Source organism: Psychrobacter immobilis, assembly GCF_904846235.1.
Lineage (GTDB): Bacteria > Pseudomonadota > Gammaproteobacteria > Pseudomonadales > Moraxellaceae > Psychrobacter > Psychrobacter immobilis_C.
The window spans coordinates 57,672-115,342 of the sequence record NZ_CAJGZN010000011.1 but is presented as its reverse complement, the minus strand read 5'-3'; the positions used below and the strand labels follow the sequence as shown (position 1 = coordinate 115,342).

General features: G+C 44.2%; 41 protein-coding genes (2 of these 41 cut by a window edge). 18 read left to right on the top strand and 23 right to left on the bottom strand.

The genetic code is table 11. The annotated features are described in order from the left end of the window. The 3 genes from rpoD to JMX07_RS09005 all read right to left on the bottom strand — a co-directional run. A protein-coding gene (gene rpoD, locus JMX07_RS09015; protein ID WP_114701010.1) for an RNA polymerase sigma factor RpoD crosses the window boundary here: on the bottom strand, positions 1 to 1,477 show its 5' portion. Its footprint begins 446 nt before the window's first position; the window shows 1,477 of its 1,923 coding nt (coding positions 1-1,477); the start codon lies at positions 1,475 to 1,477; its stop codon lies beyond the left edge, outside the window. Between the two features lie 530 nt (positions 1,478 to 2,007). Beyond that, positions 2,008 to 4,227 (bottom strand): DNA primase, encoded by a 2,220-nt coding sequence (locus JMX07_RS09010; protein ID WP_201607515.1) that lies wholly within the window; start codon positions 4,225 to 4,227, stop codon positions 2,008 to 2,010. 139 nt (positions 4,228 to 4,366) lie between these two features. Further along, on the bottom strand, positions 4,367 to 5,548 hold the full coding sequence (locus JMX07_RS09005) for an outer membrane protein assembly factor BamD (RefSeq protein WP_134292148.1): 1,182 nt from the start codon (positions 5,546 to 5,548) through the stop codon (positions 4,367 to 4,369). Between the two features lie 750 nt (positions 5,549 to 6,298). Between JMX07_RS09005 and JMX07_RS09000 the strand changes: the two genes are divergently transcribed. Both JMX07_RS09000 and JMX07_RS08995 read left to right on the top strand, forming a co-directional pair. After that, positions 6,299 to 7,534 (top strand): RluA family pseudouridine synthase, encoded by a 1,236-nt coding sequence (locus JMX07_RS09000; RefSeq protein WP_227543644.1) that lies wholly within the window; start codon positions 6,299 to 6,301, stop codon positions 7,532 to 7,534. Between the two features lie 40 nt (positions 7,535 to 7,574). Next, a complete protein-coding gene (locus JMX07_RS08995; RefSeq protein ID WP_201607513.1) occupies positions 7,575 to 8,453 on the top strand; it encodes a polyphenol oxidase family protein in 879 nt (292 codons plus the stop codon). A gap of 234 nt (positions 8,454 to 8,687) precedes the next feature. Here the strand turns inward: JMX07_RS08995 and JMX07_RS08990 are convergent, their stop codons facing one another. After that, entirely contained in the window at positions 8,688 to 9,941 is a 1,254-nt protein-coding gene (locus JMX07_RS08990; RefSeq protein ID WP_134292150.1) for a YeeE/YedE family protein, read from the bottom strand. Between the two features lie 714 nt (positions 9,942 to 10,655). On the opposite strand from JMX07_RS08990, the gene JMX07_RS08985 reads away from it, so the two are divergent. The 5 genes from JMX07_RS08985 (at position 10,656) to guaD (ending at position 19,018) form a co-directional block, all read left to right on the top strand. Further along, positions 10,656 to 11,273 (top strand): flavodoxin family protein, encoded by a 618-nt coding sequence (locus JMX07_RS08985; RefSeq protein ID WP_201607511.1) that lies wholly within the window; start codon positions 10,656 to 10,658, stop codon positions 11,271 to 11,273. 919 nt (positions 11,274 to 12,192) lie between these two features. Continuing rightward, complete coding sequence (locus JMX07_RS08980) at positions 12,193 to 13,905, top strand: xanthine dehydrogenase small subunit (RefSeq protein WP_201607509.1); 1,713 nt, start codon at positions 12,193 to 12,195, stop codon at positions 13,903 to 13,905. A gap of 64 nt (positions 13,906 to 13,969) precedes the next feature. After that, complete coding sequence (xdhB, locus tag JMX07_RS08975; RefSeq protein WP_201607507.1) at positions 13,970 to 16,543, top strand: xanthine dehydrogenase molybdopterin binding subunit; 2,574 nt, start codon at positions 13,970 to 13,972, stop codon at positions 16,541 to 16,543. Beyond that, the gene (locus JMX07_RS08970) at positions 16,536 to 17,507 is read left to right on the top strand and encodes an XdhC family protein (RefSeq protein WP_201607505.1); all 972 of its coding nucleotides are present in this window, start codon (positions 16,536 to 16,538) and stop codon (positions 17,505 to 17,507) included. Before xdhB ends, JMX07_RS08970 begins: the two co-directional genes overlap by 8 nt. Positions 17,508 to 17,611: 104 nt before the next feature. After that, positions 17,612 to 19,018 (top strand): guanine deaminase, encoded by a 1,407-nt coding sequence (gene guaD, locus JMX07_RS08965; protein WP_201607503.1) that lies wholly within the window; start codon positions 17,612 to 17,614, stop codon positions 19,016 to 19,018. Between the two features lie 92 nt (positions 19,019 to 19,110). On the opposite strand, the gene JMX07_RS08960 is transcribed toward guaD, so the two are convergent. From JMX07_RS08960 to uraD, 6 genes are all read right to left on the bottom strand, one after another. Continuing rightward, a complete protein-coding gene (locus tag JMX07_RS08960) occupies positions 19,111 to 19,641 on the bottom strand; it encodes an ureidoglycolate lyase (RefSeq protein ID WP_201607501.1) in 531 nt (176 codons plus the stop codon). Next, positions 19,641 to 20,741 carry an allantoicase gene (gene alc, locus JMX07_RS08955; RefSeq protein ID WP_413786671.1) on the bottom strand — a complete coding sequence of 367 codons (1,101 nt, stop codon included), beginning with the start codon at positions 20,739 to 20,741 and terminating at the stop codon, positions 19,641 to 19,643. Before alc ends, JMX07_RS08960 begins: the two co-directional genes overlap by 1 nt. Before the next feature lie 150 nt (positions 20,742 to 20,891). Beyond that, positions 20,892 to 21,872 (bottom strand): allantoinase PuuE, encoded by a 981-nt coding sequence (gene puuE, locus JMX07_RS08950; RefSeq protein ID WP_201607497.1) that lies wholly within the window; start codon positions 21,870 to 21,872, stop codon positions 20,892 to 20,894. Between the two features lie 82 nt (positions 21,873 to 21,954). Beyond that, on the bottom strand, positions 21,955 to 23,289 hold the full coding sequence (locus tag JMX07_RS08945) for a urate hydroxylase PuuD (protein WP_201607495.1): 1,335 nt from the start codon (positions 23,287 to 23,289) through the stop codon (positions 21,955 to 21,957). A 100-nt stretch (positions 23,290 to 23,389) separates the two neighbouring features. Further along, on the bottom strand, positions 23,390 to 23,758 hold the full coding sequence (gene uraH / locus JMX07_RS08940) for a hydroxyisourate hydrolase (protein ID WP_201607494.1): 369 nt from the start codon (positions 23,756 to 23,758) through the stop codon (positions 23,390 to 23,392). 65 nt (positions 23,759 to 23,823) lie between these two features. Continuing rightward, entirely contained in the window at positions 23,824 to 24,357 is a 534-nt protein-coding gene (gene uraD / locus JMX07_RS08935; RefSeq protein ID WP_201607490.1) for a 2-oxo-4-hydroxy-4-carboxy-5-ureidoimidazoline decarboxylase, read from the bottom strand. Positions 24,358 to 24,880: 523 nt separating this feature from the next. Between uraD and JMX07_RS08930 the strand changes: the two genes are divergently transcribed. Continuing rightward, positions 24,881 to 25,546 carry a TetR/AcrR family transcriptional regulator gene (locus JMX07_RS08930; RefSeq protein ID WP_201607488.1) on the top strand — a complete coding sequence of 222 codons (666 nt, stop codon included), beginning with the start codon at positions 24,881 to 24,883 and terminating at the stop codon, positions 25,544 to 25,546. A 114-nt stretch (positions 25,547 to 25,660) separates the two neighbouring features. Here the strand turns inward: JMX07_RS08930 and JMX07_RS08925 are convergent, their stop codons facing one another. The 5 genes from JMX07_RS08925 to tolQ form a co-directional block, all read right to left on the bottom strand. After that, on the bottom strand, positions 25,661 to 27,067 hold the full coding sequence (locus JMX07_RS08925; RefSeq protein WP_201607487.1) for a nucleobase:cation symporter-2 family protein: 1,407 nt from the start codon (positions 27,065 to 27,067) through the stop codon (positions 25,661 to 25,663). A gap of 501 nt (positions 27,068 to 27,568) precedes the next feature. Next, positions 27,569 to 28,861: a PD40 domain-containing protein gene (locus JMX07_RS08920; protein ID WP_201607486.1), complete on the bottom strand. Its 1,293-nt coding sequence runs from the start codon at positions 28,859 to 28,861 to the stop codon at positions 27,569 to 27,571. Positions 28,862 to 28,997: 136 nt separating this feature from the next. After that, entirely contained in the window at positions 28,998 to 30,020 is a 1,023-nt protein-coding gene (locus JMX07_RS08915) for a cell envelope integrity protein TolA (protein WP_227684738.1), read from the bottom strand. 73 nt (positions 30,021 to 30,093) lie between these two features. Continuing rightward, the gene (tolR, locus tag JMX07_RS08910) at positions 30,094 to 30,552 is read right to left on the bottom strand and encodes a protein TolR (protein WP_101204804.1); all 459 of its coding nucleotides are present in this window, start codon (positions 30,550 to 30,552) and stop codon (positions 30,094 to 30,096) included. Then, positions 30,549 to 31,271, bottom strand: coding sequence for a protein TolQ (gene tolQ, locus JMX07_RS08905; protein WP_201607485.1), 723 nt, complete (start codon positions 31,269 to 31,271; stop codon positions 30,549 to 30,551). The genes tolR and tolQ overlap by 4 nt, the downstream gene beginning before the upstream one ends. A gap of 628 nt (positions 31,272 to 31,899) precedes the next feature. Between tolQ and JMX07_RS08900 the strand changes: the two genes are divergently transcribed. The 3 genes from JMX07_RS08900 to JMX07_RS08890 all read left to right on the top strand — a co-directional run bounded on the left by JMX07_RS08900 (position 31,900) and on the right by JMX07_RS08890 (position 37,903). Then, entirely contained in the window at positions 31,900 to 33,195 is a 1,296-nt protein-coding gene (locus tag JMX07_RS08900; protein WP_201607484.1) for an NCS2 family permease, read from the top strand. A 740-nt stretch (positions 33,196 to 33,935) separates the two neighbouring features. Then, positions 33,936 to 37,199, top strand: coding sequence for a bifunctional proline dehydrogenase/L-glutamate gamma-semialdehyde dehydrogenase PutA (gene putA, locus JMX07_RS08895; protein ID WP_201607482.1), 3,264 nt, complete (start codon positions 33,936 to 33,938; stop codon positions 37,197 to 37,199). Between the two features lie 11 nt (positions 37,200 to 37,210). Beyond that, positions 37,211 to 37,903: a 1-pyrroline-5-carboxylate dehydrogenase gene (locus JMX07_RS08890; RefSeq protein WP_201607481.1), complete on the top strand. Its 693-nt coding sequence runs from the start codon at positions 37,211 to 37,213 to the stop codon at positions 37,901 to 37,903. Positions 37,904 to 38,138: 235 nt separating this feature from the next. On the opposite strand, the gene JMX07_RS08885 is transcribed toward JMX07_RS08890, so the two are convergent. Then, entirely contained in the window at positions 38,139 to 39,311 is a 1,173-nt protein-coding gene (locus tag JMX07_RS08885) for a cupin domain-containing protein (protein WP_201607479.1), read from the bottom strand. Between the two features lie 130 nt (positions 39,312 to 39,441). On the opposite strand from JMX07_RS08885, the gene JMX07_RS08880 reads away from it, so the two are divergent. Beyond that, a complete protein-coding gene (locus JMX07_RS08880) occupies positions 39,442 to 39,627 on the top strand; it encodes an NF038104 family lipoprotein (protein WP_201571421.1) in 186 nt (61 codons plus the stop codon). Positions 39,628 to 39,799: 172 nt separating this feature from the next. Here JMX07_RS08880 and purB read toward each other — a convergent pair whose 3' ends face one another. Both purB and mnmA read right to left on the bottom strand, forming a co-directional pair. Continuing rightward, positions 39,800 to 41,191: an adenylosuccinate lyase gene (purB, locus tag JMX07_RS08875; RefSeq protein ID WP_201607478.1), complete on the bottom strand. Its 1,392-nt coding sequence runs from the start codon at positions 41,189 to 41,191 to the stop codon at positions 39,800 to 39,802. Between the two features lie 253 nt (positions 41,192 to 41,444). Then, on the bottom strand, positions 41,445 to 42,671 hold the full coding sequence (gene mnmA, locus JMX07_RS08870) for a tRNA 2-thiouridine(34) synthase MnmA (protein WP_201607477.1): 1,227 nt from the start codon (positions 42,669 to 42,671) through the stop codon (positions 41,445 to 41,447). Between the two features lie 260 nt (positions 42,672 to 42,931). On the opposite strand from mnmA, the gene ispF reads away from it, so the two are divergent. The 5 genes from ispF to JMX07_RS08845 all read left to right on the top strand — a co-directional run bounded on the left by ispF (position 42,932) and on the right by JMX07_RS08845 (position 48,102). Next, positions 42,932 to 43,435, top strand: a complete 504-nt coding sequence (ispF, locus tag JMX07_RS08865) for a 2-C-methyl-D-erythritol 2,4-cyclodiphosphate synthase (RefSeq protein ID WP_201607476.1) — start codon at positions 42,932 to 42,934, stop codon at positions 43,433 to 43,435. A gap of 117 nt (positions 43,436 to 43,552) precedes the next feature. Beyond that, on the top strand, positions 43,553 to 43,903 hold the full coding sequence (gene grxD, locus JMX07_RS08860; RefSeq protein ID WP_057759647.1) for a Grx4 family monothiol glutaredoxin: 351 nt from the start codon (positions 43,553 to 43,555) through the stop codon (positions 43,901 to 43,903). Positions 43,904 to 44,169: 266 nt separating this feature from the next. Beyond that, the gene (locus tag JMX07_RS08855; RefSeq protein ID WP_201607475.1) at positions 44,170 to 44,709 is read left to right on the top strand and encodes a hypothetical protein; all 540 of its coding nucleotides are present in this window, start codon (positions 44,170 to 44,172) and stop codon (positions 44,707 to 44,709) included. A gap of 299 nt (positions 44,710 to 45,008) precedes the next feature. Beyond that, positions 45,009 to 46,904 carry a tRNA uridine-5-carboxymethylaminomethyl(34) synthesis enzyme MnmG gene (mnmG, locus tag JMX07_RS08850; RefSeq protein ID WP_201607474.1) on the top strand — a complete coding sequence of 632 codons (1,896 nt, stop codon included), beginning with the start codon at positions 45,009 to 45,011 and terminating at the stop codon, positions 46,902 to 46,904. Positions 46,905 to 47,142: 238 nt separating this feature from the next. Then, complete coding sequence (locus tag JMX07_RS08845) at positions 47,143 to 48,102, top strand: AEC family transporter (RefSeq protein WP_201607473.1); 960 nt, start codon at positions 47,143 to 47,145, stop codon at positions 48,100 to 48,102. 110 nt (positions 48,103 to 48,212) lie between these two features. On the opposite strand, the gene JMX07_RS08840 is transcribed toward JMX07_RS08845, so the two are convergent. The 5 genes from JMX07_RS08840 to katG form a co-directional block, all read right to left on the bottom strand. Beyond that, positions 48,213 to 48,377, bottom strand: coding sequence for a hypothetical protein (locus JMX07_RS08840; RefSeq protein WP_156410686.1), 165 nt, complete (start codon positions 48,375 to 48,377; stop codon positions 48,213 to 48,215). 48 nt (positions 48,378 to 48,425) lie between these two features. Further along, the gene (locus JMX07_RS08835; protein ID WP_160021931.1) at positions 48,426 to 49,427 is read right to left on the bottom strand and encodes an LLM class flavin-dependent oxidoreductase; all 1,002 of its coding nucleotides are present in this window, start codon (positions 49,425 to 49,427) and stop codon (positions 48,426 to 48,428) included. 347 nt (positions 49,428 to 49,774) lie between these two features. Next, on the bottom strand, positions 49,775 to 52,249 hold the full coding sequence (locus JMX07_RS08830; RefSeq protein WP_201607471.1) for a glucose/quinate/shikimate family membrane-bound PQQ-dependent dehydrogenase: 2,475 nt from the start codon (positions 52,247 to 52,249) through the stop codon (positions 49,775 to 49,777). Between the two features lie 204 nt (positions 52,250 to 52,453). After that, complete coding sequence (locus JMX07_RS08825) at positions 52,454 to 53,383, bottom strand: LysR substrate-binding domain-containing protein (RefSeq protein WP_057759664.1); 930 nt, start codon at positions 53,381 to 53,383, stop codon at positions 52,454 to 52,456. 379 nt (positions 53,384 to 53,762) lie between these two features. After that, positions 53,763 to 55,946 (bottom strand): catalase/peroxidase HPI, encoded by a 2,184-nt coding sequence (gene katG / locus JMX07_RS08820; protein ID WP_201607537.1) that lies wholly within the window; start codon positions 55,944 to 55,946, stop codon positions 53,763 to 53,765. Positions 55,947 to 56,729: 783 nt separating this feature from the next. Between katG and JMX07_RS08815 the strand changes: the two genes are divergently transcribed. Continuing rightward, positions 56,730 to 57,671: the 5' portion of an AmpG family muropeptide MFS transporter gene (locus JMX07_RS08815; protein ID WP_201607470.1), read on the top strand. Its footprint extends 975 nt past the window's final position; the window shows 942 of its 1,917 coding nt (coding positions 1-942); its start codon is at positions 56,730 to 56,732; the stop codon falls past the right edge of the window.

Sequence of the window (57,671 nt, the reverse complement as noted above, 5' to 3'; positions counted from 1 at the left end):
AGACACGGTTGATTTTGTTGATGGTCTCAATCATATGCACAGGAATACGAATGGTGCGCGCTTGGTCAGCAATAGAGCGGGTAATCGCCTGACGAATCCACCAAGTAGCATAGGTCGAGAACTTATAACCACGGCGATATTCAAACTTATCAACGGCTTTCATCAGACCGATGTTACCTTCTTGGATAAGATCCAAGAACTGTAGGCCACGGTTGGTATATTTTTTGGCGATAGAGATAACTAAACGTAGGTTAGCTTCAACCATCTCTTTTTTCGCGCGGCGAGCTTTTGCTTCACCAACTGCCATACGACGTGCCACATCTTTCATATCGTGGATTTTCATGTCGAGCTGCTGCTCATAATCACGGATACGACGTTGAAGTAAAATGACGTCATCAGTGACTTTTTCTAGCGTACCAGCAAATGCAGGCTTACCTTTGATACGTTCAATCAACCAATCAACATTGGTTTCATTGCTAGGGAAGGTCTTACGGAACTCTTCACGCGGCATACGACCACGGCGAATCACCAAACGCATGATTTGACGCTCTTGCTTACGCACGTCGTCATAGACGTCATGCATGATCGCCATGACTTGATCTGACAAGCGGTTGTTTAGCTTCAACATCATAAAGCGTTCAGCAAGTAGGGCATATGCTGTATCAGCCTGTACGCTACCACGGCCATAATCAAGCAATGCTTGCTTGGCTTTAATGAATAGATGCTCAATCTCTTCTAGACGCAAACGAACCTCTTCTGGATCAAGGCCGCTGGTTTCTTCTTCTGCTTCTTCTTCAACGTCGTCTTCGTCTTCATCTTCCTCATCAAGAGCAGCTGCTTTCGCATTGACCTTGGCTTTGACAACCGGTGGGTTCTCTTTTTCTTCTTTGATGCGTTCACGCTCTTCTTTCGCCGCTTCTTTTGCTTCTTGGGCAGCGATTTTGTCTTCTTCGGTCTCAGGGTCTAAGAAACCAGTGATGACGTCAGATAGCTTTTTTTCGCCGTCCTGTACTTTTTGATACTCGTCAAGAACAAACTGTACGGTACCAGGCCAGTAAGACATGGCATGCTGCACATCACGAATACCTTCTTCGATACGTTTAGCAATGGCAATCTCGCCTTCGCGAGTCAGTAGGTCAACCGTACCCATTTCACGCATATACATGCGTACAGGGTCAGTGGTACGACCAGGCTCAGTTTCAACAGAGGCGAGTACTGCCGCTGCCTCATCTGCTGCCATATCATCATCACTTGAATCATCGTTCATCAAGATGTCATCGGCATCAGGAGCTGATTCAAAGATTTTGATACCAACATCGGTTAGCATCTGCACAATGTCTTCGATCTGATCGCTTTCGGTAATAGAGTCGGGCAGCTGGTCATTCACCTCAGCATAGGTAAGATACCCTTGCTCTTTGCCCATTTGGATTAAGGTGGCCAGTTGAGATGTGGACTTAGAAACTGACTTATCGTTCATAAATACTCGCTTACTTGCATCGGACATTTTTATATTGTGACTCGCTATCGCTCGCTCTTTGCGTTGATCTTATCAATCGATTGATCAAAATATGGCGTAGAGGTTGTCAATAATATCAAAAATGAGTTGATATGAATAAAGGCTCAAAACACTACAATAACAATGCTAAAAAACAGCTAAAAATTAGAAAAGCTAAAAAGACTTCAATACAGTACCTAAAAAAATATAGTACTTAAAATTTAATACTCAAAAATAGTATCTAAAAGCAGATACGTAAAAATAATACCTAAAATTTGTGCTTAAAGATGCATGCTCACAATCATTCACCAAGCAGTGCTGTCAATATACAGTGACACAGTTTAACACAGACCGCAGTCGTCAAGCACGAGCTAGTGATAGCTACCGACCATTTTTTGCCGTTTATTTGCCATCAGCTAAATGATTTAGGAGTGACTCATGCTACTGGGCATAATCATTAGTAGTGGGGGCAGCTGCTAGACTTTTAAAGGGTCGACATTTGAAATTAAACATTAAGACTGCACAGTAACCATCTGTGCCGACTGCTCTGCCTGCTGTGCGCGTAGCCAATCATTCAATAATTGGGTTTGTTTGCGGACGATCGCAAGCTTAATGTGATCTGGGTTCTGTATCAGCTCTTGTATTTTTTTCTTCATGTTGCGCTCAAGCAGCTGGCTGACTAGTTCTTCGATTAGGCCATCAAGCCCCAAAATATTGCGTGCGGTTAGCGCTTTATAGAAGCCGCCCCAATTGCGGCTGAGCATATCTTGAGTCGCAGGCTTTACATTCGATAAGATAAAATGCGCCGCTGCATTGACATCTTTTGGGAGGTAATTAAGACAGCGCTTGATAGTACTTACGATGTCTAGCAGAGCAGTATCTTGCAAGTCTTCCCACGCAAGCGGACGTAGCGTATCAAGCGATGCTTTTTGTTTGATATGAGCAGGTAGGTGTAAGCCATTAATCCCTGACTGTTGCCAAATCGACTCAATAGGGTCGTCGATTAACGCGCGCGGCTGAAACAAAAAACAAAGCTGCAATTGCTGACTGATGGTCATATCACCATCAAAATCTAGCAGCGCATCTTTGGCTTCGACATTCTGACTGCGCCTGCCGCCAAGCTTTTGATAAACGTCATTGTTAAGCAAATAGCGAAAGCTACTGCCTTTGGGTAAGGCGGTCGTCAACGAGCGTACTTGAGACATGAGCTTGGCTTTGCCTTCAGCCAGACTCATGTCATAACGCTCACTCAAATACGCAAAAATATACTGTGATAGCGGCATGGCATTAGCGATTTGCTCACGCATGGCATCGCTGCCCTGACTCTTAATAAAAGTATCAGGATCATGATTGTTTGGCAGGGTTAAAAACCGCAGTTCTTTGTCATCGGCCAGTACAGGCAGGGCAACTTCAAGTGTACGCCAAGCCGCTTTTTGTCCTGCGCTATCTCCATCAAAGCTCAAAGTAAGCGTTGGATTGAGTGTCAGTAGACGCGATATTTGGCTTTCATTAATCGCTGTACCCATCGAGGCGATTGCCCCATAGATACCTGCTTGATAAAGAGCGATCACATCCATATAGCCTTCGACCACTAGCCAGCTATCTGCGCGCTGCTGACGTGATTCATAATAGCCGTATAGTACATGCTGCTTATGAAAGACGGGTGAGTCTGAGGAGTTGATATATTTAGGCTTTACTTCGTCATCAAGCGCTCGACCGCCAAAACCAATAGTGCGGCCTTGGTTATCACGAATTGGGAAGATGACTCGGTCTCGCAATAGATCGTAGTCGCGGCCAGACTCTGACTGACGTACCAATCCTAAGGCTTTTAGTCCTTCAATATCCTGCGGAAATTGATGCTCAAGATGCTGCCAACCAAATGGCGCATAGCCAAGACCAAAGGTCTCAAAGATGTCTTCAGTGATACCGCGCGATAAAAAGTAGTGCTTGGCATGGGGGTGCGTGGTCAGATTGTGCTGATAGAACTGCTGGATTTGCTCTAGCAGCTCATATAGGTTGCCATCTTTATCATCGCTTTGCTCAATGCCATGAGCGTCCTGCATACCAGCGCCAGTATCCGTATCTGTCAGCCATGCTGGTGGATAGCCACTGTCATCTGCATGGTTTGGCGTATACGGCTCTGAGGAATACGAGTCCATCGAGTAGGAGGCTGAATCATACGCCTCTAATGGTGGAAAGTTCTCATAGCCCTGATTGTCATCATAACTGGGCTGATCGATGTAATTTTGGTCACTTTGGACGACATTATTTTGATGACTGTCTTGATAAATGCCTTGACGATTATTTTGATGATTGTCTTTATTTGTACCGTCTTGGCTTACTTTGCTATGTTCTACAGTTGGGCTAGGCACATTGTGAACTGGTGGCGGTGCAATAGGTTTGGGTGCGCGACGTTGATAACTAACGTTTTGCTGCTCTTCTTTGGGTACTTCAATGCCTGTCTGTTTTGATAGTTCATTGACCGCTTCAATGAATGTCAAATTTTCATAATCACGCAAAAAACTGATGGCATTGCCACCGACGCTACAGCCAAAGCAGTGATAGATGTTTTTTTGTGGATTGACATAAAAAGAAGGCGATTTTTCACCGTGAAAAGGGCAGCAGCCTTTATATTCACTACCAGCGCGTTTAAGCGTGGTGTGTTTACCAATGATGCTGATCAGGTCAGCTTGGCTATTTAGTTGTTCAAGAATATGGTTAGGAATGCTCATACAAAAAACAGTTTACCATAGGTCGATTATATTGGGGCAGAGGTAATAAGATACTGCTAGAAAAATAAGGCCAACATAATGTTGGCCTTATTATCAATGAATACAGACTGTGTTAGTTAGGCTAAAAGACTTAACGTAATCAATTATTATCCATATCACTCACACTGTCGTCATTTAACGTAGTGCGACGTGTTGGATTGGTATTTAGGGGATCGACGTTGGCTTCTCGTGCAGTCGAGCCAGTACTTGATTGGCTGGTCACGCGCTCAGCTGACGCTTCAGGTAGACCTAAGCCTACGCTAATACCATTACGCGCAGCAGCATTATTGGCGACTGGAGTATTGGCAGGCGTCGTGTTTGTTCCTGCTAGTCTCAACTGGGCTGCATTACGAATCATTTGTGTCTTGGTGGCGCCGTTATACTCGCCAGACGCGACTGATTTGTCAGTTGTGTTCGAACGACCAAGCTTGCCAAAGGTAATCTTATTGAGCCAAGTACGGTCACGTTTGGTGCTTAATTTCACACTACCGTTGCTGGTTAGCATCTCTGGGTAGTTGATCTGCAATAGCGTTTTGTACTCATTGGCCAAATCGGTTAGACCAAGTTTTTCATGGCTATAAGCTAATACTGCAAGAGCATCTGGCGTTGACTCACTCAGCGGGTAGTATTGGAATACCCATTTGGCACGGTTAACCGCTGCTACATAAGCTTCACGCTCGATATACCAATTGGCTGCGCTCATTTCGCTCTCAGCAAACTGATTGTAGATGAACGTCATACGTTGAGCGGCATCTGGTGCATACGGGCTGTTTGGATATTTATTGATAAGCTCTTGGAAGTTGGCAAAGGCAATACGCAAATACGCAGTATCACGCTCAGCTTGGTTCAGTTTAAAGAGCTTTAGGCTCTCAGATGAACCTTCCATATTGGCAACGCCGCGCACATAGTAGGCGTAGCTGACTTGTGGGTTAGATGGGTAGAGACGGATAAACTGCTCAGCACTTGCTGCTGCCATTTCATACTTATCGCCTTCGTATTGTGCATACATCATGTCCAGCAAGGCTTGCTCAGCGTACTGTCCGGTTGGGTAGAATGTGCGCAGATTGGTCAGCTCTTCGATACCTTGGATATAGTGACCTTTGTCAATCTGATTGACGGCCTCCTTATAATACCCTTGCTCTGATTTTTCAGCTGTTTCTACTGCCTCGCCATCTTTGGCGCCAGTTAGATTTTTGAAAGTCTGGCAACCTACCAGATTGACGCTAAGCGCCAGTAGGGTTATTGAGGACAGTTTGATAAACGTATTGCCAACAGCTTGCATACTTCTTCTCCGACACAAGACGCATAATAGCAGCGGCGCTATCATGCTATATAAAAGGTTAGTGATAAAAAACGACGCTAAATAGTCAGCGATCCACCAGCAAAAATTTTTTATCGAATGCAGTTTTTGTTATGACGTATTGTACTGATAGATTGGGTTCGATACATAGCGCTTGTATAGTAAGTCTGTCATAGACCACATGCATTTAACCATAATCAAACGGTTTAAATGGCAAATACGATCAACAAAACCCAATGCTATTTTTATACTGTATCTAAATACGGCATTCGCATACAGTGCCATAGCATACAGCAAAACATGGCTATACTTTATAGAATAACATTTGCTACGTCTATTTTTTCGCCATCTATATTGTATAGGCAGTTTAACATGAGCGGCTGTCACGAGCGATATCGAATGTCGCTAGCATGAGTAAATATACAGTAAATTACAGCAATGTCATGTTCTAGAGAGTTAAGCGATGCATCTTACAGCCCAAAGGTATGCTCAAAAATTATCAGATAGCATGCAGCTTCTATAGGGCTTATGCGTGTGACATGATACACTAGAGCGATATTGTCTCCGCTTTTTTGTACCTTGAAGATTGTTATCTGCTATTTATAGGTAAATGACGATAATCAAAAAACGACAATTTTTTATACTGCTATTTATAATACTATCTTCGAAGTCACCTCACAAAACACTGTTAGGGACTTTTCCATGTATCAATCCGCTATGAATAATGATGCCATGACTACCAATTTATCACCGAATCAATCGCTAGATACTGATTCATCAGCACAAGAGTCACCAATGCCAAATGAAGTTTTGAACAATAATGAGCTACCTGATAATCAACCAATGATGAGTGAGCAAGTGCATGATGATGCTCTTGATAATGAAGAGTTGCTCATCGATGATGGTAATGATCTGAACGATAGCGACATTGATGATAATGATATTGATGACAGCGATATGGATGGTGACGACGATGAAGTCCCAGTAGCGGGACAAGCTGTACCAGTGATTGTAGATATGACGCATGTAGTCACAGAAGATCAAGCTGGTCTGCGTATTGATAAGGTCGCCTCACAAGCGTTTTCAGACTTTTCGCGTGTACAATTACAGAACTGGATTACTGACGGTAGTCTGCTCTATAACGGCAGTGTCCAAAAACCGAAAGTCCGTGTCAAAGCAGATGACGTATTGCATCTATCAACGACGTTACAGCAGCATGGTGAAGACCAGCCAGAAAACATAGATATCGATGTTGTCTATGAAGACGACGACGTATTAGTAATCAATAAACCTGTCGGTATGGTGGTTCATCCAGGCGCGGGTAATCAAAACGGCACCTTGGTCAATGCATTGCTATATCATTATCCTCAGCAGCATCATTTACCGCGTGCAGGTCTCGTACACCGTATTGATAAAGACACCTCTGGATTGCTATTGATTGGCAAAACCAAACCTGCTCAGATGGCACTGATGGAACAACTAAAAGACAAGTCTGTTTATCGTCACTATAAATGTGTCGTAGCAGGGGACCAAGCAAGCTTATCTCGTCATCGTCGTATCGATGCGCCGATTGGCCGACATCGCAATCAGCGTACTAAAATGACGGTGATGACCGCTGGCCGCGAAGCGGTAACGCATCTACTAAATGTCACACCATTGAACGAAAACTACTGTCTACTAGATGTGGGGCTTGAGACTGGACGTACGCATCAAATTCGTGTGCATCTAAGTCATATTACTTATCCATTAGTCGGTGATCGTGTCTATGGTGGACGTCGTCAGTTGCGCTCTGGATTGACAGAGGCTCAGCGCCAAGCTATTAATAATTTCCCGCGCCAAGCATTGCATGCCTATACGTTAGGATTTGTGCATCCGACGACAGGTGAGGACATTGAAGTGACGACGCCGCTACCTGAAGATATGCAAAAACTGATGGCCGTACTCAGCGACGGTTATTATGAAGAGTAAACGCTAATGTTTACTAGATGAGAGGTGAGAGCGAGCAGCCATGACGAACACGTTCCCGATGACAATGATTGCGCAAATTGATAATGTGGCCGTTTTTCAGACGGCTGCTTTTGCGCATGATGATATTGATGATTCTGCTTCCAGAAACCAGCGTACGGGGTATGAATGTCAGTCAAATTACGGCGAGCTAAATCTAGGTCTGCATGTCAATGACAATGCACGGCAAGTATTAGATAACCGCATGAATCTATTAGCTGCTATCAATGAGCAGCTGACAGGTAAGTCTGCACAGAACGAGCAGCATGTGGCTATTAATCGCTTACATTGGGTCAGTCAGGTTCATGGTAAACGTATTCATGATGTCGATGCTACTACGTTGAATATGGCGCCACTATCTGCTGATGCGATGGTCAGTCAACAAAGCGGTCGCGGTCTGGCAATCATGACGGCAGACTGTGTGCCTATCGTGTTATATCAACCTACCAGTGGCAAAATCGCAGCGATTCATGCAGGCTGGCAAGGATTGGCCTGTGGTGTGATACAAGAGACTGTCAACCGCTTTACTGATTCAGGCCCTATACAAGCTTGGATAGGAGTGTGTATCAGTCAGGAAAACTATGAAGTAAATACAGACGTTCGCGATAAGCTATTGGCTGGGTGTATAGCCAATCAGACGTTGCCAGAGGCCCATATCGATAACTTTGTGTCGCTATTTTCTATATCGTCTTATGATGACAAAATAAAGCTGGATTTACCGAAGCTTGCTGCCATGCAGTTAGAAGCTGCCGGTGCTATAGTTGTGAATGACTTGCCTGTTGACTGTAGTTACGCAAATACTCACTATTACTCGTATCGCCGTCAGACTCATATGCACCAGCCTGCCACGGGTCGGATGGCACTAGTCATCGTTCGTTGTTAGCAGCTTTATAGTCAGCGAACTACTAAACCGCTACGGTGTTACCCTTCCTAGAGGTACTATATGTACAATCTACGGTCGGCTGCCTTGTAGCTGTTTTAGATTTCTTTAACTATATAATAATGAGTAGTGGAAACAAAGTGATAAACAATAAAAAAACAGCAGATTATTCTGCTGTTTTTTATTTGAGTGCTACATTTGTATTAATACAAGGTCTGTATTAACACGAAATTTGTATTAACAAACGGAGTCGCTAGATTTCGGCACTGATAGGCCAAATAGAGGACGTAAATACAGTGCCAAGAACGTACCTGCCATTGCCAGTATGCCCCAGATATAACCATGTAGGCTAAAAGAAGCGATACCACCAAAGTAAGCACCGATATTACAACCGAACGCGAGACGTGCGCCATATCCCATCATCAATCCGCCAATGACTGACGCTGCAAAGTTACCTGCAGTAATTTTAGTAAACTTAAACAAACCACCAGCAGCAGAGGCGATAAACGCGCCAATGATGATGCCAATATTCAATACAGTGGTTGAGTCAGCAAAGATAGAGGCCTCAAGCGCTGCTGCATTAGCACCTTGCCAATAGCCCCAGCTTGCCACATTCATGCCAAAGCCGCTTGCAATTTTAGAGCCCCATAATGTAAATGCCGAGGTAATGCCCCACGGTTGACCACGTGTAAGTAATGTCAGACCGTTAAGTAAAGCCAGAACGATTGCGGCAGCAAATAGCGGCCAAGAACCACGGAAGATTCGTTTCCAGCCAGACTCAGAAGGTACGGGTGCCATCTTTGGTGCGTTTCTTTTTTTCTCAACGACTAATGTTACCCATGCGATAATGCCGAATATGGCTAGCGACACCAGCCATGCCCCTGTATATCCAAGACCTGTAGAGGTTGCCAAAGAGAAAGGTGCATAAGCGGGCATCTCTTCTGTCCAGAATGGCAAGTGATAAGCACCAATCGTGGCACCCACTATGAAGAAAATAAAGGTGATGAACATAACAGAGCGTCCACCGCCTACTGCATAGAGCGTACCAGAGGCACAGCCGCCACCAAGTTGCATGCCGATACCAAATACAAATGCGCCTACGACTAGACTGACCCCTAATGGCGCGACATAACCTGCGACAGGACCGCCAAATAGCGTCGTGCCATAAGCAAGGATTGGCGCAAATAGCGTAACAGCCACTGCCAACATTAGCATATGTGAGCGCATCGCCTGACCGTTGCCCACTGACATCATACGTCTAAAAGCAGAGGTAAAGCCAAAGCGGGCATGAAAAAGGGTATAGCCTAACAAAAGACCTATCCCAAGTAGCAATGATTGAGAGATATGTTGAGTGGCTAATAGATACGCGAGCACTATCAATCCTACGATGCCACCACCCATAGTCAAGGGTTTTTGCGGTGCATTTAAGGCCAGCTCATCTCTGACGATAGGATCTTTTGTGTCGTTTACAGGTTGAACGAGAGTAGTCAAGGTAATAGCTTCCTTATCCGATGATGTTATCAGATATCATTTTTATAAGAATTTATATGAGTATAGTTACGCAGGTTTGCAGAATTGGAAACTGTATTTCTGTGAATTCGATTGATTTGGTTAAGCAGTAAGAAGCGTTACATCATAATCCTATTGTCATTAATGTAAATACGGAGAGATTAGAAGAAATAGAATTAGTATATGATGATATGGAATAAATAAATCACTGTATATATTATTTGATATCAATAGTTATCTATATTGCTGATAATTATGGGTTTATCAGGTATCACGGAATAGTTTTTACTATTTCAACAGATAATGCGACTTACTCATTTATAAAAAATATATTAAAAGTATATGTGATCTGATTAGCCAAACTTTAATAAATAACTTAAAAACAAAAATACGTCTGATACAATGGACTTGAATTCAATGAAGTTCATCGCATATATACTGGTACGTATACGCTGACGTATAGAGACAGTGTAATTAAAAACTATGCGATTGCTCCATCGTCATTGATATTTCTGCCAGTTAGATTCACTCAAAGAAGCGTTGCTTGATTCTATTGTATCGTTTTACATTTTAAGGGCTTGAGCTATCGATAAGTACTTATCAGTGAAAGTGAAGTCACTAACTGTCAACTGTGGCTAAATATCCAATATTTTGTAAGTTTTACTATTCAACCAATTATTTATTATTAGAGTACGTATGAATACACCTGCTAAATCGTCTGACACCTCTACACCTACTGATAACACGCCTAATGTCTCAATCGCTGTTATCTTCCATAGTAATTATGGTCATACCAAGCGTGTCGCTGAGGCGATAGTACAAGGTGCGCATCAGCAATTGCCAGAAGCGCAAGCTAAGGCAGTCGATGTGTATGATGTTGATTGGGACTACTTAGATCAGGCAGATTTGCTGGTTTTTGGCAGCGCAGTGTATATGGGCAGTGTGACGGCTGAATTTAAGACGTTTATGGATGAGACATCTAAGCGCTGGTACCATCGTAAATGGGAAGGCAAGTGGGCAGCAGCGTTTGCCAATTCGGGTGGACTGAGCGGTGATAAACTTGCTGTATTGCAGCAGATTTCTCTATATGCGATGCAACATGGTATGAATTGGATTGGTCTGCCATTGATGCCGACAGGTCATGAGGCTCACGACTTAAACCGTCTGTCTAGCTTTTTGGGACTAATGACTCAGTCGCTTGATGGGCCACCTGAAGAGACACCAGGTTCGGGCGATATTGATACTGCTATTTGGTTTGGAGATCATCTAGCCAAAACGATTATTAAGCATCAACCAGCTGATGCTAAGCTCTAAAAAAAGCTAGAACCGACAGAGCAATTAAATAAAAAAGCAGACATTATTGATGTCTGCTTTTTTTTGTGCCAATTTTTATTGAGCGATAAGTGCGATTAAGCGCTAGGCTTTTTATGGAGCAACAAGCTTAGTAGGGGCGGGCTTCACGGGGATAGGACTGTCAACGAATTGAAACGACTGACAACCTCCTAACAGCATCGTTGCTACTAGCAAATAAGTAAAGACAAATGACTTCATAGTAATATCTCAAAAACGATTTTAGCCCAACGATATGTCACGATTATCCATCATTAGAAATAATAGTAGTGAAGAGTCGGGCTTATTTGCAGACATTATATATAAAAATCAGCTGCTCATAGCAGTTTAAAGGCGATATATGTATTCGGTACTGTTTTTACGCAGGCTATCTCGCTGTTTATAGTATAGCTTATCTAACGCTTAGCTTTATTATTCACTATGTATAAAATTAGAAATATTTATAAAAACAGTGTCTGGTTTTGAGTGGCTGAGTAATGAATAAAATCTACAAACCGTATAGATATTCCCTTAGATTTAAGTTATTCACCAATTATTTGCTAACTGTTCGATAGTATCTATAGGCCTTTTAACGGGTTGTGTTATAAATAAGAATAGTGATAATATGTTGAAAGCTGACCAAATAGTCAAGTATCCTATAGTACGAGTTTTCTAACAAAATTGTTCAATGCTTGCTGATATTTGCAACCGATTTACCTGATATAAAAAGTGCGCTGTGCTGATTTTTTTATCTCTTAAGAATGTATTAGCAAATAAAACAGAATAACCGTACTTAAAAGGTTGCAGCATGATGTAAACCAAGTGCTTACGTTCAGCATTTAAGCCGTCAAATTCCTTAAGCCTTATGCTTATCTTCATTATTTTATTTTAGCCGAGTCTTGCTATGATTAGTTTTTACTTAAATGGGAAACGCCACGAGCTAACCCAGCTTAACCCTAATACGACGGTGCTTGAGTATCTACGATTGCATGAAGGCCAAACGGATACGAAGGAAGGCTGTGGTAGTGGTGATTGCGGTGCCTGTACTGTGATGGTTCAGCGCCTGCCTAACGCTAGCCAGCCAGCGCTTAATGATGAAAATGCCGACGAAAAAAATGCTACGCCACCGTTCTATACGATTAACTCCTGTATTACGCTAGTGTCGCTCATGAATGGTTATCATCTGATGACGGCTTCTTATTTAGCAGATAATCCAGAACATCATCCAGAACGTGCTCTGCTGCATCCAGCGCAGCAGGCCATGGTTGAATGTCACGGATCACAGTGCGGTTTTTGTACGCCTGGGTTTGTGATGTCGCTAGCTTGCGTTTACGAAAATAATCGTATACAGACAAGTCTAGAAGCAGCAAATCAGGGCGATGCCAAGCAACTAAGCTATGATGAGGTGGTTGCTTCAATCTCTGGCAATCTATGTCGCTGTACAGGTTATCGTCCGATTATCGAGGCGGGCCTATTGATGAGTGATATCGGTCAGCAGAGAGAAGCAGAGCATTCAGCGGTGAAAGACTTGACTATCAGTCTAGCCACAGACGCGATGCGTAGTATAAAAGAATCAGCAGTATCTGAAAACGTGTCAACTGAGTTAAAGAATGAAGAGCCGAATGGTATGGCACCTGCACTTAATGATGCTGGGCGACAGTTATATATGCCCAAGTCACTAGATGAGCTTAATCAGGTATTAGCTGCCAATCCACAAGCTACGATTTGGGCAGGCGGTACGGATTTGGGATTGAGTGTAACCCAACATTTGGTTGATCACGAGGTGATTATCCAACTTTCAGGTGTTGAGGCACTAAAGTCATGGTCATTACTTGACGCAAAGTCTGACTCAAGCAATGAAAGGTCAGATAACGAGCAAGCTTCTAGCCAATCACTAGTACTGGGTGCTGGCATGAGCTATCAGCAAATGTTGCCTGTGCTTGAGCAATACTTTCCAAGCTTTGCGCAAGTATTTGAGCGTATTGCTTCTCCGCAAATCCGTAATATGGGCACCATCGGCGGCAATATAGCCAACGCGTCGCCGATTGGGGATTTACCACCGATTTTATTGGCGTTAGATGCGTCAATTCATCTGCGTCATTGCGCGCCTAATCGTGAAGAGTCAGGCAATGATTTAGGTAATAGTGATTCGGTTTATACGGATGAGATCATACCTTTATCAGAATTTTTCTTAGATTATAAAAAGACCAAACTGCAAGCAGGCAGCTATATTGTCGCTATTCATATTCCTTTGATGCAAGATCATCAGCACTTATTTATTCATAAAATTAGCAAACGCTACGAAGATGATATCTCAGCGTGCTTGCTTGCGGCGCGGCTTGATGTGTCAGCAGATGGTGCAATTATCGAGAATGCAAAGCTTGGGCTTGGCGGTATGGCAGCGATACCACTGCTTGCGGTGCACTGTCAGCAAGCGCTCATTGGGCAAGCTGCTGAAGTCGCGAGTTTTGAGCAGGCGGCACAAGTCTTGTCTGCAGACGTTACGCCTATGACGGATGTCAGAGCCAGCCGCGAATATCGCTCACATGTGGCGCAGCGTCTACTGGTGAAGTGCGGTAAACAATTGATAGCGGATATGCAGGCTGAGAGTACCTAATCATTAACATTGCCAAAAATCAAAAACAGCATCAATAAAAGCGTATTAATAGAAGAGACTTGCCATGAGCCATCATTCGTCCTTATTCGATAGTTATAGTATCCGCCGTGTGCGTCCGCCAAAAAACAAAATTGGCACCTCGGCCAAGCATGATAGTGCGATCAGTCATGTCATGGGGACGGCAACCTATGTGGATGATATTGCAAAACCACAAGGTACGCTACATCTAGCAGTAGGTAAAAGCAGTCACGCTCATGCACGTGTATTGAGTATGGATTTGAGCGCTGTCAGAGATGCGGATGGAGTGGTAGATGTCCTAAGTTTTGAAGACTTACCGGCGCAGACCGATATCGGTGCGGTGTTCGATGGAGAGCCACTGATGGTGGATGACATCACAGAGTATGTGGGTCAGACGCTATTTGTGGTAGTGGCGAGCAGTCATCGCGCTGCCAAAAAAGCGGCTACCAAGGCAGTGGTAGAATATGAGCCATTGCCAGCGGTACTTAGTATAGATAAAGCGTTAGAGCAAGAGTTGTTTGTGCGTCCGAGTCATTTTATGAAGCGCGGTGACGCGGCGACTGCGCTTGAGAACGCACCGATTCGCATTGAAGGTCATATTCATATGCGCGGGCAAGAGCACTTTTATCTCGAAGGCCAAGTGTCTTATGTGGTGCCTTGTGATGATGGCGGGTTAGAGGTGTACACGTCATCGCAGCATCCAAGCGAAGTACAACAGCTGGTCGCCGAAGTGACGGATTTACCATTTCATGCGGTAAACACAGTCGTGCGCCGTATGGGTGGGGGCTTTGGGGGTAAAGAGACGCAAGCGGCTGCATGGGCGTGTCTGTGCGGTATTATCGCCAAACGTCATAACGTGCCTGTCAGTATGCGTCTAGATCGTCAAGATGATATGGTGGTGACGGGTAAGCGTCATGAGTTTGCCAACCGTTACGAAGTTGGTTTAGACGAGTCTGGTCGTATATTGGGCGTCGATATGCAATTGGCTGGCTTGTGTGGCTATGCACCAGATTTGTCTGATGCTATTGTCGATAGAGCGATGTTCCATTGTGATAATGCCTACTATTACCCAGCAGCTCATGTGGCAGGGCATCGCTGCAAAACGCATACCGTATCCAATACTGCCTATCGAGGATTTGGTGGTCCGCAAGGCCTGATGACCGCTGAATATATGATGGATCATATTGCCTATACCTTGGGGCAAGATCCGCTACAAGTGCGCTTGGCAAACTTATATCAAGATGGTCAAAGTACGCATTACGGTCAGACGATTGAGCATTTTGATTTGGCCACCATCATGACCAAACTGGCAGATGATTGCGATTATGACAATCGCCGTCAACAAATCCTAGAAGCCAATCAAAAAGCTGCCGCTAAAGGCAGTGACAAACGCTTAGGACTTGCGTTGACGCCAGTAAAATTCGGTATTTCATTTACAGTACAGACGCTCAATCAGGCAGGCGCATTGGTACATATTTATACTGATGGCAGTATCCATCTCAATCATGGTGGTACGGAGATGGGGCAGGGTTTATATATAAAAATTGCCCAGATTGTCGCCAATGAATTTGACGTTGATCTGGACACGGTCAAAGTATCAGCGACACGTACGGATAAAGTGCCTAACACTTCACCAACCGCCGCGTCATCAGGGACAGATATTAATGGTAAGGCAGCTCAAAATGCTTGCTTAAGCATTAAAGCGCGCATCATTGAATTTGCTGCTGAGTATTTCGACGTAGCGCAAGAAGACATACGTTTTGAAAAGAACCATGTCTATATTGGCGATAAAGAAACACTGACTTTTGCTGAAATGATTCAACTGTCGTACCAGAACCGTATCAGCTTGTCGTCTACTGGCTACTATAAAACGCCTAAGATATTTTATGATCGCTCTAAAGCATGGGGACGTCCGTTCTTCTACTTTGCCTTAGGCGCTGCCTGCGCTGAGGTTGAGATTGATACGTTGACAGGTGAGTACAAAGTACTACGCTGTGATGTGCTGCATGATGCAGGACAATCGATCAACCCTGCCATTGACATTGGTCAGATTGAAGGGGGTTTTGTGCAAGGTATGGGTTGGCTCACGGCAGAAGAGCTGATCTGGAATGATAAAGGTAAGCTCGCATCTGATAGTCCTGCTAATTATAAAATCCCAACCGCGCATGACTTGCCTAAGCAGTGGAATGTCAAATTGTACGATCGCAAAAACGAAGAACAAACGATTTATAACTCTAAAGCCGTTGGCGAGCCGCCGTTTATGTTGGCAGCCAGTGTTTGGTGTGCCCTCAATAATGCGGTCGCGAGCCTTGGTGATTATAAAAAGAATCCAGAGCTGACCATGCCTGCGACGCCAGAAGCGGTATTAAAAGCAGTGATGCGCATGCAAGGCACGTCGTGGGATTTAACAACTGAAGCCGATACAGATACGATTGATAGTTTGGTCAAAGGCGCAGAAGAGAACAGTGACCTTTACAACGAAAAAGCAATGCCACAAGACGTACGTCATGCCAAAGACATCGATCCAAAAGAAGTTAAAGGGAAACAAACTGATGACCAGCCTAATGCGATAGAGCATCCAAATGTAGCAGGGGCAAGAGGTCCTGCACACAGTGAATGAGTCGTTAGCACCGCCAGTCGTTTGGTACGAAGGTCTAGCGCGATATCAGCAGCGAGGTATCGCTCACGTGTTGGCGACGGTCGTAGCCGTAAATGGATCTGCTCCTCGAGCGCTCCAGGCAAAGATGATCGTCACGCAAGATAGTATCGTGGATACGTTAGGCGGCGGCGGTCTAGAGCATGACGTTATCAATACGGCACGGCAGCTATTGAACGGTGAAATAACGGCAACGGTATCAAAAGAAGTAAAACCAAAAGTCGCTGAAACTGACAGTGATAGTACGTCAGCACCTTCTAAAGCAGTGCGCCGTGATGCTGTCTACACCAAGCACTACCCGCTAGGTGCGAAATTGGCACAGTGTTGCGGCGGTAGCGTCACCGTTATGTTCGAATGCTTCAATGTAACGCCGCCGATGTCAGTACTAGTGTTTGGAGCAGGGCATGTAGCATCAGCGCTAATGACCATCCTCGCTGAGCTACCTTGTCAGGTAGATTGGGTGGACAGTCGCCCAGAGATGTTTGAGCGTTATTTAGTTGATGAATCTAATACTAATCAATCCAAACTTTATCAGTTACCAGCGCATATTCGTCCGCATATCGATGATGAGCCTATTGATTTTGTACGTCCATTTATCGAGCAGGGCGGTCAGCGTTTTATTCTGGTTATGACGCATGATCATAGTGTTGATTTTGAGCTGGTGCGGGCAGCATTGGATACTATTTCTGACACTAGCTCATCTCGTGATAAATGCTCAAACATTTTAGTGCCATACATAGGCTGCATTAGCTCGGCAACTAAGGCTAAGCGTTTTAGAGATCGTTTGATTCAGCGTGGCTATAGTGAGCAATTAGTAAATCAGTTGGTTATGCCAATTGGATTGCAAGTTGGTGGGAAAGAGCCGATGGCGGTGGCAGTTTCTATCGTGGCACAACTGTTGCAGCAGTATCATCAGGCTACTCTTTGAACGGCTCACTTCATATAAATTTTATACTTTTTATCAAATTATTAAAGCGCTCAGTACTATTTATCAAAACGCTCAGGACTACTAAGCCATTGTGAGATCTACGAATGACCCTACATATCTATCAAGCTCGACTGCTACACTATTTGACCGAAAGCGATCGTCCTGAGCGTACAACCTCTGATTATTCACAGACATTAGCTGTGGAACGAGACATTACGTTGCTACCAGTGATTGAAGGTGTACAGGTTTATCCTGAATATATCGCTGATGGTGCGCTTGTCGTAGATGGTGTGACAGGGTGCATTGTAGAGTATGGGCATAACGAGACAATATTAACGAAATATGTTAATACCACTGAGCAAGCAGGACAGTTAGTAGTCAAAGTACATGATTATCGTGACAAACTTATCATGCCAGGCTTTATCGATACTCATGTGCATTATCCGCAAATAGATATGATTGCTGCTTACGGTGAGCAATTACTTGACTGGCTTAACAATTATACTTTCGTCACCGAGGCCAATTTTGGCGATCCGAAAGTAGCGCATGATACGGCACAGTTCTTCTTAAACCAGCTGCTGGCAAATGGTACGACGAGCGCCATGGTGTTTTCTACCAGTCATCCTGAATCAGTGAACGCATTTTTTACGGAAAGTCACAAGCTCAATACTCGTATGATCACGGGTAATGTCTTGATGGATCAAAATGCGCCTGATAATTTGTGTGTACCTGCTGAGCAGGGCATTCGAGATACCCAAAACATCATTGATAATTGGCATGAGCGCGGCCGCCAACATGTGGCGATTACCCCGCGCTTTGCTATTACTTCGACACCCAAGCAACTACAAATGGCAGGTGAGCTGTATGCCAGTTACGAGAGTGTTTATCTGCAGACGCATCTAGCAGAAAATCATGATGAGATTGCCTTTGTAAAACAGCTGTATCCCAGTCATAAAGGCTATCTCGATGTCTATGATACGATGGGATTACTGGGTCGACGTACCACCTTGGCACATGGTATTCATCTTGAGACATCAGAGTATGAGCGTCTGCGCACGACTGGCACACAAATATCACACTGTCCGACGTCCAATCTGTTTTTGGGTAGTGGACTATTCGATTTACCCAAGACGTTAAGTTATACCGGTGTCAGTATCGCCACTGACGTTGGAGCAGGGACGAGTCTATCGATGCTGACGACTCTGTCAGAAGCGTATAAAATCCAACAACTACAAAGCAATCAGCTATCCGCTCATCAAGGGCTGTACCAAATTACGTTGGGTAATGCCCAGTCACTATTATTGGACAATAAAATCGGTAACTTTATGCCAAATAAAGAAGCGGATTTTGTGATCATCGATATGGGTGCAACGGAATTGCTTGAGCGACGTATGGCGCAGACCAAAACACTGGAAGAGCAGTTGTTTGTACTAATGATGCTAGGCGATGATAGAGTAATTGATCAGACAGTCGTCGCAGGCGTGAGTCGCTATCGTAAATCAACTGCTTAATAAATTAGCGAAAAATATGAATAAAGAAAAAGCCCTGTTTATGTTAAACATAAACAGGGCTTTTATCAAATTGATTTGTGCTTAATGACAGCTTAGTTGCATTCGCCTTTTAACTCAATAAACACATGCCAATCCGTGATATCAATCTCATAACAGTTATTACCCTCGCCATTGATACGATCAATAACTAAGAAATCACTGTCACGACCAAGCGCGAGTAGAGGGTGATGCCAGACATTAGCGTCGTACTGTACACCTTGGTGAGATTTTGCATAAAACACCACTAAGTCATCAGGCGACTGTGGAGGGTTACCAGCTTGGGCGACGACGACAATATAATCTTGGCCTTCCATAGATACAAACGCCTGTGTTCCAAGCGGATGGTATTCCATGACTGAGAGTGCAATCGGGTTCTCACGTTTCTTGGCCCGAAAGATACTCATACCAACTGAGCCACCGTCTAGTTTACTTTCGGCAAGTGCATGATGGCGAACCGCATAGCCATTATTGATTTCATAAGTATTGTCAGCATTTTGCTCACAGGCTTCATAGCGCTCGATGACCGAACCATAGGGGGCAAAGTTTGCCTTAGTCAAAGGCTTAGCAATTAGAGTGACACTCATTATTTTGCCTCTTTGCTATCAGTATCAGCACCAGTACCAGTATTAGCCTCAGCAATTTTGCCATATACGCGAACACGGCTGATGCCACCATCTGGGAAAATATTAACCCGAATATGCGTAATGGGTTTATCAAGTTGAAGCTTGTCTTTACCAAAGTGATGAACGTCGTCAGCGTTGGTTTTTTGTGGTTCAAGTAAGGTGTCCCAAAACATACTCTGAGTCACTAAAGTTTGCTCTGGTGTATTTGGTGAGTAGACGGCTTGGATCGAGACTTTGTCAGGGTAATTGCCTTTAAAGTGGGCAGTATCTATATCGATGGAATCAACGATACCTGCTTGACCTAGCGCGATGATACACCAGTCATTGCCTGGCTCACGGCGACGACGAGTCTCCCAACCATCACCCATGTTAGGCGCTTTAGTTGGTAGAAGTAAATTACTAGCCGCACCAAAATGTGCGTCGTTACTAGCAATGGCACGACCACCGTTTAACGCGCCTGCCAAGTCAAGTGTCTTGCCTTGTATGTTTAGGCTGGCATCAAGTTGGATATCACCATAGACACGTAGTCGGGCAACGCCGCCATCTGGATAAATATTCAAACGAATATGGGTCACCGTTTGCTCATGATCAATCTCGATAAATTCATGATGGTGACCTTCAAGCGGGGTCATACCCACTAGCGCCTGCCAGTTTTTATTGTCCCAGTCTTCTTTGCTTAGACTGGTAAGTTTAGCTCCATCTTGCTGCAGTAGCTCTGGCGCGTACAAGGCATCGACACTAGCTGAAGATGGGAAGTTACCCGTGAAGTGACTGGTGTCAATATCTAAACCAGCTATTTTGGTTGGGCGCGCAAGCTGGATAACTAAATAGTCGTAACCCAAATGGCGCTTGCGACGAGTTTCCCAGCCGTCCATCCATTTACCATTACTATCGAATTTATCCACAACAAAAATAGGCGCATCAGGATTTAGAATACGGCTTTTATCCGCAAAAAAATCATCGGTAGCGAATAGTGATTTTGCGCCCAAGCGACTGTCAGCGACGTTTGATTTCTTGGTAAACGCTGGCAGGGTATCAGGTAGATTGTTTGCGGAGATAATTTGTCCAACTTCTGAAGTATTTTGACTCACAATGATTCCTTTTTTAATAATGGTGTGTGTTGATAGTGTGGTGGCTATCTTATTTATTAATCTATGCCAATTCGCATTCGCTCAGCTAAGTAGAATGAGTACTAGGACGATAGCCTAAGCTTACATCCAGTTGGCAGTGTTGTCTGCCGTAGCAGGATGGTTTTCGTACCAGTGCTTGGCGATATCATCACGGCGGCATATCCATACGTCGGGCTTATTGGTGATATATTGCAAAAACTGCTTTAGCGCTTTGATACGTCCTGCACGCCCAATAATGCGACAATGCAGCCCAATGGTTAGCATTTTAGGAGTGTGTGCGCCTTCTTCGTATAAGGTGTCAAAGCTGTCTTTGAGATATTGATAAAATGGCTCAGCATGGGTGAATCCTGGGCTAGAAGAAAAACGCATATCGTTGGTCTCTAGGCTATAAGGTATGATCAAGTGCGGTTTGCGTGTGATGACATTGCTCTCTTGAACCTTCACATTGAGCCAATACGGTAACTCATCACCGTACGAGTCAGAGTCATAGATATAGCCGCCTTGCTCGGCAACCAATTCACGAGTATTTGGACTATCGCGTCCTGTATACCAACCAAGAGGTTGGCCGCCTAGCATACGTTTAAATATCTGGGTGGCACAGCGAATGTGTTCACGCTCGGTCTCACGGTACATATCCTGATAAGTGATCCAGCGTAGACCATGACTGGCAATCTCATGACCGTCTTCTAATACACGCTCGATAATATGCGGTGTTTTTTCAGCAGCGGCGGCACAGGTAAACGTGGTGATAGGAATACCATAATCTTTAAAGACATCTAACACACGCCACACGCCGACACGGCTACCGTACTCAAAAGCAGATTCAATAGACTGGTGACGGTTGTTAAATTCTGGCGTGCCTAAAATATCAGACAAAAAACGCTCTGATTGTCCATCGCCATGGATGACGCTATTTTCTGCACCTTCTTCGATGTTTAATACAAACTGTACGGCGATTTTTGCGCCACCTGGCCAGTTTGCTTTTGGTGGATTGCCAGCATAGCCCTTTAGGTCGCGCGGATACGTACTGATATCAAAGTCACTGGTAATTTTTTTGCTCATTATTTATATTCCTATATCGCTTAGAGCCTTAAGTATCTATTAGAACGTTGCTCATAAATAGCAGTTGTTTTTTGATCGCTAATTAAAGTGATGAGGCATAGGCCACGAGCTGTTGGCGTTCTGTGTCCGACAACTGAGTAATATTACCAAGCGGCATATAGCCAGTCTGTACTGCAGTGACGATTTTAGCTTTATGTATTTTCAGGTCTTCTGGCGTCTGCAAAATAATACCTGCTGGCGGCGCGGCAAAGCCTTGCTGTGTTGGCTGCACAGCATGACAGGTGCTACAGCGCGTATGCACGACATCCATCATAGCGTCATCTGCTGATGCGCTCACGGGTACGGCTTCAGCAGTAACTGCATCAGTGCTAATACTGTTATCAGCACTGTTATTAGCATTAGCAACGGTATCAGTGCTTGAGTCAGTAGTCGCGCTTGTAGCTGGCGGCGTGCTATCAGTTGTCGTAGGCGCTACTGAAGTAGTAGCAGGCATTGGCTCAATCGGCTCAGGTCGCATCCAAATAATTAATAATACGGTTAATACGGCTGGAATAACCAAGTAGCGTGGTTTTTTATGACCCAAATGCTTTTGGTTAAAGTAATGACGAACAGTCGCGGTAATAATACCTACGAAGACCAATACCAACCATCCTTTCTCATGAGCATACATCATTGGGTAATGGTTGCTGATCATGGTAAAAATCAGCGGTAGGGTAAAATAGTTATTCATCAGTGATCGATTTTTGGCTTGTAATGCCAATTCAGCCACTTCTTTACCCGGTTTTTCACCGCGCCGCACACAGTCAACGAGTGCACGCTGAGCCGGCATAATACCGAAGAATACGTTACCTACCATCACCGTGCCCAAGATAGCACCGATATGTATAAATGAGGCGCGATCACTGAACAGCTGGTAAGAACCCCAGCTCGCGATGACCAGCAAGATAAAAATTAGCGTACTAAAGATAAACGCATTTTTACCCAAATGACTGCGCACGATAACTTCATAAATGAAGTAACTACCAAACAAGAAAAGCAAGCTGGTGGCAATGGCACCGATACTAGTAAAAGGCACTTTGCTTGGGTCAATTAGGTAGGCAGTTGCATTGGCATAATAGACGATAGACATCATCGCCGCACCCGTCAGCCAAGTGGTATAGGCTTCCCACTTAAACCAATGTAGCGTCTTTGGCATCTCTTCGGGTTCGAGTTTGTATTTGGCAATTTCATAAAATCCGCCGCCATGGACGGCCCAAAGATCACCCGAAATGCCTTTGTCTGTTTTCCACTGTGGCGGCTTGCGTAGGCTTAGATCTAGCCACACAAAATAAAACGATGCACCAATCCATGCGACCCCAGCGATAACATGAAACCAGCGGAAAAATAAACTCAACCATTCGAGAAGATAGGCGCCCATGTAATAAATGTCCTTTAATATGACAGTGTCTTAATAAAATGTCTTTTGATAGTATTTCTTGAAAACTAATAACAAAGCAGAGAGCTAAACAACGCCAAAGCTATGATCCGCGATAGGTGCTATAACCGTGCGCACTAAGCAGAAGCGGCACGTGATAATGACTGGCATCGTTTACTACAAAGTCGATAACTACTTGCGGGTAAAATGCTGTCAGCTGCTGAGCATCAAAATAAGACTGAGTATCGAACGTTACGGTATAGCGGCCAATATTTAGCTGATGCTCTGTGCTATCGATGGCTGTATCAAACTGCCAAGCATCTGGTATGACACGGCCATCACTATTGGTTGTACCATGCGCTAGTAATATGGCGGCACCGTTGTCTTGTATGCGGTGTAAGGTAACGGCGACATCAGCCGCAGGTTTGCCAAGATGAGTGTCTAAGATATGTGATGATAGGGTGGCAGACATAATGCTTCCTTTAAATTTGTGAGAAATATAAATCGGGTAAAAATACTAGTCTAACTCTGCGACTACTATTTGCTTGTCGAAGCATTACCTAGCAATTTAGTTAAACGTAAACGCGTAATTTTATTTTGTTCAGTGGCTGCATTTGCCAGTTCAGTAGCACGATCGTTAGGCAAGCGCGCTAATAGCAGATCTAGCATTTGCTGCGCGCTTTTACCGGTCGCAAAGACAATAAAAATAAAACCAAATTTATCAAGATAGTCTCGATTGCCTTTGGCAAGTGCTTCGAGGACTTCGTCTGCTGCATCGTTAGCGCCTGATTGTTCATGTGCAGCGCTACTTTGTGTGTTGCGGTATTTTTCTTTTAGAGATGCCACGTTACCGATTTGCGGATGTCCATCAAACGCTTCTAATAAGTTAGCCTCATCATTTTGTACTTTGTTCCAGATAGCGTCGCTACTTGCTAGCAGTGCATCAACGTCTGCAAAAGGGCGGGCGTCTGCAAGTTTATAAGCCCAGTTTTTATTGGTGCAGCAAGTCAATAGCTGAGCGATGGCGACTTCTTGTGATAAATCGTTGAATTGCGCTAAGGTTAAGCTCACGATGACATCCTTTTCTAATAAGGCAGCCCATTATCTGTATCGGGCGATAAATGTTTGATAGAGGTTTATACCTTATGATTATTTGCATAAACTTATAGGTACAAGCAGTAATTTTGATAAGTAGCGGTTGCTTTAGCTTCATGGATGATTTGATTAAGCTAGCAGCTATTAATTTGCTTAAAAACAAAAGCCAGTAATCTATGTGTTCGTAGTCAGAGCTTTGGCGCTTATATACGCTTTGCATAATCTCAAGTTATAGTGAACTGACAATATGAAACAGATTTGCTAAGGAAACACTGATATTTTGACCGTCCAAAACGTCTGGCAAGAAGTGATTAATGACGGCGTAATTGATTTACAGTTCCCATTTTGCTAAAACCTGACTAATTGGTCAACTGTTTTATGCGAAATATTTTTATTTAACAGGTTATGCTGCTCAAATCTATGTATTTACATAAGAATACACAGCAAAATATAGCGACTATTTTGTCGAACCTGTCTCTTAGAGTGAGATACCACTGCTATGACTCAAAACAATCAAAAGGAAGAAACCTCAGTGACTGATACGCCCTCGCACCGTAGCCAACAAGCCATTCGCGCACAGAATCAAGCGCTTATCTTAGCGGCAGCTGAAAAAGAGTTTGTGCTTCAGAGCTATCGCGGCGCTACGATGCAGGGTATTGCCGATAGAGCAGGCTTGCCTAAAGCCAATGTTCACTACTACTTTAAAAATAAAAAAAACCTCTACATGGCAGTGCTACGCTCGATCATTCAAGAATGGAATGAAGGCTTGGTAACCATGACGGTAGATAGCGACCCAAAAACAGTCATCGAAAAATTCGTCCGTACCAAGCTACATCAAGCCTTTGTCAATCCAAGTCGCCATAAACTATTTGCAATTGAAGTCATCGGCGGTGCACCGCATTTGCATGAATTTATGTCCACCACGATGAAGGAGTGGGTACACGATAAAGCACAGGTAATGAAAGAGTGGCACAAGCAAGGCAAAATTGGGATTACTGATCCTCTACAACTACTGATTTTGATTTGGGCGACTACCCAACGTTATGCTGAATTTGAGATTGAAATCGTTGGATTGATGGATAAGACAGCGTATGATGCAGAAGATGAAGCGCGTGCGGCAGATTTTCTAGTGCCTTTTATTCTAAAAGGCTGTGGCCTCGAATGATGACAAGGTGGCTGTTTGATAAGTGAGGTGCATAAACTGTTGCTATTCGCCTGTTTACGCACCTCGTTTGCGGCGAAACACTTCGATATGTTCAGCCCTAGCTTACACTTAGCCTTATGCTACTTCTTGCGTTGGTTCTAAGTTGTCTTTTGCGTGCTGTGCTTTAGTATCAAACTCGATGCCATAGTTTTTGGGTAAAATCATATCAAGGGTGATGGCCACAATCCCTGCCATCGTTACTGCTGAGCCAAAGATATTTTGAAAGAACTGTGGCGTTTGTGACAGTACGTCAGGGACAAAGGCGATACCCGTTGCCAGACCCAGTGAGGTGGCAATGATTAAAACATTACGGTGCGTAAATTGCACGGTAGATAAGATACGAATACCAGCAGTCGCCACCGTCGCAAACATCAGTAGCGTGACGCCGCCAACAACAGGCTTCGGTAATTGGGTAAAAATAGCACCAAGGACGGGGAATAGCCCTATCAGGCATAGAATGCCGCCTACATAGAAACCCACATAGCGACTGGCAATACCCGTCATTTGAATCACACCGTTGTTTTGGCTAAAAGTCGTCACGGGGAAGGTATTGAATACCGCCGCAATCAGAGAGTTAACACCATCTCCTAGTACGCCGCCTTTGATGCGTTTCTCATAGAGAGGGCCTTTGATCGGTTCACCTGATATCATCGAGGTAGCCGTCAGATCGCCTGAGGTCTCGATACTGGTAATGATGTACATAAAGGCAATAGGAATAAAAGCCTGCCAATCAAAACCAAAGCCATACTTAAAAGGGATCGGCACTGTAAAAAAGGCCGCTTCAGAAACCAGAGAAAAATCGATACGTCCCATAAATACGGCAGCGACAAGGCCGAGCATCAAACCGATAAAGATGGCGCTTGAGCGAATGACTTTATTGTTGATGATGCTAATCAGTACGACACTTGCCAGCACACCACCGCCCAAAAGTAGGTTTGGAATACTACCAAAATCTTCAGCACCAAACCCACCTGCTAAGTCAGTCAGACCTACCTTGGTTAAGGACAAACCAATCGTGACAATCACGCAGCCTGTAACAATAGGGCTCATAAAAGATTTGAGTTTAGTGATAAATTGACTCAAAAATATCTCAACAAATGCACCGAGAAATGAGACGCCAAAAATAACGGATAAAATCTCTTCTGGACCACCGCCGCGGTTTTTTACCACAAAACCTGCCGTCAGTACCGCTGCCAAAAATCCAAAACTGGTGCCTTGTAATGCCATAAGGCCAGAGCCAACAGGGCCTACTTTACGAGTCTGAATAAAGGTTGCGACGCCAGATACTATCAATGACATACTGAGAAGGTAGGGGATATGCTCTCCTAAACCTAATGTGCCACCTATGATAAGAGAGGGTGTGATGATACCTACAAACGCTGCAAGTACGTGCTGTATAGCACCTAAAAATGCTTTAATGGGGGTAGGACGGTCATGCAGTCTATACAGTAAATCGGTATTCGCTGGAACGTTTTCACTCATGGTGGTTTCCTCCTAAAATAACTGCTTAGTACCCGCTTGACTGTAGATATCAGACAATGTGGTAGATCACGAGATCAAAGTTTTAACCCAATCTTCGACTTGTTTTTTATCGATGTAAACAATAGAGGTACGCATCCGTCTGTAAGATAAACAATGAAATTAACTAATATATGTTGGCTAATATTTGAACAACCTGACCAATTAGTCAGGTCTATTTAGGGTATAGGTAAAATACAAGTCATTGCAATGTTTTTTTTGGTACTAGTGCGTTTACAGGTTTGTTACGAAGGAGGGAGGGTTAGGTAACATTGGAAAGCAGATCAAAGGCGAGGAGTGTTGACCATTGAGAACGAATAAGTACTAAGACTATTGTCATTTCTATTACTGTTTTTTTAATCAAAAAAAGCCCCAACCGTAACGACTATGATTGGGGCGTTTCAATTTTGCTTGCTTAATATTTATTCTACTATAACCAAAATTGCTACTTTGGTGGACGACCAGTTATTTTGGGCTTGATGACCATACGGGTGAGCGGATAACGCCTTGTCCTGACTTACCAAACGCTTCGCCACCATTGAGGGACTTGATAGTCAGCACGCCTTTGCCGCCTTGGGTCGATGCGTAGACCACGCGTTTACCGTTTGGTGAGAAGCTGGGTGCTTCGTCGATACCCGTATTGCCAAGATTGGTAGTGATAGCGCCATTACTATTCATAATAGCTGCTGAGCGTCCACTCAAAAAGGCAATTTGTGTACCGTCACTGCTAAACTGCGGGCTGGTTGCATAACCACCGTTTGACACTTTAGTTGTTTGTCCTGTGGCAAACTCGTAGCGATATACTTGCGGCTTGTTAAAGCCAGTCTTATCACTGACAAACACAAAAGATTTGCCGTCTGGTGCATAGCTTGGTTGCACTTCACTACTTGGTAAATTGGTGAGCCTTCTAGGTGTACCACCGCTAGCGCTCATTTCATAGATATCAGCACTACCCTCAAAGCTGCTAGAGAATAATATCTTGCTGCCATCAGGAGAGAACGAAGGGCTTAGGTTGCTACCTGAAAAAGGCGTCAGAGTAGTTGCGCCGCCGCCACTGACGTTTTGCACGTAGATGACGGGATATGATTTTTCACGTTGTACTGAGTAGGCGATACGGTTGCCATCAGGTGACCATGCTGGTGAAAAAATAGAGCCTGTCACTTCAGTAATGGTTCTAGCGTTTTCGCCATCAGCATCCATCACTTTGAGACGGGAGATCTTTTGCTTGCCAGTTCCTGTTTCTTCAATATAAGCAATGCGCCCTGAGAAGTCTCCTGGAATACCAGTAATCAGCTCGTATACTTTGTCTGCGATGACATGACCGGCATAACGCATACTTTCTCTATTATTATCGGCAGTTAGGCTTTGCTTGCCTTCTATCACACGACCAGATTTGACATCGATGACTTCATAATCGGTGATTATTTTGCCACGATTGGTACGCGTACTGCCGACAACCAGATACGGTATGCCCATGCTTTGCCAAACGGGTAATGTACCTGTCAGCTCTTTACTACTGTGCGGCTGCTGCGGTAGATCTTGATTGGTTACTTTTAGCTCGGTTTTACTCAGGTCATTTAATATAATCGGTGATAAGACAGAGTCACCCGCAAACGGCACAAACGCGACTTGGTTTTGCTGAACAGGAATTTCATAGTCCAGTTCTAGTACAACAGGTGCAGCGAGCACGCTTTGCGATACCAGCAATGCTGAAGTGCTGGCGAGTAACGATACTAGTAGTTTTTTTTGGGTACGCATGGGTAAATGGAGCTCCTAAAATTAGTATGATATTCATTTTTTATTTAATGAGACAAGCATCTAGATGAGGCAGCAACCTATGCGAGACAAGCCGCTTAACGTCACGTTACCAATATTATAAGGACCTAGCAACTGATTAATTGCTGCCTTTAAACTGTATGGTAAAAGTCGGGTATTTAGGGTCGTCAGCATCAATTGGGAGACTGCCTGTATTGAGTACTGCTTGTCTCGCCGCTTCGTTGACCGTGTTATCAGGTCCAGAGGCGGTCACATTGACCACATCGCCATTTGCATTGACAGTGATGGTCAAGGTTGCACGTTGGGTAGAACCTCGCGCGGCGGTAGGCGGTGTATAGTTGCGTTTGATTAAATTGATGATTTCACTGTTGCTAGCACCTCGACTGCCACTAGATGCAGAGCGACTGCTGCCTTTGGATGTGCTAGTAGTTGACGTATCTCCAGAAATCGTTGACTGTCCGTCTGACAGACTAAAGGTTCTACCTGCATTGCCAGAGCCATTGGTATCAATCTCAATATTGCGATCGCTAGCAGTGGGACGTTTTATCTTTGGTGGATTGTTTTGCTTTTGACGAAACTCTCCCAGCCTTTTTTGTTCTTCTATAAGCTGGTCGCGTTTGCTTTGATCGACTTGGTCAAGCTCTTCCATAGCGGATTCGTCTAGTTGTGCTGTCCACTCAGCCATTTTGCGCTCATACTCTTGATTTTGCTCAAGCAGACGTTGTTGATGGTCTTCACTCATAAGTATGGGTTGACCAGTTGGCTCCTCAGATCGTGTAAATACAGGCACGCGCTGAGAGGTTGTCTGGCTTGGATTTTGCGCACTGACGCTACTGCCAGACACTTCTGGCTGGGCACTACTGGACGAGTCGCTAGTGCTACTATCCATCTGCATTGCACTGGCTGCTGCACGGTTGGCCAGTATTTGTCCTTGCATTTCAGCAAGCTGCTCAGGAGATACCATGACCGTCTCGATACTACCAGCAGTCACAACTTCAGTGGTTTGATAGTTGTAAACCAGTATGCCCATGATAAGACCATGCGCCAGCAAGCTTAGCAACGTCGGCAGTGTTAGCCCGTTGCTTTCTGGTTCGGTAGGTACATAGACGGCAGGAGCATTATGCATGGTAAGGATACTCATGAACGTGATTTGTCAGATTGATTACTAGGATTGGCTATTGTGATATAAGACATTTACTAAAGGACGCTTATCGCTATAAAGAAGGCGTGGGTAGTGGTGCACCGGTCAGTAACCCAACTTTTTCGATACCTGCTTGTTGCAAAGTTGCCATGAGCGTCATGATGGCACCGTACTGATTGTTTTGATCGGCATTGATCATTACCTGTACTGGCTCAGCATTACTATTATCGCTCTGAGACTGCAGGTTAGATAATGTATTAATCAGCTCAGGCTCACTTACTGGCACGTCGACATTGCTTTCATAGCTGATAAAAATATCACCCTTATCAGTCAACGAGACAATCACAGGTAACTGGCTTTGACTCATGGTATTGGTTTGCTCTTTTGGCAGATCAACATCGACGCCTGTAATCAGCATCGGCGCTGTCACCATAAATATCACCAGTAGCACCAGCATGACGTCAATGTAAGGAACGACGTTCATTTCTGCATTAAGGGCTTTTTTTTCACGGCCGTAGGGGTTTGGTTTCATAGCCCTGTCACCTGACCTGCATTAACTTGGGTTTCTTTGCTAATAGGCGCTTGTACGCTGGTCTCACGCTGTAGCATACCTGTCATCTCATCACAAAATAAGGCGCGCGAGTCATATAGTCGGCTCGATTTTGCTGTGAAGTGGTTGTATGCCAATACCGCAGGGATAGCGGCAAACAAACCCATGGCTGTGGCAATCAGTGCTTCGGCGATACCGGGCGCTACCGAGGCGAGGGTAGCTTGCTCAGTTTGAGACAGTCCCAAAAAGGCATTCATGATGCCCCACACTGTACCGAACAATCCGATGTACGGAGCAACGGAGCCAATGCTGGCTAGCGTCGTCAGTCCTGACTCGAGCAATTGCTGCTGGCGACCTAGGCCGACGCGTAGCTTGCGTTCAACACCATCGATAATATCGTCTTTAGGTTGACGCTTTTTATGCATTCTTAGATATTCTGAAAACCCCACATAAAAAATCTGCTCAAGTCCTTGACGATCAAGAGAACCCTGAATGCCTTGGTATAGCTTGGCTAAGTCTTCGCCTGACCAAAACCAAGTCTCAAATTGTTGATCAAAGTTTTTGGCTGTACCAAGTCGCGCACTCATGCGAAAGATAATAACCCAGCTGAGCAAAGAGGCTAATAACAATAGTGCCATCACAATCTGCACCAATAGACTGGCTTGGGTAATAAGATCGACAATATTTAATGATTCAGGCATGTAATGGACTCACGAATAATTGATAACAGCTGGCTGGAATAGTGATATCCGAACCAGACAACCCCTAAACAAACACTATTTACTTTTTATTACTTAATACGCAGCTCGTTTCTTCACTAAAAATTTGTAACTGTGCTTAGAAAAATGCTGCAACAGTAAGTATCGCGATTTAGGTATCGGTATAATAACCCCCTAGTTTACTTCTAAATGAGAGAAAGGTCATTATTAATGTGTTAAACGACTATTTAGTTGGGCTGCTACTGATTCATTCAGTAGTTAGTTGGATAACATGAATAATGACCGAGCAAATACTTACTACCTAAAACTCATGACTCAAACCGAATATTACCTTAATGACGAATAGAAAGTAGTTTTTCGAATAGCGTAGGGCAACATGGCTGTATGTGGCTTTTCATATGGCTTTTCTGACCAATAGTCTTGAAGTCTCTCAAAATCGCATTTTGTGCGAGATAGACATTATCAACGATTGAGTTTGTAAGATAACTGGTCTAATATGTTACGCTTTGTTACTACATTATTCTTATTGTGGCATCGTTATTTTTTCGCTGAGGTCATGTTTAATTTTAGGTAATGATGACTTTTTATTAGCCAGTCGGGGGCGACACTTATGAATGCAATTGAACGCTATTTTGGGATTAATGGTGAAAATACCACGATCAAAACAGAAATCATCGCTGGTATAACCACGTTCTTGACGATGGCTTATATTATCTTTGTCAACCCTAACGTCTTAGCCGATGCGGGTATGGATAAAGGGGCCGTATTTGTAGCGACCTGTATAGCAGCAGCAGTAGGTTGTTTCATCATGGGTATCTACGCCCGACTACCAGTTGCGCTTGCACCAGGTATGGGTCTTAATGCCTTCTTTACCTATGGTGTGGTGCTTGGTATGGGCTACGCATGGCAGACAGCGCTAGGTGCGGTGTTCTTGTCTGGTTGTATCTTCGTACTACTGAGTCTATTTAAGATTCGTGAAGCAATCATTAATGCCATTCCAACGTCTCTCAAGAACGGCGTAGTTGCTGGTATTGGTGCGTTCTTGGCGTTTATTGCATTGCAAAGCGCAGGCATCATCGTCAATCATGACGCAACCTTAGTTAGCCTTGGTGACATGACATCATTTGGTCCTGTTATGGCTTCATTAGGCTTTGTTGTTATCATTGGCCTGTCTTATAAGAGAGTCCCAGGTGCGGTAACCATTGGTATTTTATTGGTTGCACTGATTAGCTTATTAATGGGCTATACACAGTTCACAGGTATCATCTCTTCACCGCCTTCTATTGCACCGACGCTTATGCAGTTAGACATTGCTGGCGCGTTCGATGTGGGCATGATCAGTGTGATCTTTGCTTTCTTATTTGTCGATTTGTTTGATACTGCTGGTACTTTGATTGCTACTACTAGCCAAGCAAAGCTAACGGACAAAGATGGCAATATCCCGAACATGGGCAAAGCACTACTCGCTGATTCAACAGCGACAGTAGCGGGTTCTTTACTGGGTACTTCATCGACGACCAGTTATATTGAGAGTATCTCTGGTATCGCCTCAGGTGGGCGTACAGGCTTGATGGCTGTTACGGTAGGTGTGCTATTCCTGTTCAGTATCTTCTTCTCGCCGCTAGCAGGTATGATTCCAGCTTATGCAACCGCTGGCGCTATCTTTTATGTAGCCGTACTCATGATGGGTACTCTAAAGGACATTAACTGGAGCGACTTAACAGAAGCAGCACCAGTGGTCGTCGTATTGCTATTCACACCGCTTACATACTCTATCGCTGACGGTATCGCGCTTGGTTTTATTACCTTTACGGCTGTAAAAGCAATTGCGGGCAAGTTCGCTGATATCAGTATCGCTGTCTGGATTTTGACTGCTATATTGTTGTTCAAGATTATTTTCTTATAATGCAAGGCGTTATAAGACATTAGATAGTGTCTTAAACAAGAAACCCTCCTTATCATTTGATGATAAGGAGGGTTTTTCTTTGTCAGTAAATAAGCCTATCGTCTTGATCTAAGCCCTGTATGCTCGATGCTAATGTTTGGTATTTTTGTTACTGGTGTTAAGCAGCGTGATGACAAACTATAGGCAATAGCAAACAAAAAAACGTAACCAAAGAGTCATAGTCAGTAAATTGCTTGTAAGTTATTGTTATTTAGATAGAAATTAATTATTTGAAAATGATTAATTTCGTTAGTTTGAAAAAAAATTTCGTGATATTATAGCCGAGTTAAGCGCATCACCTCAATCAACGCCGTAGAGGTTTTTCTTACAGTGAATTAGCATCATCAAAGATGACAGATTTGTAATTATTAGAGCGATTTTTCGGTTCAATAAGGCGATATTTGGTCATCACACTCCTTTCACTACTAACAAGAAGAAGGCACTAATGCCGCTTAGCTTTTCGTTGTTGCCTTTGTATTGTTAACGTAGCCCGTTTAACAGTCGAACGACCTACTTAACCGTCTCCAGCCTATGCTGGATTTTTAGTTTTGTGATGGCGCCGTTTGGTCTTTTGATTATTGCTGTGAATATCCGTCAGTAACCACTATTTTTTGATAGCGGTTATGAGCAGTTATACAGGACGATCAGACTTCCTAAAGCACCATTTATTATGGTTTTTAAACGATAGTTATGGAGTTATTATGAACCCAGTAGACCAGTTTACCCCGCAAGAGCCGATCTTGTTTAATCCTGTTGATATGCTGTCGCCTGAGTATCTCGCCCAGTCAGCAGAAGCGCTAAATAAGCGTATCTCACCGCTATATAGCGCCGATGAAGAACGTTGGTTGTCTGAGTTATTGCCACTTGCCAAACCCAGTATAGAAGAACGCGATGCTGCTGCTGAGCAAACGCGCAAACTGGTCGAGCACGTGCGTAATGATGGTAAAGCCGTCAAGATGGTTGACTCATTATTGCTCGAGTATAGCCTTGATACCCAAGAAGGTATCTTGCTAATGAGCTTAGCAGAAGCCTTGATTCGTGTACCAGACAACTATACGGCTGATGCGTTGATTCATGACAAAATGAGTGTGGCTGACTGGAAAAAGCACATTAAAAATGACAATGGCTTTATGGTCAATGCCTCTACTTGGGGTATGATGATGACTGGTCGCGTTGTCAGTATTGACAGCAGTACCACTGCATCAGGTTTCTTGGATCGTATGACTAAAAAGATGGGTGAGCCTGTCATTCGTAGTGCGATGCAAAAAGCCATGCGTATCATGGGCCATCAGTTTGTATTGGGCGAGACCATCGAAGACGCCAATAAAAACAGCCAGCCATATCGTAATAGAGGCTATACCTATTCATTTGATATGTTAGGCGAAGCGGCTATCACGCATAAAGATGCGGAAAAATACTTCAACGACTATCTACATGCGATCAGAGCCACGGCCAACGTGAAAGTCAAAGAAGGCATGCCAAAGCCGTCAGTGTCTATCAAATTATCAGCACTGCATCCTCGCTATGAAGCCACGCAAGAAGCGCAAGTAATGGGCTTATTGCGTCAGCGCTGCCTGCTATTGATTGAAGCGGCACGTGAAGTCAATGTCGATATCAGTATTGATGCTGAAGAAGCAGATCGCCTTGAGATTTCTCTAAAACTGTTTGAGTCTTTGTACCGTGACAATTTAACGGCGGACTGGGATGGTTTAGGTATCGTTGTACAAGGGTACTCTAAACGTGCTATCGCTGTATTAGCATGGCTTGCTCGTTTGTCTACTGAAGTCGGTGATCGTATACCAGTACGTCTAGTAAAAGGCGCTTACTGGGATACTGAGATCAAACTTGCTCAGCAAAAAGGTCTATCAGGCTATCCAGTTTGGACACGTAAAGAAGGTACGGATACTGCATACCTTGCTTGTGCGCGCTTCTTATTGTCAGACCATCTGCGCGGACTAATCTGGCCACAGTTTGCGACACATAATGCGCATACACTGTCATCAATCATGACCATGAGTGCACATAGAGACTTTGAATTCCAACGTCTACACGGCATGGGCGATGCGCTTTATGATCATATTTTGCAAGCTTATGAGATTCCTGTACGTATCTATGCGCCAGTAGGTGCACATAAAGACTTGCTACCGTACTTGGTACGTCGCTTGCTAGAAAACGGTGCCAACAGCTCGTTTGTTCATCAGTTGCTAGACAAGTCTTACCCAATCGAAAAGCTAACAGTGCATCCATATGACAAGCTGCTTGGTAATGCAACATTGCACAATCCAGACATCCCGTTACCGTTAGAGATTTATGGTGAACGCCGTGCAAGTTTTGGCCCTAATATCTTTGTAGAGTCACAATGGCTGCCGTTCAAATCAGCTATTGATAGCCATCTGCATAAGACATGGTCAGCAACCTCTATCATCAATGGTAAAGCGGTTGATACCTATGAAGTAGATGGTCAAACGAATCAGCTTGATACACAGACTGTACTTGCGCCTTGGAACCACGAAGTTAGTGCTGGTAAGGTAACTTATGCTAACGCTGAAGTGGCTCGCCAAGCGATTGACGTTGCTGTTGCTGGTCAAGATGTATGGAAAAACGTACCAGCTGCTAAGCGTGCTGAGATATTACGTAAGATTGCTGAGATATACGAAGAAAACTACGCTGAACTAATGGCACTATGCCAAGTTGAAGCGGGTAAAACCATGCAAGATGGCATCGATGAAATCAAAGAAGCCGTTGATTTCTGTCGTTTCTATGCTGACGAAGCAGAGCGTCTAGATGATGTCGTGCATGAGTTTACAGACTTGGCTGGCAAGCAGTCTCGTCAAGTGTATAAAGCACGCGGTACTTTCGTTTGTATCAGTCCATGGAACTTCCCATTGGCTATCTATACGGGACAGATTGTAGCTGCACTTGCTGCAGGTAACACCGTAGTAGCGAAACCTGCTGAACAAACCAGTTTGGTAGCTCACTTTGGTGCACAGTTGATGTATCAAGCGGGTATACCTGCAGAAGCATTGCAATTGGTCATTGGTGCAGGCGACGTAGGTGGTGCTTTGACGGCGGCTGACAATATCGCAGGTGTGATATTTACAGGTTCGACGCAAACTGCTCAGCGTATTAACCAAAGCCTAAACGACCATGCACAAGCCAGCGGTGAGCTGCCTGTCTTTATTGCTGAGACTGGTGGTCAGAACGCTATGATTGTCGATTCAACAGCATTGCCAGAGCAAGTCGTAAGAGATGCAGTACTATCAGCATTTGGCTCAGCAGGTCAGCGTTGTTCAGCTTGTCGCATATTGTGTGTACAAGAGGAGATGGCTGATGATTTGATCGAGCTACTACAAGGCAATATGGCTGAGCTGTCTGTAGGCAACCCTCTATATGCTGCGACAGACGTTGGTCCAGTTATTGATGCTGACGCCAAGCATGGTTTGGAGGCGCATATCGCGCGTATGGATGCTGAACCGACAGCAAACATTTTAGCGCAAACGCCAATGAGTTCAAGCTCAGTGGTCAGCCAAGAGAAATCTACCTTTGTACTACCTACAGCGATTGAAGTAAACAGTATCGATGTGATTGGTGGTGAGCATTTTGGTCCCATTCTGCATGTGCTGCGTTATCAAGCTCGTGATTTAAATAAGCTGATTGATGCCATCAACAACACAGGCTTTGGTCTAACGTTGGGTATCCATAGCCGTATCGAAAACACGGTTGAGCACATTGAGCGCCGTGCTTTTGTCGGGAATACCTACATCAACCGTAACCAAATCGGCGCGGTCGTAAACGTCCAGCCATTTGGCGGTTGTGGTTTATCTGGTACGGGTCCAAAAGCTGGCGGGCCGCACTATGTTGCGCGTTTGATGCAGCTCAAATCGGAGTCAGTCAATGCCGCACAACCAGCTGCTGACATGACAGCGACCACCACCCAATCTACCACTCAAACAGAACTCGCATAAGGAGTAGCAACATGGCGACTGAATTCAAAAAAAATCATGCCCAGGTTTGTGAATCTTGGCGACTACTTGGCGCAGTCAATCGCGCAACGTACCTGCAAGCGGCAGTGTCAAAACTGGCGCTGCTCACTGGTGATGCTAATAAAGCAAAGCGCTTGTTCAATCATCTATTGAGTGCGGCTCCTAGTCTAGATGAGACGCACCGCATGACGGGTGCAACTGGCGAGTCAAACGACTTATATGTGACTGGTCGTGGTAAAACCATGGTCATCGGCGGTGAGTCTGCTAGAGCCATGGCAGTGCTAGGGCAGCTTATCGCTGCGCTACTGACAGGTAATGAAGTCATACTACATTGCCCAAGCCAAGATGATATGTGTAGCGAAGCGGCTAAGATACTACATGATACTGGTATCAGCGAAGACGTGCTAAGCGTCGCTAACGACTCGCAAACGGTCACACTTTTATACATCGACCGTCTTGCGCAAGTAGCAGTGTCTGGCAGCCATAGCGAAGTGCAGGCTATCAGTCAAGAGCTTGCCAATACTGATGGTATCTTGACCCAAGTTATCAGTGTCACTGATATGGAAGGCTTGACAGAGATGCTAACGCCTGACTATTTGCATCGCTTTGTCACTGAGCGCGTTAAGACTATCAATACCACAGCAATCGGTGGTAATGCGAGCTTGCTTGAGCTTGGTACAGAGTAGAATAATTGAATTAATTACGAATCCGCTTAGCCTTTATAGTAACTATTCATAGTATCAACTCATAATAGTAACTTTCACAAAGGCTAAGTGGTGTTTGGCAGCCCTATAAGCACCAAACCAGTGATTGTATAAGATACATAAGAAAAAATGCATAAGAAAAAACCGCTATCTGAGTAATTATCAGATAGCGGTTTTTTTTGTTTATACTACTTAACTGAAGCCTGATGACAGGATGTTATTCAGCAATATCCACCCATATCCAACCGTTCTCTAGCCACTCGCTTAAGTCATCTGCATCAACATCGATGATATCACTGTGTTGTAGAGTTTCACCATTAGCCAAACGTACTAATACTGCTATGGCAGCCTTATCAAGCCCGTCGATACGCTGACCATTGGCGTACAGTACGATGCCATCAGTGGTCTGGCTATAGAGTAGGCGATTGCTATAGTCTGCCTGCAATGTGGCACCTTCTGACAGCGCTTGCATTAGCTCATCAGTATCTAATGTTTCTTCTGGCATTAGTGCATCGTATTGACGCTTACTGACCACCTCCAAGACTGCCTGACGAATCATGTCGTCACCGCGACTAGATTGTAGCATCTCTAGCAATTGTGCTTTGATAGCAGCGATACTGTTCGCCTGTAGTTCACCTGAGTTCTGTAGTGCTTGTGGTAGTAGCATCGGGACAAACAACTTGCTGTCGTTGGTCGCAATATCCGCTACGCTATCGACAATTTGCATCAGGTTTGGACGACGACAACCAAAAGAAAAGGTCAGACAGTCATCTTGTGCCACACCAAAATGCGATAGTTTTGGTGGTACATAAAGCACGTCACCTGCTTCTAGTACCTCATCAAAGATAATCTCGCCCATGTCATCAAACAAACGCAGCGGTTCATCAGCAACAAACTCTGTCTGCTCATCACAGAACTTGCCCAACTGCCAACGTCTAGAGCCATAACCTTGTGCCAAAAACACATCATAGTCGTCATAATGCTTACCGACCGATCCCCCAGCTGGTGCATAAGACACCATGATGTCGTCACGCTGCCACTGCGGAATAAAGTCAAACGCTTGCCACAGTTGTCCAAGCTCTGGTGACCATTGCTCGAGATTTTGTACCAATACCGTCCACTGTTCTGGTAGGTTTTCAAAATCAGTCTCAGTTAGTGGGCTTTTTTTAAGTTGCCACTGCGCTTGACCTTCTTTTTTACTCGCCGCTTGGGTTAGCAGTCGCGCGCTAGCGTCTTCTTCGAGGGCAAGACCGATCATGTCGTCGGGTTCAAACATATCAATCAGTTGCGACAACCCTTGCTTAATAAGAAGTGGCTTTTTTTGCCAGTATTCAGTTAGGAACTGCTCAGGCGTGATAGTGTCAGGTAGACAAAGAGGAATAGAGGTCATTGATAAATCCATATTTTAAACGCGTACAATATTAATAATAAGGGACGCTTTATAGGAAGGTTTTAATAGTCTATGATTATGGTCTATCTGATGGTTATCATCAGAGCAGTCACTAAATCGTAGGAAAGTTATGAAAAAATTGCACTTGATCGCAATCATCGCTAGCGTGTTTTTGCTACAAGCCTGTGTCCACAAAATTGTCACAGTACCTGCTAAAGTTGCTTATAAAACCACTAAAGGCGTGGTCAAAGGAACGGTAGCGGTTGGCAAAGCTATCATACCAGGAGACAGTGATGACGATGATGACAAAAAATAAAGCCTCACTTATCGACTATGAATTTTAAAACAATATCATAGCATTCAAAGTAAGGCTATTATGTGGTCACAAAACCAGTAAGACACTAGCTGAACCAGACAATGCTATTATCGAAATAGGAGCGCGTAAATTATTTTACGCGCTCCTATTTTTTGGTATTAGTTTACTACTACTAAAGCTTGGCAATCCATTCTTTGATAGTGCGCGCCTGTTCAGCAGCATTACCAATATAAGTAGCTGGTGTCAATGCGCGTAGGCTTGCTTTATCCGCATCACTAACTGCCGATAGCTCATCACTTTCGACGAAGGTTAACATGGCTTCGCGAGTCATGGCATTACCGCGAGTTAATGCTTTTAATTTCTCGTATGGGTTTTCAACACGGTAGCGGCGCATGACCGTTTGAATTGGCTCTGCCAACACTTCTTGCGCTTGATTTAAGTCATCATTTAAACGCTGTGCATTCAGCTCAAGCTTACTCACGCCTTTTAGGCAAGCATCAAAAGCAATCATGCTCTGTGCTAGGCCAACACCGATGTTACGCAATACCGTTGAGTCTGATAGGTCACGTTGCATACGTGAAATTGGAAGTTTCTCACCTAAATGTGCAAGCATAGCATTAGCCACGCCCAAGTTACCTTCAGAGTTTTCAAAGTCAATTGGGTTAACTTTGTGCGGCATGGTAGAAGAACCAACTTCACCATCTTTTAGGCGCTGTTTGAAATAGCCTAAGCTAATGTATTGCCAGATATCGCGGTTAAAGTCGATCAAGATGGTATTGAAGCGCTTAACAGCATCAAACAACTCGGCGATATAGTCATGTGGCTCAATTTGAGTGGTATAAGGGTTGAATGTCAGCTCAAGACGCTGATTGATGAAGGCTTCAGCATGGGTCTGCCAGTCGACATCAGGATACGCTGAAAAATGGGCATTGTAGTTACCAACGGCGCCATTAATTTTACCTAACAGCTCTACTTGACCGATTTGCTTGATTTGGCGAGCTAGGCGATAGGCGACGTTTGCCATCTCTTTACCAAGCGTCGTTGGGCTAGCGGTCTGACCATGCGTGCGTGATAGCATCGGTTGGTCAGCATGAGTGATCGCCAAGTCAACGATACTGTCAGTCACTTGCTGCATTTTGGCAACAACCAGCTCGCGGCTGTCTTTTAGCATCAATGCGTATGATAAGTTATTGATATCTTCACTGGTACAAGCAAAGTGAATGAACTCAAGCGAATCAATTAAGGCATCCTGACCACGGAACTTGTCTTTGATAAAGTACTCAACCGCTTTTACATCGTGATTGGTCGTTGCTTCGATGTCTTTGATCGCTTGAGCATCGGCTTCACTAAAGTCATCAACGATCGCATTTAAAAAAGCATTGGTCTGGTCATCGAATGCTGCTAATTCACCAATCGCACTGTTGTCAGCTAATGACTGCAACCAGCGAATCTCTACCGTGACGCGGGCCTTGATTAGACCAAATTCAGATAAATAAGGGCGTAAGCTGTCAGCCTTTGATGCGTAACGACCATCAATTGGAGAGAGAGCGGTAAGTGGGGTCATGGTTATGCCTCAGTAGTTATGAAATAAAAAACTGCAAGAGTCTAAATAAAAGTGACGATATAAAAACGAAAAAGTGACTACATAAAAGAAAAAATGACTATATAAAAACAATGTCGAAATCGTTGCGCGTAATATAGCAGAAATACGATATTAAAAAAGCCGTCTATCCAAACAAAGCGATGTTGACCCTCGTTAAAATTATATTATTCACTGCATCAACCTCTGTGCTGTAGGTATGGGTCTTAGGAAGCAATTAGAATCCACATGGCGCATCGATAGATTCAATCACACCGCCGCCTAGACATACGTCATCGATATAAAATACCGCTGATTGACCAGGGGTGACGGCGCGCTGTGGGTCATCAAATACAACACGCACTTCACTGCCATCAGCATTGGTCGAAAATACGCGACATGCTTGGTCTGGCTGGCGATAGCGAGACTTTGCCATACAGCGTAAACCTTCATCGGTAAATACATCGGCAGGCGGCAGACCATTAGTCCAATCGAGCTTATACGCTTTTAGCTCGTTACTCATTAGCATTGGGTGCTCGTGCCCTTGACCGACGATTAAACGGTTTTTCTCTAAGTCTTTTGCCAATACAAACCACGGTGCCTCTACACGGTCTTTAACCCCGCCAATGCCGATGCCGCCGCGTTGACCCAGTGTGTAATACATGAGGCCGTCATGAGTGCCGATGACTTTATTATCATCAGTAAGTATCTCGCCTTTTTGGGCAGGCAGATATTGCTGTAAGAAGTCTTTAAAACGGCGCTCACCAATAAAGCAAATGCCTGTAGAGTCTTTCTTTTTAGCCGTTGCTAGGTCATGCTCTTCAGCGATCTGACGTACTACTGGCTTTTCAAGCTCACCAACTGGGAATAGCGTTTTGGCGATTTTGTCACCGCCAACCGCATGTAAGAAATAGCTTTGGTCTTTATTGTTATCAAGACCGCGTAAGAGCTGAGCAACCTCGTCACCTTCGGCATTGGTATAATTCACACTGCGACGCGTATAGTGACCTGTAGCGATATAATCTGCACCAAGCGTCAACGCATAGTCCAAAAACGCCTTAAACTTGATTTCTTTATTGCACAAGATATCAGGGTTTGGGGTACGTCCTGCTTTATATTCTGCCAAAAAGTGCTCGAATACGCGATCCCAGTATTCCATAGCAAAGTTGGCCGTGTGCAGCTTCATACCGATTTTGTCACATACGGCTTGCGCGTCTGCTAAATCATCCATCGCCGTACAGTATTCGGTGCCATCATCTTCTTCCCAGTTCTTCATAAACAAGCCTTCGACCTTGAAGCCTGCCTGCTGAAGTAGAACGGCTGATACAGAAGAATCGACCCCGCCTGACATACCGACAATCACATGCTTGGTGCTAGGATTTTCGACATCAGCAAGTGTTAAAGGGCGATGAGCATTAAAAGACTCAGAAACGGTTGTGCTTGAGGTATTTTGTATGGCTGACATAAAATGGCTCAACTATTTATACGTTATCCAAAGTACATGCCGCCGCCAAGTGTTATGCAATCACTACAATACGTAGTCTCAGCACAACAACGTCAGCTTGTCTTTTGGATCTGGTATTATGATAAAATAAACATCATATTATACCAGTTAATTGAAACTGGTGGCGACCGATGGTGTCTGGCTACTGGTAAAACCACTTTGAAAATTCAGATAGTGGTTTTGAATTATTTTAATCACCTTTAACTCATCTTGGAATAATAATGATAAAAATTGGTCAAGGTATCGATGTTCATGCTTTTCATAATAATGGTCAGCAGCAACAATATGTCATTCTAGCGGGCGTGCCTATTGAGCATACTCACAGTTTGCTCGCACACTCTGATGGGGACGTAGTCTTGCACGCACTGGCTGATGCGCTTCTTGGTGCACTTGCGCTTGGTGATATCGGGCAGCATTTTCCCGATACTGATGCGGCACATGCTGGATTGGATTCACGAGTACTGCTGCGTTATGTTTATAGTAAAGTGCAAGAGGCTGGTTATAGCCTAGGCAACGCTGATATTACGGTGATGTGTGAACGTCCAAAGTTAGTGCCGCATAATCCAGCAATGCGCGCCAATATTGCTAGTGACCTGCAAACGGATATTAGCAATATCAGTGTAAAAGCCACCACAACTGAAAAATTGGGATTTACGGGTCGTCAAGAGGGCATCATGGCCAATGCCGTGGTATTATTAGTCCCTAATGCTGTTGAACCCACATAGGTCGAAAATTCGTGCTTGTAATACAGCGGCAGTCGCCCCATGTATCAGCCACGTCTTTATACAATTATTTTATATAAATAATCATTTTAATGAACCGCTTTATCAATAGGAGCTTTTATGAGTGAGCAAACCCCAAACACTGCTGCAAACGACGTTGAACAATTGATCCGTGATCAAATCCGTGACAACAAAGTCATTATTTACATGAAAGGCACACCGCAATTTCCACAGTGTGGCTTTTCAGCGCGCTCTATCGAAGTGTTGACTCAGATTGGTCGTCCATTTGCGTTTGTAAACATTTTAGAAAACCCAGAAATCCGTGCAACGTTGCCAAAAATTGCGAACTGGCCAACGTTCCCACAATTATGGATTGATGGCGAGTTGATGGGCGGATCAGACATCATCTTACAAATGTATCAATCAGGCGAGCTAAAGCCATTGGTTGAAGCAAACAGCCCTGCTGCTTAATACTTAAAAGTGTTAATTGGATGTCTTTAATGTCCAATTAGCCTTTGTAAGATACGAGCACAGCAAACCCAAGTAGTCATTTAATGGCTATTTGGGTTTTTTATTGTCGCTATTAGTGTTGTTAGTAGCGTATCTATTCTTGTCCCCATTAGTATTTTCACGCGCCTATGTCATTAGGCTTCGTTGTTTTTATGGGATTTACCCCCATATAGTGTCCAAGATACCAGCGATATAAATAATAATTATCAGATGAGTAAGAGAGCTTTATGAATAACCAAACCAATGAACAGTCAAATGAGCAAACAGAAGCGGCTGAGCAAGCAGCGATTGAAAAGCGCCGTGAGCGTTTAAAAAATGAATCTACGCGGATCATTGAGATTGCTAATAATGAATCATACTCAGCCCTTAAATGTATTCATCAGATGAGTGTGGTAGGCGGTGCGACAGAAGCGACTTATATCGCTATCGAGCAGCGCGTCGTTGCAGATCAAGATACGGCAGGTGCCTATCATTTGGCATTATTGGCACAAAATACCCCTGATCTACCTATTGATGCGCGTCAGCTGATCGAGTTGGTGGTTAATAAGGGTGATAACGACCAGCGCTTGGCATTGCTCAAGAATTTACCATTACCGCCAGTCGAGCTCATCAAAGAGCAGATCTTAGCAAGTGATGACGGCGATGCCATCGGTCAAATGAATGCCTATTTGCAGATCAACCCAGAAGGGTATGGTAGCCACCATATACTGTCTAGTGGTCAATCGGATCAAATAGTACCGCTAAGCCGTGGTAACGGTAATGGCTAAGATATCATCATAAACTAAAAAGCTAACTACTAAAGTGACGATGTTGACAGTAATGACGGTGTTACTGTCAACATCGTCATTACTGGTATAAATATATTTGCACTTAATTATAATAGTTTTTGTCCTAGCGTTTTTTAAGCGTCAAAAAATTGTTATAATGACAGGTTATCTAACCAATTATGAACGACTTATCTGAGTCGTTATCTTTTTTATAAATACGACTGACGTTTATTTGCCGATTACCATGTTATTCAATGAAATGTGGTACCAGGCAGCGTTATGAGTCAAGTGAGGCAAACATGCAATACCCAAAACATTACGACGTGATAGTGATCGGCGGTGGTCATGCTGGCACAGAAGCTGCGCTGGCTGCTGCACGTATGGGCGCACAGACCTTGTTGTTGACGCATAACATTGAGACACTCGGGCAGATGAGCTGTAATCCAGCAATTGGCGGTATCGGTAAATCGCATCTAGTACGTGAGATTGATGCGTTGGGCGGTGCAATGGCGCTGGCAACGGACAAGGCTGGTATCCAGTTTCGCGTACTAAACAGTCGTAAAGGGGCTGCCGTTCGTGCCACGCGTGCGCAAGCAGATCGCATCTTGTATAAAGCGGCTATCCGCCATACGCTAGAAAACCAGCCAAACCTAGATATATTCCAGCAAGCTGCTGATGATATCTTGGTTGAAAACGGTCGTGCGACGGCAGTCGTTACTTCTACAGGTATTATCTTTAAGACCGAAACAGTGGTACTGACATCAGGGACTTTCTTGGGCGGCGTTATCCATATTGGTTTAGAGAACTCAAATGGTGGCCGTGCAGGGGATCAGCCTTCTATCAAGTTGGCAGATCGTTTACGTGAGCTTAAGCTGCCAGTTGGTCGTCTAAAGACAGGTACGCCGGCACGTATCGATGCGCGTAGTGTTGACTTCAGTGTAATGACGGTACAGCCGGGTGATACGCCATTGCCAGTGATGAGCTATATGGGCGATGTTTCTATGCATCCTGAGCAAGTCAATTGCTATATCACGCATACTAATGCGCGTACTCATGACATCATTCGTGAAAACCTTGACCGTTCACCGATGTTTTCTGGGAAAATCGAAGGCGTAGGTCCGCGTTATTGTCCATCTATCGAAGATAAGATTCATCGTTTTGCGGATAAGGACAGCCATCAGATTTTCATCGAGCCAGAAGGTCTGACCACACATGAGTTGTATCCAAATGGTATCTCAACCAGTTTGCCATTTGATGTGCAGTTAGACTTTATTCATAGTATGAAAGGCTTAGAAAACGCGCATATTACTCGTCCAGGTTATGCGATTGAGTATGATTATTTTGATCCACAAAACCTCAAGCCAACGCTTGAAATCAAGTCGATTGATCGTCTGTACTTTGCGGGTCAGATCAACGGTACGACTGGTTATGAAGAAGCGGGCGTGCAGGGTTTGCTTGCAGGTACCAATGCGGCATTGGTGACGACCAATAACAGTGAGTTTGACACATGGACACCGCGCCGCGATGAAGCGTATCTTGGTGTGCTTGTCGATGACTTGATTACCCATGGTACTACCGAGCCATATCGTATGTTTACGAGTCGCGCAGAATATCGCTTGCTCTTACGTGAAGACAATGCAGATCAGCGCTTGACTGAAACTGGTCGTAAGCTGGGTCTAGTAGACGATGTACGCTGGCAAGCCTATCAAGAAAAAATGGAAGCCATCGCGACAGAAACCTCACGCCTAAAAGATATGTGGGCTACGCCTGCTAATGCATTAGGTAAGCAAGTGACTGAGCAAACAGGTGAAGTGCTGTCTAAAGAGTCTACTGCCTTTGATTTGCTAAAGCGTCCGCAAATACATTTTGCTGATATCGCGGCTATCACGGACTCAACTGTTGATACACAAGTAGGTGAGCAGATAGAGATTTCTGTTAAATATGCAGGCTATATCGATCGCCAGCAAGAAGACATCGATCAGATGAAACGTCTCGAGAATACCGCACTACCGATGGACTTTGACTATAGCGTCGTATCTGGACTATCAAATGAGATTGTACAGAAACTCACGCAAGTCCGTCCTTCGACTTTAGCCCAAGCCGGACGAGTGAGTGGGGTTACACCTGCCGCCATTCAGTTATTGGCGATGACGGTTAAAAAGCATAAAAAAGCAAAAGCTGCATTGGACTCATAATAGCTATGCAATAAAGCCTTTTATAATAAAGCACTTATAGTTAAAAAGCCCGTAACGACATTTCGTTACGGGCTTTTGTTTGTCAAAAAAACCGTTAGTTTTAAAAGAAAGTCACATGTAACCTTGTCCTACTTACTACTTTGTATCTATACTAGGTCAGTAAATTTTCTTATTACTTGTTAATTTGTCTCGCTGATGTCCATATATTTATGGGCTTGTCACCGAACTGAGTCTACTTATGATTGATGCTATTGTTTTTGCTATTACCATTGTCTTACCCAACCTTGCCTTAATGTGGTTGGGTTTTTTTATGCAACGACGCGGTGAGGCAAGCCAAACTTTTATCGATCAGGCATCAAGTTTTGTCTTTAATTATTGCTTGCCGTGTTTATTGTTTTTTAGCGTGGTCGATAGCGACGTCGATTATGGTAAGCAAATTACGCTTATCCTTGTTGGTATCTTAGTGACGTTTATATTATTTATTGGCGCAGAGTTTTATGCCAAACGCTTCGTCAAGCGTCCTGAAGACCAAGGCGTGTTTGTACAAGGTGTATTCCGTAGCAACATGGCCATCATTGGCCTTGCAACCGTAGCCAACGCTTACGGTGCACAAGGATTAAGTATCGGTGCGGTCTATATGGGCGTGGTGACGATACTGTTTAATATTTTGGCGGTCATTACCTTGAGCCGCGTATCCAAAAGCGTAGATGATACATGGATTAGTCGCGGTACGATGATTGTGAAAAAGTTACTGACCAACCCTCTAATTTTGGCATTGGTTGGGGCATTCGTCTATAAAGCACTGCCATTGCCACCACTTACAGGGGTGATTCATACGACTGGCGACTTATTAGCAGCGGTGGCTCTGCCGCTAGCACTGATCTGTGCAGGTGCTAGTATTAACCTAAAGTCTATGTTGCATCCTTCGGGCTTATCCATGCAGGCGAGTATTGGGCGAATTGTCATTGCACCATTGATTGCGATCGCTGTTGGGCTCGGATTTGGACTATCAGGCGTGCATATGGGTGTGTTATTCTTGATGGTCGCATCGCCCACAGCTGCAGCCAGCTATGTCATGGCAAAAGCAATGGGTGGTAATGATGTATTGGCGGCTAATATTTTGGCATTTACCACTGTTGTCGGCATGTTTGGTATGGCGATTGGGGCAGCGACGTTACGTTCCCTTGGATTAATGTAATACAGATTTTATACTATCTTTAAATAAGTAAGTACTTTCGCCTTATCTAATTTTAACAGCATTAAAAAAGCCCTCTTTTCAAATAAGAAAAGAGGGCTTCTGGTATTAATCTAGCGTTCGCTATTACGCTTGTCTTCACGGCGCTGCTTGCGCTTTGGACTAGTACGATAGGTTAAATAACCACCGATAGCCATAACGGCAAGAAAGGCGACGATATACATAAATATCGACGAGCCAATCATGAGCGATGCACCGATAATGGGAGTTGCTTCCATGTCAAAAATCCAGTTAAGGTTCATCAATAATTATGCAAGCGTCTCATTTCATTGTAAAGTAAATAAGTTTAGCTCCGGTGTAAGTTCAAGTGAACGGATACGGGCAGCTTGGTCATATATATTGGCCGTCACAATCAGCTCATCTGGCTGATAGGTTGCCAAAAACGCAGCGAGTCTTGGTTTGACCGTGTCGACAGAGCCAATGAATGATACTGACAATGCATTGTCTACCATCATTTTCTCTGCTTGACTCCAGATACTGTCCATATCGTGGGTAGGCTTAGGCATTTGACCTGTTTCGCCACGGCGCAGACGTACAAAGCTCTGCTGTGCTGAGGTAAAGTGATATCGAGCAGTCGCATCATCATCAGCCAGCAATAAGTTAGCAGCCAACATCACATAAGGCTTATCTAGATAGACAGACGGTTTAAACTGCTCACGGTAAGCCTCAATTGCTTGTCCAAGCATTTGCGGAGCAAAGTGAGAGGCAAACACATAAGGCAGTCCTAAATGTGCAGCCAAAGTCGCACCAAATAGAGAAGAGCCTAATATCCAAATCGGTATGCCTGATTTTGCGCCAGGAAATGCCTGTACAGGGCTGCCATCTGCATCATTACCTAAGAAATACATCAGCTCTTGCACATCTTGTGGAAAGCGTTCTGCATCTTTCATTTGTCGACGAAGTGCCTGAAACGTCGCACCATCAGTACCAGGTGCACGGCCTAGGCCTAGGTCCACACGGTCACCATATAATGCCTGCAAAGTACCAAACTGCTCAGCAATCACGAGAGGGGCGTGGTTCGGTAGCATGACGCCGCCCGCACCAATACGGATACGGTCGGTTTGACTACCGATATGCGATAGCAGTACTGAAGTGGCTGCACTGGCGATACCCGGCATATTATGATGCTCTGCCATCCAGTAGCGGTTTAAGCCTGATTTTTCTGCTTGCTGCGCGGTTTCGACCGTTTGGGCGATGCCTTCAGCGATGGTTTTGCCTTGAGGTACAGGCGCAAGATCTAAAAAAGATAAAGGGATTTTGTTACTCATAAATGTTCCAGTAGTGTGTAAATTATTTTCTACTGATATGCTTATAGACAGTGGTAGTTTCAAGTGCCGCTAGTCACTGTTAATGAATCATAACAAAGTCAGTTAACTCTTTTTTTAAGCTCGCTTAACAATTATTAAGGTGTATTTATAAAGGTTGTCGTTTGTCAAAATAAGCGATAAATAAACCATAAGTAAGGTCATAAAAGGATTTAGCAGCATTATACTATGGCATTAAAAAAAGATGGCATTAAAAAAAGCAGGCAACCTAAGTTACCTGCTTCTCTAATTATAAGATTATAATATAATGATAAATTAAATAATCATTATCTTAAGAACCAAATGCAACATTATTTATCTTGGTCGCTAAGTTTGTAAGCTAAGACATAATCACCGATGGTTGTTCCAACTGAACCATGACCACCTGCAACCAATACGACCATTTGCTCACCTTTAGAGTTTAAGTAAGTCATTGGCGTGGCTTGACCACCTGCTGGAATACGGACATTCCATAGCACGTCGCCATTTTTTAAGTCATAAGCTCGGAAGTTGTTTTCTGTCGCCGCTGACAAGAACGCGACGCCGCCTTTAGTGATGATAGGTCCACCGATACCAGGTACGCCCAGTTCCAGTTTGATAGGAATAGGAGACAAGTCTTGTACCGTACCATTTTTGCGTTGATAAGCGATATCACCTGTGGCTAGGTCAGCACCAGCGATTGTGCCCCATGGTGGCTGCTGACAAGGTACGCCTAATGGTGACAAGAAGGGCCCCAATTCTACTGCATAATCTGCACCTTCATTGGCATTGACGCCTTGCTCGCCTTTATTGGTTTCTGCATCGCCCAACGTGTCTCTAGGAATGAGTTTTGAGGTAAATGCCAAGTAAGTCGGCATACCAAACATCACGCCATTCTCAGGATCGACTGCAATACCGCCCCAATTAAAGGTACCAAAGTTACCAGGATAGACCAAGCTACCATTTGTTGATGGCGGGGTATAGCGACCATCATAGTTGAGCTGATTGAACTCAATACGGCACATCATTTGATCGACGAGACTGGCACCCCACATGTCTTTTTCAGTCAGTGGTTCAGGCTCAAAGCTCAAGCCAGAATAAGGCTGAGTTGGCGCTGCGTGCTCTCCCGCTATGAGATAGCCTTGCGGTGCAGGACGTTCTTTAATCGGTACAATAGGCTCACCCGTTGCGCGGTTCAAGACGTATACATCACCTTGTTTGGTTGGTACAACTAGCGCAGGCTGTACACCATCGGCCGTATCTAGATCAAGTAAGGTTGGCTGCGCAGGCGTGTCCATGTCCCAAAGGTCATGATGGACAAACTGCTGAACCCAGCGTGCTTCACCAGTCTCGATATCTAGAGCGACAACAGACGTTGCATACTTTTCTTCAGCGGCATTTCGGTAGCTACCTAGCTGATCCGGTGTGCGGTTACCCATAGGGAAGTAGGCCAATCCAAGCTCTTCATCGGCAGTAGCGACTGACCATGAATTTGGCGAACTGGTCTTATAAGTTTGGGTTGGATCATTGACATCGAAAGGCGCTGTATTATCAGGATCGCCTGAATCCCAGTTCCAAAGAAGCTCACCGGTATTGACATCATACGCACGGATCACACCAGAAGGCGAGTTGACGTCATAGTTATCATTGACAGCACCAGCGACGATGATAGTATCACCCGCGATAACTGGTGGTGACGTCGAGTAATAGTAACCTGCTTGATTGAACGGCATGTTATGCATCAAGTCTAATGCACCATCATCCCCAAAGTCTTGGCAGCGTTGCCCAGTATTTGGATCGAGTGCATACAACTTCGCATCAGACGTTGGGATAAATATCTTGGCATCGCATTGCTTAGATGCATTTTCAAAGGTATTACCAGCAATTTTCTGTACTTGCACGGGGCTGGTCGCTTGACCCGCATAATAAGATACGCCGCGACAGGTTTGGTGCTGACGTTGTAAGTTTTCCTCTACTTGAGGATCAAACTTCCACAGCGTCTCACCAGAGTCGGCATCTAGCGCTAGTACCCAGTTGTGAGGGGTACATAAGTATAAACCGTTGCCAATCTTTAATGGTGTTGCCTGATAAGTGGTCTCACCGACATCGTTAGGACCTTTGACATCACCTGTTTGGATTTGCCATGCCAGTTCTAAATCTTTGACGTTATCGGTATTGATTTTATCTAGAGGTGAGTAGCGCTGACCATAATCAGTACGACCATACGCGCTCCATTCGCCATCTGGCGTTTGCTGACCGTTTGATAACGGATCACCAAGGTTGGCTGAGGTCTCATCTGAACTGACGTTTTGCTCGTCATCATTTGCAGCAGTCAAATCAAGCTCACCGATTTTGTCAGTGGCATTGTTGGCTAGACTACCAAAAGAGAGTAGTGCACCTACGACTACGCTTACGAACAGTCCCCAATAATACAGAGGGCTTTTCTTAACGTTGTTTATAGTTGGTGTGCTATTTGAAACTACTTGAGTTTTAGGCCCACGCATTTTGTTGGATACCCATGGCAGTAGCATGAGCAAACCAAATATAAGCGGGAAGCCAACTCGAGGTGCTAACGCCCACCAATAGAACCCAGATTCCCAAAGTGCCCAAGCCATGGTTGCTACGATAAATAGCGCATATAATCCGTAAGCACTCCAGTGTTTTTTGAACAATAAAAAAGCTGTCGTTAGTATAATGACGCCAGCAATGAGGTAGTAAGGACTACCGCCTAAGGACAATAAATAAGCGCCGCCAATGAGTAGAGGGGCGGCAAAAATTGCCATAATGATCGCTACGAATTTTTCCATGAGCGGTATCACCTGTTTACAAAAGAGCAAGTTAATATGTATTGATATTTAGTCGCAAATCAATTTCATTCGACCAAATATCAATACAAGTGTGAATAATATATAAAAGAAACATTGAATAACGTTCTAGAATCTATTTTATCATCTACAGCTCAGTCTAGTAAGGGTGAGCAAGTCTGAGATACTTTATTTAACAAATGCTCATTAATTTGCAAATTGCTTTTGGCATAGCTCCATGAACGCACGTCCATATTGACGGATTTCTGCGTCATCACGTACCGCCATCCAACTGGTAAAGCGACCAAAATGATCGACGGGGATGGCCGTTAGGTTTTGATAATGGCTTGGCTCAAATGCCATTTCTGCGATGATACCAATACCTAGGCCTAGACCGACATAGGTGCTGATCACATCGGCATCGAGCGCCGCTAATACAATATCTGGCTCCAGTCCTGCTTCATCAAACGTCTTGTCAATCGCGCCGCGTCCTGTAAAACCACCGTGATAGGTCACAATCGGATAGCTGGCAAGCGTGGGCAAGTCGATAGACTCTTGGCTAGCCAGTTCGTGATCACTCGGTACGATAACGCGATGCGTCCAGTCATAGTAACGGTAGCATCTTAAATAGTTGTTATGCAGCAAGGACTCAGTGGCAATACCGATATCGGCTTGACCGCGGATGACCATCTGAGCGATGGTCTCAGGATCTGCCTGTTGCAAAATCAGATTTACTTTAGGGAAACGATCTTTGAACTCTTTAACCACTTGCGGCAGTACATAACGCGCTTGCGTGTGAGTGGTAGCAATCGTCAGCGTACCGATATTAGGATTATTAAAGTCTAAACTTAGGTTTTCAATGGTACGAATTTCAGCAAAGATAGACTCGATATGTGGCATAAGCGCTGTGCCCATAGTGGTAAGTCCTGTCAGGCGTTTGCCTTGACGCACAAATACTTCCGTCTTTAACTGGTTTTCTAGCGCAGCAATATGCTTTGATAAGCTTGATTGACTGGTATGTAGCACGGTCGCCGCTTGGCTTAAGTTATAACCGTTAATCACCGTATGCCATACTGTTTCTAGCTGTTTGAGCTGAATCTGCAAATGCCGTTGGTTGACCACTACGTCGATTGCCATAACTTAATCCTATTGTATAAATATACAAACCTCGTCTGTATATGAAAGTAAAAATGTCTGAACATACAGTAATAAAGTAGTGTAAAACAAAGCTATTATTCTTGTATATAATAAATAGCTATCAATTTATGATAATTATGAATATAGAGTTTGTATTTTGCAATGCTAAAAAATTATTTGTTCAGTAAATGTTGTTTAGTCAGTAAGCGTTGTTTATCCAGAGAAGCCATTTGACCTAACAACTTATAAAGAGCGGTCATTATTAAGCATAAAAAACTAAGCATAAAAAAACAGCTACCTTCTAAAAGATAGCTGTTCGTTAGTTATAAAGTTATTTATTACTATTAATTAGTCGGTATTGACCAATTTCAAACTCAGCCTATTTGGCAATATCAAAGCGATCTGCATTCATAACCTTGTTCCAAGCGCGGACGAAGTCACGAACGAATTTCTCTAAGTTATCATCCTGCGCGTATAGCTCAGCATAAGCACGTAATATAGAGTTAGAGCCAAATACCAAGTCTACACGGCTCGCTTGCCATTTGACATTTCCTGTACCACGCTCACGTACTTCGTAGCTATTAGCAGTGTTGTCGGCTGCTTTTACAGGGTGCCATGTGTAGTTCATGTCTGTTAAATTGACGAAGAAGTCGTTAGTAAGCACGCCAGCACGTTCAGTAAAGACGCCATGTTGGCTTTGACCATGGTTGGTATCAAGCACTCGCATACCACCAAGCAATACGACCATCTCAGGCGCTGTCAATCCCATTAGCTGCGTACGATCAAGCAGCATCTCTTCCGGTGATACCGCATAGTCGCCCTGAATCCAGTTACGATAGCCATCATGTAGCGGCTCTAAATCAGCGAAAGATTCGGCGTCAGTCATTTCAGCGTCAGCATCACCGCGACCTGGACTAAACGGTACAGTAATATCTACGCCTGCATCGTTTGCTGCTTGTTCAATAGCGGCGTTACCAGCCAATACAATAAGGTCTGCCAAGCTAACGTCTTTCTCAAAGCCAGACTGAATACTGGTCAATGTCTCAAGCACACGCTGCAATTGTTCTGGCTCATTGCCTGCCCAGTCTTTTTGTGGGGCTAAACGGATGCGTGCACCGTTGGCACCGCCGCGATAGTCGGAAGCGCGGAAGGTACGAGCGCTGTCCCATGCTGTAATGATCAACTCACGACGACTAATGTCACTGTCTAAAATCTGTGCTTTTAGCGTTGCAATATCATCAGCAGTCAAGTCCGTATTACCTGTAGGAATAGGGTCTTGCCATACAAAGTCTTCGCTTGGTACATCGGCACCTAAGTAACGAGATTTCGGCCCCAAATCGCGGTGAGTCAGTTTGAACCACGCTCTAGCAAACACTTCATCAAAGTATTCTGGGTTGTTATGGAATTTCTCTGAAATCTCGCGATAGATAGGATCTTTGCTCAATGCCATATCTGCATCAGTCATGATTGGGTTGCGACGTACACTTGGATCATGAGCATCTAACGGACGATCTTCTTCTTTGATGTCAGTTGGTTCCCACTGCCATGCACCTGCTGGACTTTTGGTCAGTGCCCATTCATGGTTCAATAGTAGCTCGAAATAACCGTGGTCCCACTGGGTCGGATTGGTGGTCCATGCGCCTTCGATACCACTTGAAACGGTATCGCCTGCATTACCACGACCTTTAGGATTGCGCCAGCCTAGACCTTGCTCTTTAACGTCAGCGGCTTCTGGCTCATCTTCTAGTATCGTCGCATCACCATTACCGTGACATTTACCAACGGTGTGTCCACCAGCGGTTAGAGCGACCGTCTCTTCATCGTTCATTGACATACGAGCAAAAGTAGTACGCATATCTTGAGCGGTTTTTAGTGGGTTAGGGTTGCCGTCGACACCTTCAGGATTGACATAAATCAAGCCCATTTGTACTGCTGCTAGTGGGTTTTCTAGTGACGTACGGTCTTCGTCGCTGTCATAACGGTTTTTGGTTTCAGCTAACCATTCGCGCTCAGAACCCCAGTAGATGTCTTTTTCTGGATGCCAGATATCAGCACGGCCACCAGCAAATCCTAGAGTTTTGAAACCCATAGATTCATAAGCCATGTTACCTGCCAAAATCATCAAATCGGCCCATGATAATTTATTGCCGTACTTTTTCTTGATTGGCCACAATAGACGACGTGCTTTGTCCAAGTTGACGTTATCTGGCCAGCTGTTCAATGGCGCAAAACGTTGATTACCAGTATTAGAACCGCCGCGACCATCAGAACGACGATATGTACCAGCTGAATGCCATGCCATACGAATCATCAAACCACCATAGTGTCCCCAGTCAGCTGGCCACCATTCTTGCGACTCAGTCATTAGGTTTTTTAAGTCATTCTTGACCGCTTCTAGATCTAGCTGTTTAAAAGCTTCAGCATAGTCAAAGTCTTCACCCATTGGGTCAGTCTTTTTGTCTTGCTGGTGCAATATGTCTAAGTTTAGTGCGTTTGGCCACCAATCTGTCGCAGCAGAAGCCGTGGTAGTATGTGCCTGATGCATAACAGGGCAGCCACCCATGCTAGGACGCTGAGGCTCGTGCGAGTTATCAACGTTTTCGCTATGGATCGTTGGACCCTGACCATCACCCTGCTCATAGGTTGTGTTAGTAGGCGCATTATTATTATTGCTTTCGTGATCTACAGGACAACGAGCAGCATCTGGGGCAGTGTTTTTGTCGGTGGTGTTATTGGCTGAGTCGGACATGGGATAACTCCTAGGCTATGATAATAGAAAGAACAAACCGTGAATCTCGGTAGTCGTTGTTTATGTACAAAGCATAACTAAGCTGAGTAGATTTATAAAACTAATATATAAGAATTATAAGTTTTAAATTACTAATCATAAAAAGCTTGATGTTTTGTTTATCTCAATCGCTATTAACGCCCTTGCTTATCATCGCCAGTTAAGAATAAACCAATAGAGTGCACCCAACCAATGAAGCCTGCGTCAATTTTACTACTACCTTTATATTACCTATAAATAATGTCATTGTCAGACATCTTTCAAAATAGGAATTAGCAATAAAAAAGAGAGCTAAAATAACCTTGGTAAAACACTGTGGTTTTTTGCGTTACGATTAAGAAATATAAGCGATTGCACATGGCCTGCAATCGCTAAGTTAATGCAAAAACATCTAGTCAAGATAAAGGTTCTCAAGTACCATAACTGGATTTTGTTGTAATCATAATATTGGTGCAACGTAGAGCAATTTTTATCGATCCTTTTGTCGATAACTGATTCTAAAGATTGATAAAAATTGTGCGCGGTTGTGTTCTTTGTCTGAATTGTTGGTGAGTTATTATGTCTGCTGTCAAATCTGTACCGCCCAATCAACCAATTGCCAAAAAGTCATGGGGCGAGGCTACAAAAGCTTATCTCGATCCTCGTGTCATTATTATGCTGTTTCTGGGGTTTTCAGCGGGTATACCTATTCTGCTGATTTTCTCAAGTCTGTCGCTATGGCTGAGAGAAGCAGGCATTGATCGTAGTGTCGTCACTATGTTCAGCTGGGCAGCACTGGGGTATTCGTTCAAGTTTATTTGGGCGCCATTGATTGATGCGCTCCCTGTGCCGTTTTTGACCAAGTGGCTAGGGCGTCGTCGTAGTTGGATGGTGGTATCACAGCTGCTTATCGTGCTGGCAATCTTTTTGATGGCAAGGGTAAATCCTGTTAGCGAAGATGTCTTGGTTTATATGGCAGGCGCGGCCGTGCTGCTTGGGTTCTCTTCTGCGACACAAGATATCGTGATTGATGCGTACCGTATTGAGCTTGCACCGCCATCTATGCAGTCTATTCTGTCCTCTATCTATGTGTCAGGCTACCGTATCGGTATGATTGTCGCAGGGGCAGGCGCGTTATATTTGGCTGATTATTTCGGCTCAAATGAGACATTTTATAGTTATGAAGCGTGGCGCAACACCTATTACATCATGGCAGGGGTTATGACGTTAGGGGTATTAACGACATTTGCCAGTTATGAGCCAACCGCTGAGACCCTGCAAAGTAAAAAGCAGAAGGGTAACTTAAAAGTATTCCTGATTTATTCAGCGTTACTACTTATCCCAGGTCTGCTGTTTGGTGTTATTTACCTAATTAATATTTTGATCAATACAGTATTTGATAGCACAGTGGCCTTGATACCACTAATGGTAATGCCAGCGATTAAGTTTTACTTTTTAGCATTGGTCGCGTGCGCGCCATTGTTATTACTGTACTTTATTATTAATCAACCAAAAATCATT

Bases quoted from the DNA above. Each gene is read 5' to 3' on its own strand.
- JMX07_RS08995 (WP_201607513.1), top strand. From the start codon at position 7,575: ATGACGAACACGTTCCCGATGACAATGATTGCGCAAATTGATAATGTG.
- JMX07_RS08830 (WP_201607471.1), bottom strand. From the start codon at position 52,249: ATGGAAAAATTCGTAGCGATCATTATGGCAATTTTTGCCGCCCCTCTA.
- xdhB (WP_201607507.1), top strand. From the start codon at position 13,970: ATGAGCCATCATTCGTCCTTATTCGATAGTTATAGTATCCGCCGTGTG.
- puuE (WP_201607497.1), bottom strand. From the start codon at position 21,872: ATGAGCAAAAAAATTACCAGTGACTTTGATATCAGTACGTATCCGCGC.
- JMX07_RS08880 (WP_201571421.1), top strand. From the start codon at position 39,442: ATGAAAAAATTGCACTTGATCGCAATCATCGCTAGCGTGTTTTTGCTA.
- guaD (WP_201607503.1), top strand. From the start codon at position 17,612: ATGACCCTACATATCTATCAAGCTCGACTGCTACACTATTTGACCGAA.
- JMX07_RS08845 (WP_201607473.1), top strand. From the start codon at position 47,143: ATGATTGATGCTATTGTTTTTGCTATTACCATTGTCTTACCCAACCTT.
- JMX07_RS08925 (WP_201607487.1), bottom strand. From the start codon at position 27,067: ATGAGTGAAAACGTTCCAGCGAATACCGATTTACTGTATAGACTGCAT.
- purB (WP_201607478.1), bottom strand. From the start codon at position 41,191: ATGACCCCACTTACCGCTCTCTCTCCAATTGATGGTCGTTACGCATCA.
- JMX07_RS08985 (WP_201607511.1), top strand. From the start codon at position 10,656: ATGAATACACCTGCTAAATCGTCTGACACCTCTACACCTACTGATAAC.
- JMX07_RS08825 (WP_057759664.1), bottom strand. From the start codon at position 53,383: ATGGCAATCGACGTAGTGGTCAACCAACGGCATTTGCAGATTCAGCTC.
- JMX07_RS08980 (WP_201607509.1), top strand. From the start codon at position 12,193: ATGATTAGTTTTTACTTAAATGGGAAACGCCACGAGCTAACCCAGCTT.
- JMX07_RS08960 (WP_201607501.1), bottom strand. From the start codon at position 19,641: ATGAGTGTCACTCTAATTGCTAAGCCTTTGACTAAGGCAAACTTTGCC.
- JMX07_RS09010 (WP_201607515.1), bottom strand. From the start codon at position 4,227: ATGAGCATTCCTAACCATATTCTTGAACAACTAAATAGCCAAGCTGAC.
- JMX07_RS08915 (WP_227684738.1), bottom strand. From the start codon at position 30,020: ATGAGTATCCTTACCATGCATAATGCTCCTGCCGTCTATGTACCTACC.
- JMX07_RS08945 (WP_201607495.1), bottom strand. From the start codon at position 23,289: ATGGGCGCCTATCTTCTCGAATGGTTGAGTTTATTTTTCCGCTGGTTT.
- JMX07_RS08855 (WP_201607475.1), top strand. From the start codon at position 44,170: ATGAATAACCAAACCAATGAACAGTCAAATGAGCAAACAGAAGCGGCT.
- JMX07_RS08920 (WP_201607486.1), bottom strand. From the start codon at position 28,861: ATGCGTACCCAAAAAAAACTACTAGTATCGTTACTCGCCAGCACTTCA.
- JMX07_RS08900 (WP_201607484.1), top strand. From the start codon at position 31,900: ATGAATGCAATTGAACGCTATTTTGGGATTAATGGTGAAAATACCACG.
- tolR (WP_101204804.1), bottom strand. From the start codon at position 30,552: ATGAAACCAAACCCCTACGGCCGTGAAAAAAAAGCCCTTAATGCAGAA.
- JMX07_RS09000 (WP_227543644.1), top strand. From the start codon at position 6,299: ATGACTACCAATTTATCACCGAATCAATCGCTAGATACTGATTCATCA.
- putA (WP_201607482.1), top strand. From the start codon at position 33,936: ATGAACCCAGTAGACCAGTTTACCCCGCAAGAGCCGATCTTGTTTAAT.
- tolQ (WP_201607485.1), bottom strand. From the start codon at position 31,271: ATGCCTGAATCATTAAATATTGTCGATCTTATTACCCAAGCCAGTCTA.
- JMX07_RS08835 (WP_160021931.1), bottom strand. From the start codon at position 49,427: ATGAGTAACAAAATCCCTTTATCTTTTTTAGATCTTGCGCCTGTACCT.
- JMX07_RS08885 (WP_201607479.1), bottom strand. From the start codon at position 39,311: ATGACCTCTATTCCTCTTTGTCTACCTGACACTATCACGCCTGAGCAG.
- grxD (WP_057759647.1), top strand. From the start codon at position 43,553: ATGAGTGAGCAAACCCCAAACACTGCTGCAAACGACGTTGAACAATTG.
- JMX07_RS09005 (WP_134292148.1), bottom strand. From the start codon at position 5,548: ATGCAAGCTGTTGGCAATACGTTTATCAAACTGTCCTCAATAACCCTA.
- ispF (WP_201607476.1), top strand. From the start codon at position 42,932: ATGATAAAAATTGGTCAAGGTATCGATGTTCATGCTTTTCATAATAAT.
- mnmA (WP_201607477.1), bottom strand. From the start codon at position 42,671: ATGTCAGCCATACAAAATACCTCAAGCACAACCGTTTCTGAGTCTTTT.
- JMX07_RS08930 (WP_201607488.1), top strand. From the start codon at position 24,881: ATGACTCAAAACAATCAAAAGGAAGAAACCTCAGTGACTGATACGCCC.
- mnmG (WP_201607474.1), top strand. From the start codon at position 45,009: ATGCAATACCCAAAACATTACGACGTGATAGTGATCGGCGGTGGTCAT.
- uraH (WP_201607494.1), bottom strand. From the start codon at position 23,758: ATGTCTGCCACCCTATCATCACATATCTTAGACACTCATCTTGGCAAA.
- katG (WP_201607537.1), bottom strand. From the start codon at position 55,946: ATGGGTGGCTGCCCTGTTATGCATCAGGCACATACTACCACGGCTTCT.
- JMX07_RS08890 (WP_201607481.1), top strand. From the start codon at position 37,211: ATGGCGACTGAATTCAAAAAAAATCATGCCCAGGTTTGTGAATCTTGG.
- JMX07_RS08840 (WP_156410686.1), bottom strand. From the start codon at position 48,377: ATGGAAGCAACTCCCATTATCGGTGCATCGCTCATGATTGGCTCGTCG.